The organism is Mesobacillus sp. LC4 (assembly GCF_053543455.1).
The window spans coordinates 173,015-230,685 of the sequence record NZ_JBGCUB010000005.1; the positions used below are offsets into that span (position 1 = coordinate 173,015).

At 43.0% G+C, this 57,671-nt stretch carries 56 protein-coding genes (2 of these 56 running past the window's edge); 53 read left to right on the forward strand and 3 right to left on the reverse strand.

What is annotated here, in order from left to right; translation table 11 throughout:
* The 20 genes from AB5I83_RS16340 to AB5I83_RS16435 all read left to right on the forward strand — a co-directional run.
* A protein-coding gene (locus AB5I83_RS16340) for an ABC transporter permease (protein WP_125479057.1) crosses the window boundary here: on the forward strand, positions 1 to 11 show its final stretch. It extends 943 nt beyond the left edge of the window; the window shows 11 of its 954 coding nt (coding positions 944-954); its start codon lies off the left edge, out of view; the stop codon is at positions 9 to 11.
* 177 nt (positions 12 to 188) lie between these two features.
* Positions 189 to 1,277, forward strand: a complete 1,089-nt coding sequence (locus AB5I83_RS16345; protein ID WP_448976704.1) for a GGDEF domain-containing protein — start codon at positions 189 to 191, stop codon at positions 1,275 to 1,277.
* 211 nt (positions 1,278 to 1,488) lie between these two features.
* The gene (gene yfmF / locus AB5I83_RS16350; RefSeq protein ID WP_448976706.1) at positions 1,489 to 2,766 is read left to right on the forward strand and encodes an EF-P 5-aminopentanol modification-associated protein YfmF; all 1,278 of its coding nucleotides are present in this window, start codon (positions 1,489 to 1,491) and stop codon (positions 2,764 to 2,766) included.
* Complete coding sequence (yfmH, locus tag AB5I83_RS16355; RefSeq protein WP_448976708.1) at positions 2,766 to 4,061, forward strand: EF-P 5-aminopentanol modification-associated protein YfmH; 1,296 nt, start codon at positions 2,766 to 2,768, stop codon at positions 4,059 to 4,061. Before yfmF ends, yfmH begins: the two co-directional genes overlap by 1 nt.
* Positions 4,062 to 4,130: 69 nt before the next feature.
* Positions 4,131 to 4,853, forward strand: coding sequence for an elongation factor P 5-aminopentanone reductase (gene ymfI / locus AB5I83_RS16360; RefSeq protein WP_448976710.1), 723 nt, complete (start codon positions 4,131 to 4,133; stop codon positions 4,851 to 4,853).
* Between the two features lie 101 nt (positions 4,854 to 4,954).
* Entirely contained in the window at positions 4,955 to 5,215 is a 261-nt protein-coding gene (locus tag AB5I83_RS16365; protein WP_167832871.1) for a DUF3243 domain-containing protein, read from the forward strand.
* Positions 5,216 to 5,432: 217 nt separating this feature from the next.
* The gene (locus AB5I83_RS16370; RefSeq protein ID WP_192473250.1) at positions 5,433 to 6,224 is read left to right on the forward strand and encodes a DUF3388 domain-containing protein; all 792 of its coding nucleotides are present in this window, start codon (positions 5,433 to 5,435) and stop codon (positions 6,222 to 6,224) included.
* 20 nt (positions 6,225 to 6,244) lie between these two features.
* Positions 6,245 to 7,126 (forward strand): helix-turn-helix domain-containing protein, encoded by an 882-nt coding sequence (locus AB5I83_RS16375; RefSeq protein WP_448976712.1) that lies wholly within the window; start codon positions 6,245 to 6,247, stop codon positions 7,124 to 7,126.
* A 340-nt stretch (positions 7,127 to 7,466) separates the two neighbouring features.
* Positions 7,467 to 8,045: a CDP-diacylglycerol--glycerol-3-phosphate 3-phosphatidyltransferase gene (gene pgsA / locus AB5I83_RS16380; RefSeq protein ID WP_167832873.1), complete on the forward strand. Its 579-nt coding sequence runs from the start codon at positions 7,467 to 7,469 to the stop codon at positions 8,043 to 8,045.
* Between the two features lie 22 nt (positions 8,046 to 8,067).
* Positions 8,068 to 9,315, forward strand: coding sequence for a competence/damage-inducible protein A (locus tag AB5I83_RS16385; RefSeq protein ID WP_448976714.1), 1,248 nt, complete (start codon positions 8,068 to 8,070; stop codon positions 9,313 to 9,315).
* Positions 9,316 to 9,618: 303 nt separating this feature from the next.
* Positions 9,619 to 10,659 (forward strand): recombinase RecA, encoded by a 1,041-nt coding sequence (gene recA, locus AB5I83_RS16390; RefSeq protein ID WP_448976716.1) that lies wholly within the window; start codon positions 9,619 to 9,621, stop codon positions 10,657 to 10,659.
* Between the two features lie 662 nt (positions 10,660 to 11,321).
* Positions 11,322 to 12,884 (forward strand): ribonuclease Y, encoded by a 1,563-nt coding sequence (gene rny / locus AB5I83_RS16395; protein WP_209437987.1) that lies wholly within the window; start codon positions 11,322 to 11,324, stop codon positions 12,882 to 12,884.
* Positions 12,885 to 13,003: 119 nt separating this feature from the next.
* Positions 13,004 to 13,801 carry a TIGR00282 family metallophosphoesterase gene (locus AB5I83_RS16400; RefSeq protein ID WP_448976718.1) on the forward strand — a complete coding sequence of 266 codons (798 nt, stop codon included), beginning with the start codon at positions 13,004 to 13,006 and terminating at the stop codon, positions 13,799 to 13,801.
* A gap of 776 nt (positions 13,802 to 14,577) precedes the next feature.
* The gene (gene spoVS, locus AB5I83_RS16405; protein WP_010193268.1) at positions 14,578 to 14,838 is read left to right on the forward strand and encodes a stage V sporulation protein SpoVS; all 261 of its coding nucleotides are present in this window, start codon (positions 14,578 to 14,580) and stop codon (positions 14,836 to 14,838) included.
* Between the two features lie 134 nt (positions 14,839 to 14,972).
* A complete protein-coding gene (locus tag AB5I83_RS16410; RefSeq protein WP_448976721.1) occupies positions 14,973 to 15,908 on the forward strand; it encodes a dipeptidase in 936 nt (311 codons plus the stop codon).
* A gap of 297 nt (positions 15,909 to 16,205) precedes the next feature.
* A complete protein-coding gene (locus tag AB5I83_RS16415; protein WP_448976723.1) occupies positions 16,206 to 17,939 on the forward strand; it encodes a 2-oxoacid:acceptor oxidoreductase subunit alpha in 1,734 nt (577 codons plus the stop codon).
* A 1-nt stretch (position 17,940) separates the two neighbouring features.
* Positions 17,941 to 18,807 carry a 2-oxoacid:ferredoxin oxidoreductase subunit beta gene (locus AB5I83_RS16420; RefSeq protein WP_167832881.1) on the forward strand — a complete coding sequence of 289 codons (867 nt, stop codon included), beginning with the start codon at positions 17,941 to 17,943 and terminating at the stop codon, positions 18,805 to 18,807.
* A 334-nt stretch (positions 18,808 to 19,141) separates the two neighbouring features.
* Positions 19,142 to 20,686 (forward strand): tRNA (N6-isopentenyl adenosine(37)-C2)-methylthiotransferase MiaB, encoded by a 1,545-nt coding sequence (miaB, locus tag AB5I83_RS16425; RefSeq protein WP_448976726.1) that lies wholly within the window; start codon positions 19,142 to 19,144, stop codon positions 20,684 to 20,686.
* Between the two features lies 1 nt (position 20,687).
* Complete coding sequence (locus AB5I83_RS16430; RefSeq protein ID WP_311075439.1) at positions 20,688 to 21,125, forward strand: RicAFT regulatory complex protein RicA family protein; 438 nt, start codon at positions 20,688 to 20,690, stop codon at positions 21,123 to 21,125.
* A gap of 277 nt (positions 21,126 to 21,402) precedes the next feature.
* Positions 21,403 to 21,945, forward strand: a complete 543-nt coding sequence (locus AB5I83_RS16435; protein ID WP_167832884.1) for an outer spore coat protein CotE — start codon at positions 21,403 to 21,405, stop codon at positions 21,943 to 21,945.
* Positions 21,946 to 22,062: 117 nt separating this feature from the next.
* Here AB5I83_RS16435 and AB5I83_RS16440 read toward each other — a convergent pair whose 3' ends face one another.
* On the reverse strand, positions 22,063 to 22,974 hold the full coding sequence (locus AB5I83_RS16440; protein ID WP_448976729.1) for a 4Fe-4S dicluster domain-containing protein: 912 nt from the start codon (positions 22,972 to 22,974) through the stop codon (positions 22,063 to 22,065).
* A 308-nt stretch (positions 22,975 to 23,282) separates the two neighbouring features.
* Here AB5I83_RS16440 and AB5I83_RS16445 point away from each other — a divergent pair, with 308 nt between their 5' ends.
* From AB5I83_RS16445 to AB5I83_RS16515, 15 genes are all read left to right on the forward strand, one after another.
* Entirely contained in the window at positions 23,283 to 23,897 is a 615-nt protein-coding gene (locus AB5I83_RS16445; RefSeq protein WP_448976730.1) for a molecular chaperone TorD family protein, read from the forward strand.
* Between the two features lie 226 nt (positions 23,898 to 24,123).
* Positions 24,124 to 26,319 (forward strand): molybdopterin-containing oxidoreductase family protein, encoded by a 2,196-nt coding sequence (locus AB5I83_RS16450; RefSeq protein ID WP_448976732.1) that lies wholly within the window; start codon positions 24,124 to 24,126, stop codon positions 26,317 to 26,319.
* Positions 26,319 to 26,855, forward strand: coding sequence for a 4Fe-4S dicluster domain-containing protein (locus AB5I83_RS16455; protein WP_448976734.1), 537 nt, complete (start codon positions 26,319 to 26,321; stop codon positions 26,853 to 26,855). Before AB5I83_RS16450 ends, AB5I83_RS16455 begins: the two co-directional genes overlap by 1 nt.
* Positions 26,856 to 26,860: 5 nt before the next feature.
* On the forward strand, positions 26,861 to 27,757 hold the full coding sequence (nrfD, locus tag AB5I83_RS16460) for an NrfD/PsrC family molybdoenzyme membrane anchor subunit (RefSeq protein WP_448976736.1): 897 nt from the start codon (positions 26,861 to 26,863) through the stop codon (positions 27,755 to 27,757).
* A gap of 330 nt (positions 27,758 to 28,087) precedes the next feature.
* Entirely contained in the window at positions 28,088 to 28,597 is a 510-nt protein-coding gene (locus AB5I83_RS16465) for a hypothetical protein (RefSeq protein WP_448976737.1), read from the forward strand.
* An 81-nt stretch (positions 28,598 to 28,678) separates the two neighbouring features.
* Complete coding sequence (locus AB5I83_RS16470; protein ID WP_448976739.1) at positions 28,679 to 29,119, forward strand: hypothetical protein; 441 nt, start codon at positions 28,679 to 28,681, stop codon at positions 29,117 to 29,119.
* A gap of 186 nt (positions 29,120 to 29,305) precedes the next feature.
* Positions 29,306 to 29,761, forward strand: a complete 456-nt coding sequence (locus AB5I83_RS16475; protein WP_448976741.1) for an NUDIX domain-containing protein — start codon at positions 29,306 to 29,308, stop codon at positions 29,759 to 29,761.
* Between the two features lie 173 nt (positions 29,762 to 29,934).
* Complete coding sequence (locus tag AB5I83_RS16480; RefSeq protein WP_448976743.1) at positions 29,935 to 30,078, forward strand: hypothetical protein; 144 nt, start codon at positions 29,935 to 29,937, stop codon at positions 30,076 to 30,078.
* Between the two features lie 27 nt (positions 30,079 to 30,105).
* Entirely contained in the window at positions 30,106 to 30,435 is a 330-nt protein-coding gene (locus AB5I83_RS16485; RefSeq protein ID WP_448976745.1) for a hypothetical protein, read from the forward strand.
* Positions 30,436 to 30,829: 394 nt separating this feature from the next.
* Positions 30,830 to 31,852 carry a sensor histidine kinase gene (locus tag AB5I83_RS16490; RefSeq protein ID WP_448976747.1) on the forward strand — a complete coding sequence of 341 codons (1,023 nt, stop codon included), beginning with the start codon at positions 30,830 to 30,832 and terminating at the stop codon, positions 31,850 to 31,852.
* Positions 31,849 to 32,475: a response regulator gene (locus AB5I83_RS16495; RefSeq protein WP_448976749.1), complete on the forward strand. Its 627-nt coding sequence runs from the start codon at positions 31,849 to 31,851 to the stop codon at positions 32,473 to 32,475. The genes AB5I83_RS16490 and AB5I83_RS16495 overlap by 4 nt, the downstream gene beginning before the upstream one ends.
* 398 nt (positions 32,476 to 32,873) lie before the next feature.
* Positions 32,874 to 35,534, forward strand: coding sequence for a DNA mismatch repair protein MutS (gene mutS / locus AB5I83_RS16500; protein ID WP_448976751.1), 2,661 nt, complete (start codon positions 32,874 to 32,876; stop codon positions 35,532 to 35,534).
* Between the two features lie 36 nt (positions 35,535 to 35,570).
* A complete protein-coding gene (gene mutL / locus AB5I83_RS16505; RefSeq protein WP_448976752.1) occupies positions 35,571 to 37,526 on the forward strand; it encodes a DNA mismatch repair endonuclease MutL in 1,956 nt (651 codons plus the stop codon).
* 309 nt (positions 37,527 to 37,835) lie between these two features.
* Positions 37,836 to 38,183 carry a hypothetical protein gene (locus AB5I83_RS16510; protein WP_448976754.1) on the forward strand — a complete coding sequence of 116 codons (348 nt, stop codon included), beginning with the start codon at positions 37,836 to 37,838 and terminating at the stop codon, positions 38,181 to 38,183.
* A 124-nt stretch (positions 38,184 to 38,307) separates the two neighbouring features.
* On the forward strand, positions 38,308 to 38,832 hold the full coding sequence (locus AB5I83_RS16515) for a DinB family protein (RefSeq protein ID WP_448976756.1): 525 nt from the start codon (positions 38,308 to 38,310) through the stop codon (positions 38,830 to 38,832).
* Positions 38,833 to 38,960: 128 nt separating this feature from the next.
* On the opposite strand, the gene mreBH is transcribed toward AB5I83_RS16515, so the two are convergent.
* Positions 38,961 to 39,968 (reverse strand): rod-share determining protein MreBH, encoded by a 1,008-nt coding sequence (gene mreBH, locus AB5I83_RS16520; RefSeq protein ID WP_226087404.1) that lies wholly within the window; start codon positions 39,966 to 39,968, stop codon positions 38,961 to 38,963.
* A gap of 269 nt (positions 39,969 to 40,237) precedes the next feature.
* On the opposite strand from mreBH, the gene miaA reads away from it, so the two are divergent.
* The 5 genes from miaA to AB5I83_RS16545 all read left to right on the forward strand — a co-directional run bounded on the left by miaA (position 40,238) and on the right by AB5I83_RS16545 (position 44,501).
* Positions 40,238 to 41,191 (forward strand): tRNA (adenosine(37)-N6)-dimethylallyltransferase MiaA, encoded by a 954-nt coding sequence (miaA, locus tag AB5I83_RS16525; RefSeq protein WP_448976758.1) that lies wholly within the window; start codon positions 40,238 to 40,240, stop codon positions 41,189 to 41,191.
* Positions 41,192 to 41,220: 29 nt separating this feature from the next.
* Positions 41,221 to 41,451 (forward strand): RNA chaperone Hfq, encoded by a 231-nt coding sequence (gene hfq, locus AB5I83_RS16530; RefSeq protein ID WP_167832906.1) that lies wholly within the window; start codon positions 41,221 to 41,223, stop codon positions 41,449 to 41,451.
* A 439-nt stretch (positions 41,452 to 41,890) separates the two neighbouring features.
* Positions 41,891 to 42,850 (forward strand): stage V sporulation protein K, encoded by a 960-nt coding sequence (spoVK, locus tag AB5I83_RS16535; RefSeq protein WP_448976760.1) that lies wholly within the window; start codon positions 41,891 to 41,893, stop codon positions 42,848 to 42,850.
* An 83-nt stretch (positions 42,851 to 42,933) separates the two neighbouring features.
* Positions 42,934 to 43,164 carry a glutaredoxin family protein gene (locus AB5I83_RS16540; RefSeq protein WP_226087406.1) on the forward strand — a complete coding sequence of 77 codons (231 nt, stop codon included), beginning with the start codon at positions 42,934 to 42,936 and terminating at the stop codon, positions 43,162 to 43,164.
* 317 nt (positions 43,165 to 43,481) lie between these two features.
* Positions 43,482 to 44,501: an STAS domain-containing protein gene (locus AB5I83_RS16545; RefSeq protein ID WP_448976762.1), complete on the forward strand. Its 1,020-nt coding sequence runs from the start codon at positions 43,482 to 43,484 to the stop codon at positions 44,499 to 44,501.
* 64 nt (positions 44,502 to 44,565) lie between these two features.
* On the opposite strand, the gene AB5I83_RS16550 is transcribed toward AB5I83_RS16545, so the two are convergent.
* The gene (locus tag AB5I83_RS16550; protein ID WP_167833066.1) at positions 44,566 to 45,171 is read right to left on the reverse strand and encodes a trimeric intracellular cation channel family protein; all 606 of its coding nucleotides are present in this window, start codon (positions 45,169 to 45,171) and stop codon (positions 44,566 to 44,568) included.
* Positions 45,172 to 45,350: 179 nt separating this feature from the next.
* Between AB5I83_RS16550 and hflX the strand changes: the two genes are divergently transcribed.
* From hflX to AB5I83_RS16615, 13 genes are all read left to right on the forward strand, one after another.
* Entirely contained in the window at positions 45,351 to 46,610 is a 1,260-nt protein-coding gene (gene hflX, locus AB5I83_RS16555; protein ID WP_448976764.1) for a GTPase HflX, read from the forward strand.
* Positions 46,611 to 46,640: 30 nt separating this feature from the next.
* Complete coding sequence (locus tag AB5I83_RS16560) at positions 46,641 to 47,912, forward strand: methionine gamma-lyase family protein (protein WP_448976766.1); 1,272 nt, start codon at positions 46,641 to 46,643, stop codon at positions 47,910 to 47,912.
* A 142-nt stretch (positions 47,913 to 48,054) separates the two neighbouring features.
* On the forward strand, positions 48,055 to 48,459 hold the full coding sequence (locus AB5I83_RS16565) for a MerR family transcriptional regulator (RefSeq protein ID WP_448976767.1): 405 nt from the start codon (positions 48,055 to 48,057) through the stop codon (positions 48,457 to 48,459).
* A 50-nt stretch (positions 48,460 to 48,509) separates the two neighbouring features.
* On the forward strand, positions 48,510 to 49,850 hold the full coding sequence (gene glnA / locus AB5I83_RS16570) for a type I glutamate--ammonia ligase (RefSeq protein ID WP_448976769.1): 1,341 nt from the start codon (positions 48,510 to 48,512) through the stop codon (positions 49,848 to 49,850).
* Between the two features lie 340 nt (positions 49,851 to 50,190).
* Positions 50,191 to 51,516: a phenylacetate--CoA ligase family protein gene (locus AB5I83_RS16575; RefSeq protein WP_448976771.1), complete on the forward strand. Its 1,326-nt coding sequence runs from the start codon at positions 50,191 to 50,193 to the stop codon at positions 51,514 to 51,516.
* 20 nt (positions 51,517 to 51,536) lie between these two features.
* Entirely contained in the window at positions 51,537 to 52,496 is a 960-nt protein-coding gene (gene paaA, locus AB5I83_RS16580; protein WP_448976773.1) for a 1,2-phenylacetyl-CoA epoxidase subunit PaaA, read from the forward strand.
* Positions 52,497 to 52,555: 59 nt separating this feature from the next.
* Positions 52,556 to 52,903 (forward strand): 1,2-phenylacetyl-CoA epoxidase subunit PaaB, encoded by a 348-nt coding sequence (paaB, locus tag AB5I83_RS16585; protein ID WP_226087411.1) that lies wholly within the window; start codon positions 52,556 to 52,558, stop codon positions 52,901 to 52,903.
* On the forward strand, positions 52,900 to 53,718 hold the full coding sequence (gene paaC / locus AB5I83_RS16590; RefSeq protein WP_448976775.1) for a 1,2-phenylacetyl-CoA epoxidase subunit PaaC: 819 nt from the start codon (positions 52,900 to 52,902) through the stop codon (positions 53,716 to 53,718). The genes paaB and paaC overlap by 4 nt, the downstream gene beginning before the upstream one ends.
* Before the next feature lie 6 nt (positions 53,719 to 53,724).
* A complete protein-coding gene (gene paaD / locus AB5I83_RS16595; RefSeq protein WP_448976777.1) occupies positions 53,725 to 54,207 on the forward strand; it encodes a 1,2-phenylacetyl-CoA epoxidase subunit PaaD in 483 nt (160 codons plus the stop codon).
* 117 nt (positions 54,208 to 54,324) lie between these two features.
* The gene (locus AB5I83_RS16600; RefSeq protein WP_041966625.1) at positions 54,325 to 54,633 is read left to right on the forward strand and encodes an EthD family reductase; all 309 of its coding nucleotides are present in this window, start codon (positions 54,325 to 54,327) and stop codon (positions 54,631 to 54,633) included.
* Entirely contained in the window at positions 54,626 to 55,405 is a 780-nt protein-coding gene (locus AB5I83_RS16605; protein ID WP_448976778.1) for an enoyl-CoA hydratase-related protein, read from the forward strand. Before AB5I83_RS16600 ends, AB5I83_RS16605 begins: the two co-directional genes overlap by 8 nt.
* A gap of 14 nt (positions 55,406 to 55,419) precedes the next feature.
* The gene (locus AB5I83_RS16610; protein WP_448976779.1) at positions 55,420 to 56,193 is read left to right on the forward strand and encodes an enoyl-CoA hydratase-related protein; all 774 of its coding nucleotides are present in this window, start codon (positions 55,420 to 55,422) and stop codon (positions 56,191 to 56,193) included.
* 36 nt (positions 56,194 to 56,229) lie between these two features.
* Positions 56,230 to 57,671 carry the 5' portion of an aldehyde dehydrogenase family protein gene (locus tag AB5I83_RS16615; RefSeq protein ID WP_448976780.1) on the forward strand. Its footprint extends 76 nt past the window's final position, so only the first 1,442 of its 1,518 coding nucleotides appear in the window; the start codon lies at positions 56,230 to 56,232; its stop codon lies off the right edge, out of view.

Genomic DNA, 57,671 nt, shown 5'->3' on the forward strand with positions numbered 1-57,671 from the left:
GAAAACGTTAATAGTGCTACTGCTAAAAGAGGTACCTCGAATGGGTGCCTCTTTTAATTGTATGGACTAAAATACACATTAAGAGTATTTTCATAAGAATTTGAACATTCTTTTTAGATTAAATCTTCCATATGTGTTAATATTAAGGAAAAGTTTGCTAAAAATAATTTCGTTCAGAGGGCATGCACATGAAGCTATCATTATATATGGATGATCGTGAAACGGAAAAAATCTTTTCTTATTTGCGCTGGATATTCTTGTTGGTAGGGATTCTAGTATTCTATTTTCCTCCTCTGGCGGACAGGCTGAATTTCACGAAAGAAACATTTCCTTTATTATTGACAATAGGATTTGTCTACATGGCAGTAACCCAGACTGCTTTGATTAAAATGTCGGCGGGAAACGAGTATTTCAATTTACTTACGAAGGCTGGAATTGTCTTCGATTATATTGCGTTAATGTGGCTTCTTGCATTGACTGACGGGGTTATGTCACCTCTTTTTCCGATTGCTTATTTGGTCGTCATGCATGCGACCATTTACTGGCGGACAAAAGGAGCCATATTATCCTCAATTTCATTGACGGTTGGTTACTCTACTATTTATGCCGTACAGGCTCAATTTGATTTTAATACAGCATTTGCTTTCATTTTAAATCTCGCCTTCATTTGGATCATTGGTGTATTTGGATCATTAATCGTTATACGAGAAAGGAAACACTTAAAACAGAAAGAGATTTTTCACGAACTGATGTTCACTGACTACTTAACAGGCTTATATAATCACCGTCATTTCCAGGAACAATTAAGAGTTTTGACAAGTGCAAAACAGAATTTCCTGCTGGTCATGGGTGATATTGACCACTTTAAACAAATAAATGATCAGTTTGGGCATTTAGCCGGGGACGAAATCCTTAAGAAAATAGGGAGGATTTTTCAGGAACTGGCAACTGAATATGATGCCCAGGCTTTTCGTTATGGCGGAGAAGAATTTGCCTTTCTTTTGCCAGCTATCGAAGAAACAAGTCAAATCCGCTTTTTTGATGATCTTTATGAAAGTTTATCTGCTGAAAAATTCAGTGAGGAGTGTGAGAGTGTCACAATGAGCTTTGGAATTGCTTCTTCAAAAGGTGCAGCCTTGCCGGATAAACTTCTTGGATACACGGACCAGCTCTTATATACCGCGAAGGCAAATGGTAAAAACCAGGCAAAATTTGAATCTGGCTATACTTATTTATACTCTCAGGCGAAAGAGGAATTAGCTGCTACAAGGCAATAAAAGCTTCCCATTTGGGAAGCTTTTTTCATATGGGCTGCCAATTCCTTGAAATAGCCTGATTGTGAAAGGTATAGTTAGAGTATATTTATTGGAATATTAAATATAGACTTCACAACGTATACATAATAAGAAGAATGTTTTATTTACATCAATCATGTGAAGAAGAAAGACTGTAAGCAAGTCCTGGTGTTATAAATAAAGGAGGATTTCAATGGCTGTCATTTCTGAAAGTATCAAGGATATGAAGGGTTACAAGCTCCATATCGTCAAAACCGAAAAATTCAAGACGAATACAATTGTTTGGAAGATGAAAGCACCACTTACCAGTGAGGATGTAACAAAACGGGCGTTGCTTCCGTATGTGCTGCAAAGCAGTTCGAAGGCCTACCCGTCAACATCAAAGTTTCGTTCCTACCTTGATGAGCTTTACGGTGCTAATTTATATGTGGATGTTTCAAAAAAGGGAGAATATCAGGTCCTCAGTTTTTCACTGGAAATTGCCAATGAAAAGTTCCTGAGCGATCCAGATCCTTTGCTGAAAAAAGGAATGCAATTGATGTCTGAAATTCTGGTGAATCCCCTGGCTGAAAATGAAGCTTTTGACAAAGATACTGTTGAAAAGGAAAAACGGACATTAAAACAGCGGATACAGGCTGTCTATGATGATAAGATGAGATACTCCAATTTCAGGCTCGTACAGGAAATGTGTAAGGATGAGCCATATGCACTGCATGTCAACGGAGAGATTGATGATATTCCGCAAATTGACGAGAACAATCTTTACGAATACTACAAGAAAGCCTTTGCGGAAGATGAGCTTGACCTGTTTATTATCGGTGATGTTGATGAGACAGAAGTCCAGTCAATAGCACAGGATCTGCTGCAATTCGAACAGCGGACACCAAAACTTGTTGAAGCTTCGAAAAGTGTTCATGTGGAAGAAAAAACCGTCAAGGACAAAGAAGATGTCAAGCAGGGTAAATTGAATATCGGCTACCGGACGAATGTGCTTTATGGTGATAGGGACTATTATGCACTCCAGGTTTTTAACGGGATTTTCGGAGGTTTTTCTCATTCGAAGTTGTTTTTGAACGTCCGTGAAAAAAATAGTCTTGCCTACTATGTCGCCAGCCGCCTTGAAAGCCACAAAGGTTTGATGATGGTTATGTCAGGCATCGAATTTGAAAATTTTGAGCTAGCAGTAAAAATCATTCGTGAACAAATGGAAGCGATGCAAGCCGGTGATTTTACCGACCAGGAAATCGAACAGACGAAAGCAGTAATCGAAAACCAAATGCTTGAGACAATGGATACGGCTAGAGGGATGGTAGAGGTCCTGTATCATAATGTTGTATCGCGTGAAAATGTCAGCCTCGAAGACTGGCTTCAGGGCATGAGTAAAACCACAAAAGAAGAAATCGTTGATGTTGCCAAAAAGGTTCAGCTTGATACGATCTACTTCTTAACTGGATTGGAGGGGGACAAATAATGGAAAAGATCACTTTTGAACAACTTCAGGAAGAAATGTATTACGAAAAGCTGGCTAACGGGCTGGATGTATACATTCTTCCAAAAAAAGGCTTCAATAAAACTTATGCTACATTTACAACGAAATACGGTTCAGTCGATAATCACTTCCTTCCTCCAGGAAAAAATGATTTTGTTAAGGTACCTGATGGCATTGCCCATTTCCTTGAGCATAAATTGTTTGAGAAAGAAGATGGTGATGTGTTCCAGCAGTTCAGCAAACAGGGTGCTTCTGCGAATGCATTCACATCTTTTACGAGGACTGCTTATTTATTTTCCAGTACATCCAATGTGGAAAAAAACCTTGAAACTTTGATCGACTTTGTCCAGGAACCTTATTTCACAGAGAAAACAGTTGAAAAGGAAAAAGGGATCATCGGGCAAGAGATCACGATGTATGATGACAACCCTGATTGGAGGCTGTATTTCGGCCTGATACAGAATATGTATAAAAACCACCCGGTAAGCATCGATATTGCTGGTACAATTGAATCGATTTCGCACATTACGAAGGATATGCTGTATGAGTGCTATGAAACGTTTTACCATCCAAGCAATATGCTATTGTTCGTAGTTGGCCCTGTTAGCCCAGAAGAAATCATGGGCTTGATAAAAGAGAACCAGGGAAAAAAGGAATACAAAAATCTGCCTGAAATCCAGCGCAGGTTTGATGAGGAACAGGTTGGAGTGGCGGAAAAGAAACAGGTTCTTAAAATGAATGTCCAGACGTCAAAATGCCTGGTAGGAATCAAGGCGGCCAATCCAACAAAATCGGGCAGGGAGATGCTAATAAAAGAGCTGTCTATCAATGTGATGCTCGATATTCTCTTTGGGAAGAGCTCCGAGAATTATACCGAATTGTATGGGTCCGGGTTAATCGATGATACATTCTCATTCGATTACTCCGAAGAGCATGGCTTTGGTTTTGCGATGGTAGGAGGGGATACGAACGAGCCGGATGTCCTGGCCAGCAAGCTGGAAGCCATGCTGCTGGATGCAAAGGCTGGCCGTGGTCTGACAGCGGAAAACCTCGAGCGGACAAAAAAGAAAAAAATTGGAGCTTTCCTTAGGGCAGTAAACTCTCCGGAGTATATAGCCAATCAGTTCACACGCTATGCATTCAATGATATGGATTTGTTTGATGTTGTGCCGGTACTTGAAAGCCTTACACTGGACGATCTCAAACAAGCAGCCAGCGAGCTGATTGCCGAAGAACGGTTCACAGTCTGCCAGGTAGTTCCAAAGGATAAGCAATAGATCCCATTAATATATGCGCCGGTCCTTGCCGGCGCATTATTTCATGAGATTATTCGGGAGAGGGGAAGTATGAAAAAATTCGCACTCGTAACAGGAGCAAGTGGAGCGATAGGCAAAGCCATTTCCAGGAAGCTTGCTTCAGAAGGTTATTCACTCTACTTGCACTATAACAAGAATGAAAAAGAGATAGAAGAACTTGCGTGTCAAATTCAAACTTTTGGCGGAGAGTATATACCGATCAAGGCGAACCTGGCTGCAAAAACAGGCTATTTGGATTTAGCGGCAAACATCTTTTCGATTGATGCGATTGTACATAATGCAGGCCATGCCCAATATGGTCTTCTTGAGGATTTAGAGGAGACGGAAGCAGAGGAACTGATCCAGGTTCATCTGACTTCACCTATGATGCTGACAAAAAAGCTGATCCCTAAATTACGGCAAAAAGAAAAAGGGAGTATTGTCTTAGTATCATCTATTTGGGGGCAGACTGGCGCATCCTATGAAGTGGCCTATTCAGCTGTGAAAGGAGCTCAAATAGCATTTGCCAAGGCGCTGAGCAAAGAGCTGGCAAGTTCCGGCATAAGAGTGAACGCCGTAGCGCCAGGTGCCATTCATACTCCTATGGTAGAAGAGTTTACACAGGAAGAACTCGAGGCCATAACCGCTGATATTCCATCAGGACGATTAGGACAAGCCGATGAAGTTGCAGATAGTGTGAAATTCCTGCTGTCTGATCAATCTTCTTATATAAACGGACAGGTCCTTGCGGTGAATGGCGGCTGGCTGACATGACGGAGATGTGACAATTTTTCAAAACATCTCTGCTAATGCATAATAATGTACCTACGTATGCAAAATAACCTTGTACTATTTCAGACAAGGAGGTTGTCAATATGTCCGTATTGGATAATTGGAATCAGTGGAAGGATTTCTTGGGAGACCGCCTTCATCAGGCGCAGGATCAGGGAATGAATAAAGAAGTAATGGGAGACCTTGCCTATCAAATTGGGGATTATCTTGCTAAGAATGTTGATCCTAAAAATGAGCAGGAAAGAGTCCTTGCAGACCTTTGGTCAGTTGCAAGCCCTGACGAACAGCATGCCATTGCAACAATGATGGTTAAACTGGTTCAGAACAATGGTGCTAATCAATAAGAAAGACTTGAGAGGGGACTTCCAGCTTCCTCTCTTTTTTATTGGCGAAAAGGTCCTTTTTCCTCTGAATGGACATATTTTGCTAGGCTTTATTTAACTTTTAGCTTCTGGCTTGTTTTTCCTTTCATCTTCCTGAAAAATCATATAATATAGTAGCTAGATATTCGATGTCAAAATGTGTCGCAATCAAGTGACCTTATAGCAGAGGAGGAGAATGATGGAAAAGAAAGAATGGTACTTGGAATATGAGATTATGATTAACCGTCCAGGACTGCTAGGTGATATTTCTTCTTTGCTTGGTATGCTGTCAATTAACATTGTAACGATCAATGGAGTCGATGAAGGAAGACGAGGTCTGTTGATCCTTGCAAAAGATGATGATCAAATTGAACGATTAGAGTCAATTTTAAATACAATGGATACAATAAAGGTAATAAAAATCCGTGAACCTAAGCTTCGTGACCGGATGGCGGTCAGACACGGCAGGTACATACAGCGTGATGCAGATGATAAAAAAACTTTCCGTTTTGTCAGGGATGAACTTGGACTACTCGTAGATTTTATGGCAGAATTGTTTAAGATGGAAGGACACAAACTGATCGGGATCCGCGGGATGCCGCGAGTCGGCAAGACCGAGTCAGTCGTGGCTTCAAGTGTTTGTGCGAACAAGCGTTGGCTGTTTGTCTCTTCGACATTATTGAAACAGACAATCCGTAACCAGCTGATTGAAGACGAATACAATGCAGACAACTTATTCATCATAGATGGAATCGTCTCCACAAGGAGAGCAAATGAAAAGCACTGGCAGCTTGTAAGGGAAATTATGCGCTTGCCTGCGGTGAAGGTTGTTGAACATCCGGATATTTTTGTCCAGAACACGGAATATACTCTCGATGATTTTGATTATATTATTGAGCTGCGCAATAACCCCGATGAAGAAATCGTTTATGACATGGTTCAGAAGAATCACATGTTTACCGATTCTGATTTCGGAGGATTTGATTTTTAACAGTATTGGAAGGTGTTATCGTGACTGAGTTAGGAAATATATTAAAGGAAGCACGTGAAGCTAGAGGCCTCAGCCTGGACGAACTGCAGTCCATCACGAAAATACAGAAGCGTTACCTGCTTGGTATTGAAGAGGGCAATTATTCTATGATGCCTGGCAAGTTTTATGTCCGTGCATTCATTAAACAATATGCAGAAGCTGTCGGGCTTGATCCGGAACAGCTTTTTGAACAGCACAAAAATGAAATACCATCTACATACAACGAAGAGCTTCCAGAGCAGCTTTCACGAGTACAGTCGAGGAAAAGTATCTCTCCTGATACATCAAAAATCCTGGATATACTTCCGAAGATATTGATTGGAGTCTTTATAATAGGCGCGATCGCCCTAATCTGGTATCTGATTGTGCAGAATGCAGGTGATGGAGCAGAACAGCCTGCAAATACCGATAAAAGCAAGCCGAACATTGAAGAAACAGAAGATATAGTAGATGATTCTGGCGATGAGGGCACAGGAGAAGAAGACGGAGCTGCCGAGGAAGAAGAACCAGCCGAAGAGGAAGCTGAGCCTGAAACACCTGCCCAGGAGCTCTCAGTTTTATCGAGCAGCGGAAGCAACACGGTTTATGAACTCAAAGGTGCGGAATCCTTTGTAATTAAAATCGTATCACTTGGTCAGACATGGGTTGGTCTATCAAATGGCTCTAAATCCATTTTTCAAGAAACCCTTGTAAAAGGAAAGAATGAAAGCCGAACAGAGGACTTATCCAACGAAACCAAGGCAGTCATCAATATCGGACGGGCACCTGATACCGAAATCTATGTCAATGACCAAAAGTTAGAGTATGCAGTATCACCTGAAAAAGATATGACTCAGGTGATCACAATAAACTTTGTTAAATAAGCCTTTGTCTTTTGCGAGGAGTATAACCATTTAAAAGTATGAATTGCCAAAATGCCCGTATGGACTTTTGTTTATACGGGCTATACTTTCTGTGTAAGAAAGTATCAGCTTTTTATACTAGGTTAGTGTCTAGCTCCAGCGCCTAGCCCCTCGAGTCGCTTCGGTCCGCCTGATGAAGTCAAAGAACGACTTCACCTGTCGGCCCTCCAGCGCTTGTCGGGGCTGACCAAGGCGCCTCCGCTTTTCATTTACTAGGCATATTTAATGATGATTTTTACATATTGGATATAATGATAGAAGTAAAATGGTTTTGTAATTTTTCATCTGGAGGAAATAGTATATGAATTTGCCAAATAAGATTACGGTTTCACGAATTTTATTGATTCCGTTATTTATGATCATCATGATTGTTCCTTTTTCATGGGGAGAAATCTCCCTTCTTGGTACAACCATGCCGGTCACGCATTTAGTAGGAGCGTTAATCTATATTTTTGCGTCTGTGACAGACTGGGTTGACGGTTATCTGGCGCGAAAGCACAATTTAGTTACGAATCTCGGGAAATTCCTTGATCCCCTTGCAGATAAACTGCTTGTTTCTTCTGCATTGATTATTTTGGTTGAACTTGGTTTTGCCCCTGCGTGGATTGTTATCATCATAATCAGCCGGGAGTTTGCCGTAACAGGGCTTCGTTTACTGCTTGCTGGCGGTGGTGAGGTTGTTGCAGCAAAAATGCCTGGTAAAATCAAAATGTGGGCACAGACAGTGGCCATTTCCGCCCTCTTGCTGCATAATATCATTTTTGAAGCATTCTCCATCCCGTTTGCAGACATTGCGTTATGGGTGGCAATGTTCTTTACTATTTGGTCTGGCTGGGATTACTTTGCTAAAAACAAGCAAGTGTTCAGCAACTCCAAATAATTGATTTTCAGGGGGACGAGAAATGAATGCCGAAATTATTGCTGTAGGATCAGAGTTGCTCCTTGGGCAAATCGTCAATACGAATGCCCGATTCCTTTCCAGGCAGCTTGCCGATTTGGGAATCAATGTTTACTATCATACTGTTGTCGGAGATAATCCGGATAGATTAAAGGACGCCATGGAAATCGCCCAGGAAAGGGCAGAGCTCATTATCTTTACAGGTGGATTGGGCCCAACAAAAGATGATCTGACGAAAGATACAATTGCCGGTCAGCTTGGGAAGCAGCTTGTACTTGATGAAGAAGCGATGAATTCCATTGAATTGTATTTTGAAAAAACGAACAGAGTAATGACTGAGAACAACAGGAAGCAGGCTCTCGTGATCGAGGGATGCGCTGTCCTGAAAAATGATAACGGAATGGCTCCCGGGATGTTCTTGGTGGCTGGCGAGAACAAGTACATGCTTCTCCCTGGTCCTCCTTCTGAAATGGAGCCAATGTTCTTGAAATATGGCCAGAATGCTATTGCAGGCTTGTCTGGCAATCAAGCTAAAATCGAATCGAGAGTCCTGCGGTTCTTTGGAATTGGTGAGGCCGCTCTGGAATCGGAAATAGAAGATTTGATTGACCAGCAAAGCAATCCAACCATCGCACCACTGGCTGGAGATGGGGAAGTTACCCTGAGGCTTACAGCGAGGGATGACGCAAACGGAACTGCACAAGCATTGATTGATCAAGTAGAAGCGGCAATCATGGAAAGAGTCGGCGAACATTTTTATGGTTACAACGAGACTTCGTTAATGATCGAGCTTTCTAAGTTATTGAAAAATAAAAACCTGACAATATCAGCGGCAGAAAGTCTGACAGGAGGCATGTTCCAGCAAGAATTGTCTTCCATTTCTGGTGCAAGCAGCTTGTTCAATGGCGGGATAGTCTGTTACTCGAACCAAGCTAAAATAGAATTGGTAAAGGTAACGCCTGAAACGATTGAAAAGCATGGAGCAGTAAGCAGTGAATGTGCCGCAGAGCTGGCAGCAAATATTGCTTCAATAACCCATTCTGACATTGGGATCAGCTTCACTGGAGTCGCCGGTCCTGACAGCCTGGAAGGTCATCCAGCTGGTACGGTTTTCATCGGGATACATATCAAGGGTATGCCAGTCCATGTGGAAAAATTGAGTCTCAGCGGATCGCGGTCGGCCATCAGGAAAAGGTCAGTAAAGTTTGGCTGCCAGATCATAATTAATAGATTATCAGGAACACGGAAGTGATGCACTTCCGTGTTTTTTTGTGGTTCTGACAGTACGGAATGGAAATTTCCACCCGGTGTTTAAAATAGGCAGATTCTTTGCTAAAATCGTATTTTAATGGGTATATGCCTTAGTAAAACTACTGAAAATGACCACGAAAATTCAATTTTGGAGTTTTTTGTCCTTCTAAAAAAAACGAATAAATGTTCGATTTTTTAATGGACAAACCCCCTGGAAAAAGGTATAGTAATAGTAGGCTTTAAATAAGAGATTTGCGGCCAGGCAGTATGCTGGTTCGTTTTTATATAAAAGGAGGAAATTTGAGTGAGTGATCGTCAAGCTGCCTTAGATATGGCGTTAAAACAGATTGAAAAGCAATTTGGTAAAGGCTCAGTTATGAAATTAGGGGAGAAGACAGACACGAAAATTTCTACTTCTCCAAGTGGATCCCTTGCATTGGATGCTGCACTTGGAATAGGCGGATATCCTCGCGGACGTGTTATTGAAATTTACGGACCTGAAAGTTCAGGTAAGACAACTGTTGCGCTTCATGCGATTGCAGAAGTACAGGCTAATGGCGGCCAGGCGGCATTCATTGACGCTGAACACGCTCTTGATCCTGTATATGCACAGAAGCTTGGGGTAAATATCGATGAACTTCTTCTTTCCCAGCCTGACACGGGAGAGCAAGCTTTAGAAATCGCAGAAGCGCTTGTACGAAGCGGCGCAATTGACATTATTGTTGTCGACTCCGTTGCAGCTCTAGTTCCAAAGGCTGAAATCGAAGGGGAGATGGGTGATGCCCACGTTGGTCTTCAGGCCCGTTTGATGTCACAGGCATTGCGTAAGCTTTCCGGTGCAATCAACAAGTCCAAGACTATTGCAATCTTCATTAACCAGATTCGTGAAAAGGTCGGTGTTATGTTCGGTAACCCTGAAACGACACCTGGCGGACGCGCTCTGAAATTCTACTCAAGCGTGCGTCTTGAAGTGCGCCGTGCTGAAACTTTGAAGCAAGGCAATGACATGGTAGGTAATAAAACTAGGATCAAAATCGTCAAGAACAAGGTCGCTCCTCCGTTCCGCACAGCTGAAGTGGATATCATGTACGGTGAAGGGATTTCCCAAGAAGGAGAAATCATCGACATGGGTTCAGACCTCGATATCGTCGATAAGAGCGGTTCATGGTATTCCTATAATGGTGAGCGTCTAGGACAGGGAAGGGAAAATGCGAAGCTTTTCCTTAAAGAAAACCCGTCCATCCGTCTGGAAATCAAGCAAAAGATCCGTAATCACTACGGCCTTGACGGCGAGTTCACTGTTACTGAGAGTGAAGAAGATCAGGAAGAACTGCCATTAGATTAATAGTTTATTTATGTTTTTAACAAGGTCTCCTGGCTTTCAGGAGACCTTGTTTGTGCTTTTAACTTTAATACTGGCTCTAAAGCCCAATGATGCTTTTAACCCTGTTGGTTGTAGTGGAAGGCGCGTAGCCTCCTCCGGAAATGTTAACTCATTTCCACTGTACGTGGGCAGGTTCGTGGAAGCTCAATCCCTGTCCTGAGGATGAGCAAGTCATGGGGAGACCACGCAGGCACATAAAGCGACGAGGACGCTCCCCGACTGCAAGGAAGAATTGGTTTATGAAAATCCGGCCTTTGGGATTTATCATTATTCTTCCCCGCGGAAAGCGAAGCGCCAGAAATGAAAATCAACAGACAAGTTTAACATAGCTTTTAAAAGTTATTCTTCATCTCCGGTAAGCAATGTGACTGAGACGGAAATCCACACCCACATCCAAAAAAATGAGAATTGCATGAATAATTAATCAAACCGTTGGAATACACAAGGGACAAACCCTTGACAATAAAATATGGCAGCTTTACAATTAAAAATGTATATTTTACATTTTCATGGTATTAAAAACGTTTAAAAGCATTTGAGCTGTATATTGATGCTTGTAACAATGTACATGCCGACACTTTAAAAAACGTAACACAAGTTCATAGCAAGAGGAGGTGAAAATGATGGATCTAATTATTTCAATCATCTCCATTTTGCTTGGCCTATTCGTCGGTGCAGTTGTTGGCTATTTTTATCGTAAATCCGTTGCGGAAGCAAAAATTGCAGGTGCCAAAAACGCCGCAGAACAAATTGTTGAAGATGCGAAGCGTGAAGCAGAGGCTATGAAGAAAGAAGCCCTGCTGGAGGCTAAGGATGAAAATCACAAGCTGCGTACTGAAGCAGAACGTGAAATTCGTGAACGAAGAAATGAACTGCAAAAACAAGAAAATCGTTTATTGCAAAAAGAGGAGAATCTTGATCGTAAAGATGAGTCGTTGAACAAACGCGAGAATCTTTTAGAGAAAAAAGATGACGCTCTTTCCAAAAGACAACAGCATATTGAAGAGATGGAAAGCAAAGTGGACGAGATGGTACGAAATCAGCAGACTGAACTAGAACGCATCTCGGGCTTAACGCGTGATGAGGCTAAATCCATCATTTTGGAGCGTACTGAGCAAGAACTTGCTCACGACATTGCACTAATGATTAAGGAAAACGAAAACAGGGCGAAAGAAGAATCCGATAAGAAAGCGAAAGAAGTACTTTCACTAGCCATTCAAAGGTGTGCAGCAGATCATGTTGCAGAAACGACTGTATCAGTTGTAAACCTTCCGAATGACGAAATGAAAGGCCGTATTATCGGTCGTGAGGGACGGAATATCCGCACCCTGGAAACGTTGACGGGAATTGATCTCATTATTGATGACACTCCGGAAGCAGTTATCCTTTCTGGATTTGACCCTATCAGACGTGAAACAGCCCGTCTAGCTCTAGACAAGCTTGTCCAGGATGGACGTATTCATCCGGCTCGAATTGAGGAAATGGTTGAGAAAGCGCGCCGTGAAGTTGACGAACATATTCGTGAGGTTGGGGAACAGACTACCTTCGAAGTGGGAGTGCACGGACTGCATCCAGATCTTATTAAAATTTTGGGCCGCTTGAAATATCGTACGAGCTACGGACAGAATGTGCTTAAACATTCTATGGAAGTAGCACAATTGTCCGGATTGCTTGCCGCAGAACTAGGTGAAGATGAAACTCTAGCTCGCCGCGCAGGACTCCTGCATGATATCGGAAAGGCTATTGACCATGAGGTAGAAGGAAGCCACGTTGAAATCGGCGTGGAGCTCGCTACTAAGTATAAGGAGCATCCAGTTGTGATCAACAGCATTGCTTCCCACCATGGCGATACTGAGCCGACTTCGATCATTGCAGTACTTGTTGCTGCTGCTGATGCATTGTCAGCTGCAAGGCCGGGTGCCCGCAGCGAAGCGCTTGAAAACTATATCCGCCGTCTTGAAAGACTGGAAGAGATTTCTGAATCCTATGAAGGAGTCGAAAAATCATTCGCTATTCAGGCGGGTAGAGAAATCCGGATCATGGTTAGACCCGATCAAATCGATGACTTGCAGGCACACCGCCTCGCACGGGATATTCGCAAGAAAATCGAGGAAGAACTCGATTATCCTGGACATATCAAAGTTACAGTCATCCGTGAGACACGGGCAGTTGAATATGCAAAATAAAGCGGTGCTTCGGCGCCGCTTTTTATATTGCAAGCTCACTTTGCTGGTTTTCCTTACATCTCGATGTTATGATACAATTTTTACATAAATAACTTAATTGAAGGCAGGAATGAGGATCAATGAGAATTTTATTTGTTGGGGATGTTGTAGGTTCCCCTGGCAGGGATATGGTTACGGAATATCTGCCTAAGCTAAAGGGGAAATTTCGTCCGACTGTCACAATCATAAATGGTGAGAATGCAGCGAGCGGTAAAGGAATTACCGAAAGAATTTACCGGCAGTTTCTCGAGCAAGGCGCACAGGCTGTAACTCTAGGCAACCATGCATGGGATAACCGTGATATTTTTGAATTCATCGATGGAGCTAAATATCTGGTAAGGCCAGCCAATTTTCCTGAAGAAGTACCGGGAAAAGGGATTGTTTATCTAAAGATCAACCAGGAGGAGCTGGCAATAATCAATCTGCAGGGCCGTACGTTCTTGACGCCAATAGATTGCCCATTTAAAAAAGCAGATGAATTGATTGAGGAAGCTAGCAAACGCACTTCACTCATTTTCGTCGATTTCCATGCGGAGGCAACTAGCGAAAAGCAGGCGATGGGCTGGTATCTTGATGGAAGAGTTTCCGCTTTAGTTGGTACGCATACTCATGTGCAGACAGCAGATGAGAGGATTTTGCCATCAGGAACAGCTTTTCTTACCGATGTAGGAATGACAGGGCCATATGATGGGATATTGGGAGTAGAAAAAGAAGCGGTCCTAAGAAGGTTCATGACAAGCCTGCCAACACGCTTTGAAGTAGCAAAGGATGGAAGGAACCAGCTATCAGCAGTATTGATAGATTTGGACAAGAAGACTGGCAAAGCAGTGAAAATCCAGAAAATCCTTATCAATGATGACCATCCTTTTTATGAGTAAAATATCAGGTTGACCTATTTAGACTGCAGGCGAGCTCACTAGAGTTTTTCTGCAGTCTATTAATTTGCAGTGAATTGGTTATTGGGGGCATATTATTTTTGATTGAGTTGCAATTTTGGATCATCCGGAGGAAGAGAGCCCAAATAAGGGTACGATAAGGCCGGAAATGTACCCTTATGTTGAGGAAAGAGCCCGCATAAGGGTACGATACTGTCGGAAATGTACCCTTATGCCGAGGGAAGAGCCCCCATAAGGGCACGATAAGGCCGGAAATGTACCCTTATGTTGAGGAAAGAGCCCGCATAAGGGTACGATACTGTCGGAAATGTACCCTTATGCCGAGGGAAGAGACTGCATAAGGGTACGATACTGTCGGAAATGTACCCTTATGCCGAGAAAAGAGCCCTCATAAGGGCACAATAAGGCCGGAAATGTACCCTTATGTCGAGGAAAGAGCCCGCATAAGGGCACGATTAGGTCAGAAATGTATCCTTATGCCGAGGAAAGAGGCCACATAAGGGTACATTTAACCCCGAAACGCCCCCTAGCATATAACCCAAACATTGCATCAGCCGATATAATTAAAAGAGATCCTTCCCATTACTATTAATAAAAAACAATCAGCTCTAACAACGAAAATCATTTTCATCACTCAGCGCTTTTTTTTACTGAAGGTCATATGTGGGCTTCCTCCTGAATATAGTAGCAGTGGAACAGACTAACCTGGATGTCCACGTAAGGCGTCCGGGACGGGATAAAATAAGGAGGAGCCAGGAATGGAGATATTAAAAGTTTCAGCAAAATCTAATCCTAATTCTGTAGCTGGTGCGCTTGCTGGAGTACTGCGCGAAAGAGGGGGCGCAGAAATTCAGGCTATCGGGGCGGGTGCATTGAATCAGGCCGTTAAGGCAGTAGCGATCGCAAGAGGGTTCGTAGCACCTAGCGGAGTCGATTTAATTTGCATCCCGGCATTTACTGATATCCTGATTGATGGCGAAGAACGGACAGCCATTAAATTGATTGTTGAACCCAGATGAAAGCGCCAGCGCACCTATAGATAGATTAAGGTTTTTAAAGAATGTTTAAGGATTGACTCAGCCTGTTTGCTACCTGCAAGCAGGTTTCTTTTCATTTTATGAAGTATAATGATGAATATAAGAGGAGGTATTTTGTGAAGATTTTTGATGCTCATTGTGATGTTTTATATAAATTATTCGTTGATCCAACGCTTGATTTTTCTAAAGCTCCGGAACTGCAGGTTAATCTTGAAAGACTGGAGGCTTCCAATACCAAAGTACAGTTATTTGCCATCTATGTACCTGAATCCGTTCATCCTGACCTGAAATTCGAAGCTGCATTGAGGATGGCAGATTTATTTTATGAAAAAGTCCTGAAGCCTCATCCTCACATAAAGCTGGTGAAGGACAGGGGCGACATTGACCAGCTCGCCGAAAATGAAATAGGTGCGGTTTTGACTTTGGAGGGGTGTGATGCAATTGGTCAGGATTTATTGAAATTGCGCACCTTGCTGAGACTTGGAGTACGTTCTGTAGGTCTTACATGGAACTATGGAAATTATGTGGCTGATGGAGCCCTGGAGGAGCGGGGAGCTGGCCTTTCAAGGTTTGGCCGTCAGGTTGTCCAGCTTCTGAATGAAACGGGGACACCTTGTGACGTCTCGCATTTATCTGAACAAGGATTCTGGGATGTAATGGATGGTGCTGATCATGTATTTGCTTCCCATTCAAACTGTTATTCGCTTTGCCAGCATCGTCGGAACCTTAAGGATGATCAGATCAAAGCACTGATTGATCGCGATTCCGTGATTGGTGTTACCTTTGTACCAGAGTTTTTGTCTGGTAAAAAAACCTCTGCTTCCATTCAGGATGTCGTCCGCCATCTTGATCACATTTGTTCTCTCGGAGGAGAAAATCATGTTGGATTCGGCTCGGACTTTGATGGAATTGAATTTTCTGTGAGGAATCTCGAAGGCAATGATCAATATGAAAACCTTTGGAACGAACTGCAAAAATATTATTCTGATATACAAGTGAATAAGTTCTTATACAAGAATATGGCTTCCAGACTGCCTGTTCTAAGTCGCTGAATCCAGCGGGGAAGGGCAATTACTGCCCATGAATCCAATGGCGCCATAGTAAAAGACTTATAATATTTTAATAAATAAAAAAATATTCATATTTTGGTCAATAATTATTCTTAAAGGGTTGCTTTTTTATTCACATAGGTCTAGAATTGTAAGCGTTTAGTACCATCCATTTGCTAGATTCCGGCATGAAATGCAAGACATAAACCGTTTAATTCTAGTGAATTACTTGGAAAAGTGCTACACTTAATAACGAAGCGTTTTTACATATTTTTTTACGTATCTAAAGGGGTGTAAGAGATGATCAATCAACTTTCATGGAAAGTTGGCGGACAGCAGGGAGAAGGAATTGAATCTACCGGGGAAATTTTCTCTATTGCATTGAACCGTCTAGGCTACTACTTGTATGGCTACCGTCACTTTTCATCACGTATCAAGGGCGGACACACAAATAACAAGATTCGAGTGAGCACTACAGAGGTTCGATCTATTTCTGACGATTTAGATATTCTTGTAGCTTTCGATCAGGAAACGATCGATGTAAACTACAAAGAATTGCATGAGAACGGCGTAATTATTGCTGATGCTAAGTTTGACCCAAAAAAGCCTGAGGACACTCAAGCTGCGATGTATGCGGTTCCATTTACGGAAATGGCTACAGAATTGGGAACATCTCTTATGAAAAACATGGTTGCCATCGGTGCGACTAGTGCAATTTTAGACTTGGATATCCAGGTTTTCGAAGAAGTCGTCCAGGAAATTTTCGGACGCAAAGGACAACAGGTTGTCGATAAAAACATGGAAGCCATCAAAGCTGGCTACGAATATACGAAAGAACAATTAGGCGGCGCTGAGACAATGCAGCTTGAAAAAGCTGATGGACAGAAGCGCATGTTCATGATTGGAAACGACGCAATCGCTATGGGTGCTCTAGCAGGCGGCTGCCGTTTCATGGCTGCATACCCAATCACACCTGCTTCAGAAATCATGGAATATTTGATCAAGAAGCTTCCGGCGCTTGGCGGAACAGTCATTCAAACGGAAGATGAAATCGCGGCTGTCACTATGACGATCGGTGCTAACTACGGCGGAGTGCGTGCCATTACTGCTTCAGCAGGACCTGGTCTTTCATTGAAGATGGAAGCAATCGGACTTTCAGGCATCACAGAAACTCCGCTTGTCATTGTTGACACACAACGTGGCGGTCCATCAACAGGCCTTCCTACAAAACAGGAGCAATCAGATTTAATGGCGATGATTTACGGAACTCACGGTGAGATTCCTAAAATTGTCTTTGCTCCAAGTACTGTACAGGAAGCATTCTACGATGCAGCTGAAGCATTCAACCTTGCTGAAGAGTATCAATGCCCTGTCATTATGCTGACAGACCTCCAGTTATCTTTAGGAAAGCAGACAGTAGAACCGCTTGAGTTTGATAAAGTGGAAGTCCGCCGCGGCAAATTGGCTACGGAAGCACTTCCTGAAATTGAAAACAAAGGCTACTTCAAGCGTTATGAAGTAACTGAAGATGGTGTTTCACCACGAGTGATCCCTGGAATGAAGAACGGAATCCACCACGTTACTGGTGTTGAACACGATGAAACAGGAAAACCATCAGAATCTGCTGCTAACCGTATTGCGCAAATGGATAAGCGTATGCGCAAAATCAGCAATCTGAAATTCAATACGCCTATCCACAAGAATGCTCCGCATGAGGAAGCTGATCTGTTGATCGTAGGTTTCAACTCTACAAGAGGTGCAATTGAAGAAGCAATGGGAAGACTTGAGAAGGATGGCCTGAAAGTAAACCACGCACATGTGCGCCTTGTACATCCATTCCCTGCTGATGAAATGATGCAGCTTGTTCAATCTGCAAAGAAAGTTGCGGTTATCGAAAACAATGCGACAGGACAGCTGGCAAACATCATGAAGATGAATGTCGGAAGTCATGAGAAGATCCATAAGGTCCTCAAGTATGACGGAAATCCATTCTTGCCGCAGGAAGTCCACACAAAATGCAAGGAGTTGTTCTAGGATGGCGACTTTTAAAGAATTTCGCAATAATGTAAAACCAAACTGGTGCCCAGGCTGCGGCGACTTCTCTGTACAGGCAGCCATGCAGCGTGCTGCTGCGAATGTGGGTTTAGAGCCTGAAGATTTGGCAGTAATTTCTGGTATCGGCTGTTCTGGCCGTATCTCTGGATATATCAATTCATACGGTTTCCACGGAATCCACGGACGTGCACTTCCGATTGCACAGGGCGTAAAGATGGCCAACCGTGATTTGACAGTCATCGCTTCTGGCGGCGACGGAGATGGATTCGCGATCGGTATGGGACATACAGTCCATGCGATCCGCCGTAACATCAACATCACTTACATTGTCATGGACAACCAGATCTACGGTCTGACAAAGGGACAAACTTCCCCGCGTTCGGCTGCTGGCTTCAAGACAAAATCAACTCCTGCAGGTTCCATCGAGCAAGCTATTTCCCCAATGGAATTGGCTTTGACAGCTGGCGCTACTTTCGTGGCACAAAGCTTCTCGACTGACCTGAAGGACTTGACTGCGCTGATCGAGGCTGGAATCAAGCATGAAGGTTTCTCATTGATCAACGTATTCAGCCCTTGTGTAACATACAACAAGGTTAATACTTATGATTGGTTCAAGGAAAACCTGACAAAGCTTGGAGATATCGAAGGATATGATCCATCAAACCGTGAAGCAGCAATGCAGACACTGATGGAACATAACGGATTGGTTACAGGACTAATCTATCAAAATACAGAACGTAAGTCTTATCAGGATCTGGTAAGCGGTTATTCAGAAACTCCGTTGTCAAAAGCTGACCTTAAGCTTGATCAAGCTCATTTTGACAAATTGGTTGCTGAATTCATGTAATAAAAAGCCGGAAACCATGCCGGGATACAGTTTCGATAAAACCCCAATCGTCCAGGATTGGGGTTTTATTATTCTTGTAAAATTGGAGTTATTAGTGACGAGCATCACGCCAGTAAGATTGGCTTTAAGGTAATATAGGTGACTAAGAGGCTTTTTTTTACCAGTAAAGCTGTATTTCCAGTGCCTGCTATTGTTTTCATTAGTTCAAGAGTTTATACTATTATAATGTGTATATTTAATATTTTCAGGGTGAAATATAGCCCTTTTTAAAAGTAGAAAGCAGTGACGAGCAGCATCAGTTTCCTGCTCGCTTTCTAATGAAAGGAGATCTATAATGAACGAGAAACAACGCTTGGATGCTCAGCAAGTACAAACTGAGAATTCTTCGGACAAAAAATCCAGCAAGGATTACAGCAAGTACTTTGAAACGGTATATACAGCTCCTTCTCTGAAGGATGCAAAAAAACGCGGCAAGGAAGAAGTCAAGTACCACAAGGACTTCGATATCCCTGAAGAATTCCTTGGTATGGGCCAGGGCCGCAAGTTCTACATCCGCACCTATGGCTGCCAGATGAACGAGCATGATACAGAAGTCATGGCTGGTATTTTCCTTGGTCTAGGTTATGAGCCGACTGACAGCGTTGAGGATGCAAATGTCATTCTCCTGAATACATGCGCGATTCGTGAAAATGCTGAAAACAAGGTGTTTGGTGAACTAGGTCATCTGAAGCATCTTAAAAGAGAAAAACCGGATCTCCTGTTAGGAGTTTGCGGCTGCATGTCCCAGGAGGAATCAGTCGTCAATAAAATTCTCAAAACCTATAACCAGGTTGATATGATTTTTGGTACACATAATATCCATCGCCTGCCGAATATTCTGCAGGAAGCCTATATGTCCAAAGAAATGGTCGTTGAAGTCTGGTCCAAGGAAGGGGACGTCATCGAAAACCTTCCGAAGGTCCGCAAAGGGAATATCAAGGCATGGGTGAACATCATGTATGGCTGCGACAAGTTCTGCACATACTGCATCGTTCCTTATACACGAGGAAAAGAGCGAAGCCGCCGTCCGGATGACATCATCCAGGAAGTGCGCCAGCTTGCAGCCCAGGGCTATCAGGAAATTACCCTGCTAGGACAGAATGTAAACGCGTATGGTAAAGATTTTACTGACATCGAGTATGGTCTAGGGGACCTGATGGATGAAATGCGCAAGATCGATATCCCGCGTGTCCGTTTTACAACAAGCCATCCTCGTGATTTTGACGATCAGCTGATTGAAGTGCTGGCTAAAGGCGGAAACTTGATGGATCATATCCATCTGCCTGTACAGTCAGGTTCTACAGATGTTTTGAAAATCATGGCCAGGAAGTATACGAGGGAACAATACCTTGAGCTTGTTGGCAAAATCAAGGCGGCCATTCCTAATGTCACTTTGACTACAGATATTATTGTGGGATATCCGAACGAGACAGATGAACAATTCGAGGAAACAATGTCTATTGTCCGTGAGGTAGGGTATGAAGCAGCCTATACATTCATTTACTCTCCAAGGGAGGGCACACCTGCCGCTAAAATGCAGGATAATGTCCCGATGGAAGTGAAAAAAGAGCGTCTGCAGCGCCTGAACGCACTAGTAAATGAGCAATCTGCCCTGTCTATGAAAAAGTATCAGGACCAGATTGTTGAGGTTCTAGTTGAAGGTGAAAGTAAAAACAACCCAGAAGTTCTTGCGGGGTATACAAGCAAGTTGAAGCTTGTCAATTTTGTCGGTCCGAAGTCGGCAATCGGCAAAATCGTCAAGGTAAAGATCACAGATGCAAAAACATGGTCTTTAAACGGGGAAATGGTAGAAGAAATACAACCAGTTGAGGTGAAGTAAGTTGGCAAAATACAATAAAGATGACATTATCCAGCGCTCAAGAGAAATCGCAAGAATGATTGCGGAAACAGAAGAAGTTGACTTTTTCAAGCGTGCAGAAGCACAGATCCATGAAAATGAAAAAGTGAAAACACTTATTTCTTCTATTAAAGGCCTTCAAAAACAGGCAGTTAACTTTCAGCACTATGGTAAAACAGAAGCATTGAAGAAGACTGAGGCAAAAATTGCTCAATTAGAGCAACAGCTAGACGAGATTCCAGTTGTTCAGGAATTCAAGCAATCACAGCTCGATGTGAATGAATTGCTTCAGCTAGTGGCTACAACGATTTCCAATACGGTTACAGATGAAGTGGTTGCATCAACTGGTGGAGATGTACTTCGCGGTGAAACAGGAGCATCTTTGAAAAACGGTGAAAGCTGCCATACACACAACCATTAAACATTGAATAGGAAAAGGCACCCTGCTATATTAGGGTGCCTTTTTTTATGAACCCATTCATCTGGGCTGCCTTTCCTGAAACTCTTTTATGATGGCCACTAAAAACCAATCCAATCTTAATTCCCCAATCAACTTTCTCCAATTGGGAACATTCAGGCTATATGGGCATACAATGAACTATGCCTAAGTTTTTACCAGCGGTTCTAAAATTAATCGCACACTAGTCTAATATCACGCATAGGATGAATTGAAAAAGATTGAGGAGGTTTCGCTCGCAATGGGAGATTACAGAGAGATTATTACGAAAGCAGTCGTAGCGAAAGGACGCAAGTTCACGCAGTCCAATCATACGATCAACCCAGCGCATCATCCGAGCAGCATTCTGGGCGCTTGGGTCATAAACCATAAGTATAAGGCAAAAAAGGTAGGGAAAGTGGTCGAAGTAAACGGGTCTTACGAAGCCAACATCTGGTACTCCTTTGATGATAATACAAAAACTGAAGTAGTGACGGAGAAAGTAACTTACTGCGATGTCATCAAACTGAAGTACCGTGATCCTGATTGCATGGATGACCATGATGTCCTGGTCGAGGTACTGCAGCAGCCTAACTGCATTGAAGCGGTCATTTCGCCTAATGGCAATAAAATCATCGTTCACGTCGAGAGGGAATTCCTTGTAGAAGTGATCGGAGAAACAAAGGTATGTGTTGTCACTCATCCAGGCGGATGCGACTGCGATGATGATGAGTGGGGCCATGGTGTCGATGACGACGAATTCGAAGATTTGAACCCAGACTTCCTTCTAGGAGAGGAAGAATAACATTGAACTAGGAAGCTTGCACTTCCTAGTTTTTTTTTGTTCCACAATATAAAGAGGCACTGGATATGGAAGCGGTTGAAGAACCTTTCTTCTCATGTCCAGTGTCTTTAATGTGCACTAAAGGAAAAAATCAGGCTTTTCAGTTGTCCTGCATATATGACAGGAATCAGATTCCTCCCAGGCAAGGAAGCCACTGCCGCATTGTGTGCAAACGTTCTTGTGCAAATTGTATGAGACAGGCGGCGCTTGATGTACCTTCATCTCTACGATAATTGCATTTGTTTTGCAAATATCCATGCATAAATTGCAGCCGGTGCATTGGTTCTCATTCAATATTAACTCGCTTACCCCGAGACTGAATATGCCAGGCGGACAAACATGAAAACACCCTTCACATAATGTGCATTCATCCTCGCTAATCTTCACTTGATAAAAGGACCAATCTTTAAAAAGGACTGAAGGTTTAAAATAGCTCTCGTTGAAACGCCATTTTACAGGAGTCACAGAAGAGAGGACGGTTTTTTTGCTGTCTAATGAAAGCTTTGTGAAAAAATCACGCCTTGATAACCTGGGCTGCTCTTTTTCCTTCAATACAATTCGATTTGTCACATGAAGCCGCTCGAGCTGCATTTCGCCAAGGATTTCATTGACTTGGTTAATCCTGTCTACTAAATCCATTGTTAATGAAGGTTGATGAATAAAACGAATCCCCTTTTTATGGTAGTAAAGCATTTCCATCATGCTTGGCAATGGCGATTGTTGCTCGAGCAGAAGATAATTCTGTTTGACCATTCTTGAAGGCGATTGTCCCTTGACCGACTGTACAGGACAGACTGTGATACATACACCGCAGGATGAGCATCTTTTATCATCTATGAGTATTTTGCCATCCTCAAAAAGGATGGCATCATCTGGGCATTCGTCCGTACAAGCTGAACAGGTACTCAGCGGACTCACCTTCCTTGTGCAGGATTCCGAGATCTCCAGCTCGTAGCTCAGGCTTTCAAGCCAATTCGTTAATAGAGACATAATCGTCACCTCAAGGGCATTATTTCTATGCTTTTATTTTACGATTAAACCTATGAAAAAGAGGGGAGTTTGCCAGATATTCATACTTATGTAAAAGAAAGTTCACAAATTAAGAAGAGTGAAAACCGAGGGATCTTCAATAAAACCAACGAATAGCAGCCTTGTCCATGGAAATTCAGAAAAGAGTCACTGCGGTATTTTAGGTGAAACCCTTCACATACTCTGGGGGGATTAGCCACAGAATGTATATTGTTTCACAAACTTTAATGCCATATATTGAAGGTGTAATCGAAAGGTGGTGAATCCTGGTGAATGGATTAAACAACAAAACAGACTGTGCGAATGATTTTTTAATCCTTGCAGATTTATATAAGCTTCCAACTAGAGAAATCTGGAATGAGATGATGGAACAGGATCTTCTAAAGAAGCTGGAAGCATCTATCAAGGATCATTACAATATTGCTTTATCTTTAGAGGAAGTCTTGCCTGAGAACTATGCTGAATTTCAGGAATTATATAGAAGCTCAATTGGAAGCACGCAAACAGCTGCTGCACTTCCGATTGAATCGCTGTATAAACCGTGGACACAGGATGAAACGTGCACTCTCCCCTTTGCGAGGGATAAAGGCTATGTCCTGGGTGATTCGGCGTTACATATCAACTATCTGCTAGAAAAGCTAAAGATCGAGATACCTGTTGAATTACAGGGCATGCCAGATCACTTGGCAATCCTGCTCGAGTTGCTGGCCTATTTCATAGAGCATGCTCCGGAACACTTTATTGCTGAGTTTATGGATGACCATTTCGATTGGCTGGATGAATTCGAATCGCAGCTATCTGCAGCAACAGAACACCTCTTTTATCAGAGGTTGACAAGATTATTGATTGGAACTGTGAAGGCATATCGAACCAATTACTTGTAGTCTTCATAATTAAAGGTGGTGATGCTTTTAGTGATGGACAAATATTTGCGAAAATATTTTGTATTTGAATTACTTCCATCAGCCAGACACTTTGTGAAAGAGTCAATAAGTTTTACTTTTTGCGATGATGGGGAAGCATCAAGTGATCGAAACGTGTGTGAACATACCTTCATGGCATATAAACAAAATGTATTATCGTTCGGGAGTAAAAGGAGGGCTAGTTAAAATGGTGGAGACAAAACTATCACGTCGTGGATTTATCAAAGCTTCTGCTGCTACTGCTGCCTTGGCATCTGCAGGAACAGTAGGCTTTAATGAATGGTCCAAGAATTATGTTAAAGCAGGAGCAAACGCAGTAGTTAAAGAGATTCCTAGTACATGTAATGCATGTTCCAGTAAATGTGGAATGATCGGCCATGTCAAAAACGGCCGTTTATGGAAGCTGACGGGACACCCTGACCATCCTTATTCAAAAGGGAAGCTGTGTGCCAGAGGGCATGGTTACGCGACGGTTGTTTATTCCAAAGACAGGCTTACACAGCCATTAAAACGGGTTGGAGATAATAAATTCGAACCCATTTCGTGGGAACAAGCCTACAAAGAAATTGCTGAGAAATTGAACCAAATCATAAAAGAACATGGCCCGCAGTCAGTTGCCTTAACGGAAGATCCACGGGCTTCAGGGAAGTTTTATTCGCCTAGATTCATTAATTCTCTTGGATCGTCAAACTACTATACACACCATGTCGTTTGTTCTAACTCAAGGGATGCAGGCTTCTTGCATACAGTTGGTGTGTCTTCTACAAGTGCTGATATCAGCAATGCCAAATACATTATGTTCATTGGCAGAAGCTATGGAGATGGCATCCGTCCTAGTTCTGTTCAGTCATTAGCAGCAGCAAAAGATAACGGAGCCAAGATTGTCATTGTCGATCCGCGTTTGAACAATACCGGCAACCTGGCAACGGAATGGCTAGCAATCCGTCCGGGTACAGACTTAGCATTAGTGCTGGCGATGTCACATGTACTGATAAAAGAAAATCTTCATGACGCAGAGTTCATTAAGAACTACAGTATTGGTTATGAGGAATACGCAAAGGAACTGAAGAAATACACACCAGAATGGGCAGAGGGAATTACTGGTATACCTGCCGATGCGATCACTCGTATTGCTACTGATATGGGCAAAGCCAAACCGAAGGCGTTGATTGAGCAATCATGGAGGGGGGCTTTCGGCTGCAACTATGAAAATAGTACAGAAACCGGCCGTGCAGTAGCGATGTTCAATGCTTTACTTGGAAACTACCAGCAAAAAGGCGGCAGTATATTTGGCGGAAAACCTTCACTTGGAAAATTGGATGAAGCAAAACATCCGAATCCAAAAGAACCAGAGTCTCCAAAAGCAGGTGAAAAAGAATTCCCGCTTGCTTATCATAGCCATGGTGTTGCAACGATCGTCGCTAAAGAAGCACTGGAAGGCAAAATGAAAGCGGCAATTTATTATCATTCTAATGCGGCACTGGGATACGGAAATCCTAAAGTCATGAAAGAAGCACTTTCAAAAATGGACCTTGTGGTAGCTATAGATGTGCAAATGTCTGAAACTGCACAATTGGCACACTACGTTCTTCCGGAAGTGACATATATTGAACGCGATGAAGTAATTGAAGGATTAACTGGAAAAATCCCTGGAATTGCCCTTCGCCAACAAATGGTAGAGAGAGTTCATCCAAAAACAAAGCCAATCAATGAAATTTACACTGAGCTTGCAAAAGCATGCGGGATAGGCCAGTATTTTAATTTTACCCTGGATGAATTGAATGAAGCCATGCTAGCTCCAACCGGAGTAACGTATAAACAGCTCAGGGAAAAAGGAACCATTATGTTCCCGAACGAGGAAATTGCCATCGGTGAAATGCCGAAATTAAAGACTCCTTCTGGAAAAGTAGAATTTTATAGTGAAACCTATAAAGAAGCTGGCTTCAAGCCAATCGTCGAATGGATTGAGCCGAAGGTAAGTCCCAAGAATGATTCTTTCCGCTTGATTACGGGCAAACAGGCGATCCACAGCCATACTCAAACTGCGAATATACCAATTTTAATGCAGATTACAAAGGATTATGACTTAGAAAGAATCTGGATGAATCCAATTCGAGCGAAAGCACTAGGCATCAAAGATGGCGATCTGGTTGAGCTGGAATCGAGTGAAGCAACCAGCAAGATTCGAGTCAAAGTGACGGAGAGAATCCACCCAGAGGCAATTTTTGTCCCGAGTCACTACGGAATCACGTCTAAGGACTTGAAAACCGGCTATGGTGTTGGATTTGGATATATGGAGCATGTTCCATTTGATTTTGAAAAATGGAGTGGAGCAGGAAATATCCACGAAGTAATCGTGAAGGTTAGGAAGGTGAATAGCTGATGGCACGGTATGGAATGGTAATAGACACTAGAAAATGCGTCGGCTGTTATGCTTGCCGAGTAAGCTGCCAGATGCAAAATGAACTTCCGATAGAAGAGTCTTATATCAAATTTTATGAAAAAGAAACAGGTGTTTTCCCGAATGTCAAAAATGAAATCATCCCTGTACAATGCCAGCACTGTGAGGATGCACCATGTGTAAGTGTTTGTCCGACGAAGGCAACCTACACAACAGCCGAAGGCATCGTATTAGTGGATTCTGATAAGTGTATTGGCTGCAAGTATTGTATGGTGGCATGCCATTATGGAGCGAGGACGCAGGACCATAAAACTGGGGTAGTGGAGAAATGCCGTTTCTGTGCCGAGCTAGTAGCAGAAGGAAAGCAGCCGGCCTGTGTCAGCACTTGCATAAGCAATGCCAGGATATTTGGCGATCTTGATGATCCGAATAGTGAAGTATCAAAAGCAATCGTGAACTTGAATGCCCAGCCGTTAAGGCCGGACCTAGGAAAGGCAAAAATCTATTACGTGAGGTGATTATCATGGTTTGGGGAACAATTATCGCTGCCTATTTATTCCTTGCCGGACTTAGTGCCGGTGCGTTTTTAACATCTTCCTATGCAGCAAGGAAGTATCCTGAGGCAAAGACAGTCAGGTTTGTCGGAAGGTTAATCAGTCCGGTTTTGATGGGAATAGGATTGCTCCTGCTCATTGTCGATGCAGAGGCTGGTTTGAAAGATCCATTGCGCTTCATCTATTTATTTACAAATTTCAGTTCAGTCATGACCATCGGTACCTATTTTATCAGCTTTTTCATGATGGCTGCAGCCTATATTGCCTTGATGGAATTGTTGAAAAAAGATACGAACAAAATTGTGGAGTATGTCGGCATCGTATTTGCTGTCGCAACAGCCATTTACACTGGCTTCCTGATTGGAGTCATTGGAGCTGTGCCACTATGGAATACAGCAATCTTGCCAATATTATTCGTCGTATCGGCGTTTTCAACAGGTATTGCCGGCACTATGCTGGTGTCAGCCATAATGGATAAAAAAGTGGTCCATACGGTAATGTCCATCAAAAAAATCCACTTAACCTTGCTGATTGCCGAAGTATTCCTGATTTTCACGATGTTCCTAATCACTTCATCAACGAATGAATCTGCAGCACAATCTGTATCCATTCTTCTTTCCGGTGAGTACAGCACTCTATTCTGGATGGGGCTGATTATAGTAGGATTAATAGTCCCAATCACAATCGAGGCTTTGGAGTTATGGAATACAAAAAAACTTCATCAAACACCGGCAGGGTTGGAAGTTGCCGCTTCAGGATCACATGGAATCACAGCTACTATGATCACTGAAAGTGCGGTACTGGCAGGCGGATTCATTCTCCGCTATCTGTTGCTAGCCGCAGCAGTTCCGGTAATATTCTTATAAGTAAATTGAAAGAAGACCTGGGCGAAGATGCCCAGGCCTTTTAACTATTGATAGAATTTTCTCGCTTACTTCTTTTCTTTTTAGTAAAGTTTATTAATTGCAAAATTATTTTTCTTAGAATAAAAAAGAAAAAGGCCAGAAAAAGTATGGACTTCCCTGGTTATATCAAAATAGCTTTCACTAGAAGTGTAATTCTCGCTGATTTTTCTAACATAAACTGATCCCTTCTAAATATTTTCTACAATAATTCCCCGAAAATGGAGAATTCCTTCTAAGAACAGATATCATCCTTCCGAATATAATGCCTATGATGAGCGAGGAGGGATCAATATGAATTTTCCGGCTGTGGATTTGGGAATCATGGCTGAACACTTGCCGACCCATGAGGGAACGATCAGCAAGTTAAAGATATTCAAAGAGATTGTAGACAATCAAGAATTAAAGAAGCTGATTCAGATGAATATTGAAATGCTGCGAGATCATGTAAGAGCGATGCTTGAACTTATAGATCCAAACCGTAAAGGAGAAGTAATGCTCGCGGAAATGTCTGATATACAGATAAATACCGAGAATCTGAATCTTTCTGAACAAGACAAAGAGATTGTTCTTGAAACAAGATCAGTATCAAAGCTTATGGGAAGCAACAATTTCAATTCTGCTCTTATGATGAAAGACATGAATGTGAAAAACATCCATATCCAGATGGCTTATCAGGACGTAAGGATGCAAATGCTATACAATATGGTCGTTGAACATGTGAATGGAGATTTTACGCCTCGTGTAACGGAGGCTATGCAATCGAAGACTTACGAAAAATATAAACATATTTTAAAAGAGTGAGTACTTAAAAGAAGGAAGTGTTGGAAAGATTAGAGAATTATAATTTATAAATTTTTCCTTTTAGGTAAAAGAGGGATGTATGTGGAGATACAATTTACGGTACCGTGGAGCTATAGCGAAGAAGAGGACACTGTCTTTCCACTTCCCGATGATTATAAATATTGGAGACCTTTAATCTCGCATTTCCTGAAGAAAGCAGATACTATAGAGTTTCATTGCTGGAATGAAGAACAGGAAGCGATTAAGGAAATTCAATATATAGTTAATTGTTCTGTTCATGCCGGTGACAACATGACTCTTTTTCAATTCAGTAATGTCCAAAACATACAAGATTTTCTTCTGAATAAGTATGAAATGAAAAGTAAATTCAAATGGTTTACAGTGAATCTTATCCGGTATGGAGAAATCATTTTTCATTCAGGCCACTGGGCTACGGAATTTGCAGTCAACGCAGAGAATTCAGAAGAAGCGGAATGGATCCAGTCGGTAACACCAACGAACACGGAATTTTTCTTTTATTGACCGTCTTATTCCAATCTTAATTGCTCCCACAACCTGCATTCCTGAAAATAGTCTGCATGTTCTACGGAATGGCGATGCCGGTATATATGTAAAAATAATGTCCCAATATTTCATAGTGTGATTCGACATATCATTCATACATTGTAATTTTCATAATGATAACCTTTAGAATGAAGGGCTGCAAAGATGATAACTTTTGGCGAAATAAAATCAGGAATAAGCTATACATGGCGGCCAGGTGTGTATGGAATCATATTAATAGAAGAAAATTTAGTTGCATTGATCGAGACGGATGATGGTAAATGTTTTCTTCCAGGCGGTGGAATGGAAGAAAGTGAAAGTCATGAAGAGTGTTTAATAAGGGAAGGCAAAGAAGAAATGGGAAAGCTTCTTGAACTCGGTGAATGGATCGGAAAAGCACAACAGTATTTTTACTCTAAGAAGGATTCAACATATTATCAGGTTCAAGGGGATTTTTATTTTGCCAAGATAGCCGGAGACACAGGAGAACCTGCTGAAGCTGACCATCACCTCAAATGGCTTGATACTAGGGAAGCTGAGAGTAAGTTATGTCATGAGCATCAGCGCTGGGCACTGCAAAAGGCTTTGGCCATGATTGAAAATAAGAAACAGCATATTTAGACAGGATTTGTCTATATTTGTTGGGAAAAAGCAAATGAACCAAAATACCTCTTTCCTTTCTGGTCTGCTTAATGGTAATGTTAGCATAATCATAATCATCCTTATAAAATTTGTTTGACCATAGGTATAAATGGGAAAATATTTCTTAGAACAGTAAATTAATGAGGGAGATTATGATTAACAACTATGAATACCAGATCTTTTACGAAGAATTGAAGAGACTTAATAAAGAATACGAGCGCTGTGAAGATGCCACTATAAAGAAATTTATATCAATGGACATCAGACTTATAGAAAATGCGCTGGAAGCTATTTGATCAAGTAAATGAAGCAGGAGAATTTCTATGAATAAACAAAATTTAACTGATCCCGAATTCCTTACTTTTTGTGAAAACGCCATGCCAATTGAAGTAGTGGAAAAATTCACTGATAATAATATCCGCGGACTCGAGAATATTGCACTCAGATCGATTTCAACCCGCAGTAAACTCCCGGCCAATGTAGTCAATCTTTTGGTTGCTTATTTTTACAACCATTACGGAAAACAGGTATATAACCGCAGTGACCTCGCACGATTATATGATTACTGGGCATCCAAGGATGTCAGGACAATGGCCCAGGCAACGGAAATGATCAATGAAGATATCGAGCAAGTTCTGAGTTCGTTGAAATGATATTATTACATTAGAACAGGCTAACTTAAGCCTGTTTTTTTTTGTCTGGAATCAAAGCCTGTGTAGTACCGCACATCGTTAGAATAGGCTTATTCGATGAAGGAATATCGATAAAAATACAGAATGGTTTATTGAGTAATAGAATCTTAAATTAGACTGTGTTGCTGACAACAGCAAATTGAATCAATTTTATGTGGCAAATGGATTTTAATACCTCGGTGAAACAGACCAACACAGTAAATATCAAAATAAGTGGTAAGGCCCTATCAGGTTTTTTTTTGTAGATAAATAAGTATAGATTTCACTTAATGTTAATAAACGTGGCGGGGTGAAGATAAGAAAAGGGGTTAAAATGGAGTTGAGAAGAAGGAATATATTAGTGAGGGACTAGCTTATGGAGATGCAAACTGAGTTTCTAGCGGAGATTGTTGACCATCTGCCCGAGGGCATGATTGTTATGGATAAAGAACGGACAATTCTTTATCTTAATGAAAAAGCTTTTGGCATGACTGGCTGGAAGCTTGGAGAGAAGGTGCCGTACTGTACCTATTGCCAGGAACGGGACGTGGAAGAGAATGAAAATCGCTGTATTTTGACCACCGATGACCCCATTCCATTTTTCAATTCCCATCTGGCAGTGTATGAGGACCTTGAAGAATTTGAAATGTCATTGAAAAAGATGATGATATCAGAAGAGATATATTATGTGCTGAGGATTCGGCCTCCTGTACAGAATGAAAATAGTGAGAGGGCCCGTTTTCATGAACTGCTTGTTCAAGAAACGCTGCTGGCACAGGAGGCTGAGCGGAAAAGGATTGCCATGGAGCTTCATGATCATATTGGCCAGAGTGTCTATAGCATCTTCCTTGGTCTCGAGGTTATAAAACAGAATATAAGCGATGATAAATATCAAAATCATGTTACAAATATGGTCAATGTAATGGAAAAAACCCTCCAAGATATTAAACGCCTGACCAAAAGCCTCAGACCTGAAATCGTCTATGATATCGGTTTGGTAAAATCCCTTGTGCAGGCAGTGAAGGACTGGAAAAAGTTATACCAGATTGAAATCTTCCTGGATATGGAGATCGATCGGGAAAAGGAGTTGGATCCTGAAAAAGAACTTCATTTATTCAGGATCATCCAGGAAAGTATCACGAATTCAGTCCGCCACGGAAAAGCCACTTACTTTTCGATTCATTTAAAGAGCAGCTATCAATATATCTTTTTCCAATTATACGACAATGGCAATGGCTTTATTTCAGGCGGTTGCAAAACGAAAGGGCTCGGCCTGAAGCATATGTACGAACGTTGCAAAATGCTTGATGGGGACATTAAGTGGATCAGTAAAGAAGGTGGTCCAACAAGGGTGGAAGGGTTTGTATCTTTACTGAGAGCGGAGGGAGAGAGAATATGAACCTGATGATTATCGATGATCATGAAATCGTCCGCGAAGGTTTAAGCATGCTGCTGCAGCAATCCTTTTGCATCGATGGCAGGGTTTGTGCCTGCGATGGGTATGAAGCCGTTAAGGCTGCCGCTGAATTTCCCGCCGATCTGGTACTGCTGGACCTTTCAATGCCAGGCGGCCTGGACGGTATGACAACCCTGGAAAGGCTGCGGAAACTGCTTCCGGATGCCAAAATAGTCATTTTTTCGATGCATGATGATATCATGTATCAAAAGAAAGCTTATGAGGCCGGAGCGGACGGTTATTTAATCAAGCAGCTGAAGCGGGATGATCTCATCCAATCGCTTGATAAAATTCTGGCCAACCAGAAAGTGTTCGATACACATATATGGGAAGAGGATTCGGGTTGTGACCAAGTCAATCTTGTCGACCTCCCGATCACCAAGCGGGAAAAGGAAGTCTTCATTCTAACGGTTAAAGGATATTCCCAAAAAGATATCGCTGAAAGGCTTGATATTTCAGTTAAGACAGTGGAGAACCATCGTCAAAAAATCGGTGAGAAACTAGGTACTCATAAACGATATGAATGGGTTGAAACAGCAAGGAAATATAATGTATTCCAACCTTAGAGCAGGACAGACATGTCTTGCTTTTTTATGTGGGCGGATTTGTCTATCTTATGCCAAGAAGACACAAAACAGCAATGATTCCTGAATATGCTGCAGAAAGATAGGATTTATCCAGGGGCATGTTTTCTAAATATTTTCATATAGTTATTAGAATTTATTTCATGGAGCAAGAGTTCCTGAGATAATTAATTCAACATAGGTCGAAAGTTAAGGACTGGTAATTCTTTTTAATGGGATTCTATCGAAAATTATTTTTCGTCGAGTTATAATAGATATTTAGAGTAAGAGTCGAAATGTGACTCTTGGATTGACCGAACAGCAAAGAATGAACTAATTGGGTAAAAGCAGAACCGGTGCATTGCCGTAACAATAAAGCTAAGTGAATTTTGGAGGATAATATGGCTACATATACCCCTATGATCAAGCAATACCTGCAAGTGAAGGCAGATTACCAGGATGCCTTTTTATTTTTCCGCTTGGGAGATTTTTATGAAATGTTCTTTGAGGATGCGTTAAAGGCATCCCAGGAGCTTGAGATCACACTGACAAGCAGAGAGGGCGGCGGAGAGGAACGGATTCCGATGTGCGGTGTTCCTTACCATTCAGCTCCTAACTATATTGAACAGTTGATTAACAAAGGCTATAAAGTCGCGATATGTGAACAAACCGAAGATCCCAAGACGGCAAAGGGTGTCGTGAAGCGGGAAGTTGTCCAGCTAATCACTCCGGGAACAGTGATGGAGGGACGAGGGCTTTTAGAAAAGGAAAATAATTTCATTGCTACTGTCTCGGTTTTTCCTGGAAACATGTTCGGGTTTGCATGCAGCGACCTGTCGACAGGGGAAAGCAGGGCTACCCTCGTCAACGGCAGTATCGAAGATCTTATTAACGAATTATCGATTTCAGGAGCAAAGGAAGTTGTCATTGAAAGCTCGCTTTCTCCGGAAATCCAGAAAAAGCTGAAGGAACGTTCTATTCTTGCGCTTTCAATTGAGGACAACATCGACGTGAATGAGAATTTTTCGTTGCTATTTGCGGACCTCGAGGATGAACAGTTAAGAAACACAGCTTCAAGGTTATTCAATTACTTATACAGAACTCAGAAGCGCAGCCTTGACCACCTGCAAAAGGTATCTGTCTACAAGGTACAGCAATATATGAAAATTGATTATTTTTCAAAGCGCAATCTTGAATTGACAGAGACAATAAGATCGACGGCGAAAAAAGGAACACTTCTATGGCTGCTTGATGAGACAATGACCGCAATGGGCGGCAGGATGCTGAAGCAATGGATTAACAGGCCGTTGATTGATAAAAATGAAATTGGCCGCCGCCAGGAATTGGTCCAGCTTTTTGTCGGACAGTTTTTTGAACGCCAGGAATTACGTGAGAAGCTGAAAGAGGTCTACGATCTTGAACGCCTGGCTGGCAGGGTTGCCTTTGGCAATTTGAATCCAAGGGACTTAATGCAGTTAAAAAGGTCTTTATTACAAGTACCATCTTTAAAACATATTTTGGAGAGCCTTCCCCATGAAGAAGCTGCCTCCATGGCTGATAGACTCGATCCTTGCGAGGAGGCAGCCGATCTGCTTGAACAGGCAATCGTTGATAACCCTCCTATTTCTGTAAAGGAAGGGAATATCATCAGGGATGGCTACGATCATCAGCTAGCCCAATACCGAGATGCCAGCCGGAATGGAAAAACGTGGATTGCCATGCTAGAGCGGCAAGAGCGTGAGAAAACAGGGATCAAATCCTTGAAAATTGGCTACAACAGGGTGTTTGGCTATTATATTGAAGTAACGAAGGCCAACCTTCATCTTTTACAGGAAGGCCAATATGAGCGGAAGCAGACTTTATCGAATGCCGAGCGGTTTATCACACCTGAGCTGAAGGAAAAGGAAGATTTGATCCTTGCGGCCGAGGAAAAAAGCATCGAGTTAGAATACCAGCTGTTTACCGGGATTCGCGAAAGGATTAAAGAGTTCATTCCTAGATTACAAGGGCTTGCCAGAGCATTGAGTGAACTGGATGTCATTCTAGGCTTTGCAGAGCTGAGTGAACAGCGCCAATATGTAAGACCGCAGTTCTCAGCAGATAGGAAAATTGTTCTGAAGGATGGACGCCACCCGGTGGTCGAAAAAGTAATGGATGCTCAGGAATACGTGCCAAACGATTGCTTTATGGACAACGACCGCGAAGTACTGTTGATTACTGGACCAAATATGTCTGGTAAAAGCACATATATGCGCCAGGTTGCCCTGACGGCAATCATGGCACAAATCGGCTCTTTTGTGCCAGCGACGGAGGCGGTTATGCCAATATTCGATCAGGTTTTCACCAGGATTGGTGCGGCAGATGATCTTGTTTCTGGGCAAAGTACTTTTATGGTAGAGATGCTTGAGGCAAAGAACGCAATAACCAATGCGACGAAGGACAGCTTGATTCTTTTTGATGAAATCGGCCGGGGCACATCCACATACGACGGAATGGCACTAGCTCAGGCGATGATTGAATACATCCATGATAAAATCAGCGCTAAGACGCTGTTTTCGACCCACTACCATGAAATGACTTCACTGGAAAATGATTTGGATAAATTGAAGAATGTGCATGTCAGTGCTGTTGAGCAGAATGGAAAGGTCGTTTTTCTTCATAAAATCAGGGAAGGTGCAGCGGATAAGAGTTACGGCATCCATGTTGCCCAGCTTGCTGAATTGCCGGCAGACCTGATCGAACGCGCTGCTGAAATCCTGCAAACACTTGAACAAACAGACCCACAAGTTTCATCTGAACTTAATCGTCAGGAGAGCTTCAACTCTGTAAGGGAAACTTTTCATAACGAAGAAGAGAACCAAAGCATGCTTCAAGCAGCTGAAACAGCAGCCGCGGCTCAGCTATCCTTTTTTGATGAGGAGCCTGAACAGAAGAAAGCTAGTGGTTCAAGCAAGAAGGAAAAGCAGGTTCTTGAACAATTAGTTGGACTGGAAATCCTTGATATGACTCCTTTACAGGCTATGAATATGCTTTACGAGCTGCAAAAAAAGCTAAGGAAATAATGCGGCTAAAACTATTGAAAAGCTGGAGGTGACGGAATGGCGAAAATTATTCAGCTGGACGACGCCTTATCAAACAAGATTGCGGCCGGTGAGGTAGTTGAACGGCCGGCATCGGTTGTTAAGGAATTGCTGGAGAACGCAATTGATGCTAATAGTACTGTGATCGAGATTGATCTTGAGGAAGCTGGACTAGCCAGGATCAGGATCACAGACAATGGAGACGGCATAGAGGAAGACGATGTCCTCGTCGCCTTCCAGCGGCATGCCACGAGCAAAATCAAGAACGAAAATGACTTGTTCCGAATCAGGACTCTTGGGTTCAGGGGCGAGGCGCTGCCGAGTATTGCCTCTGTTTCAAGGCTTGAAATGAAAACATCGACCGGCATCGAAGGCAATAAAGTGGTCATTGAAGGCGGAAAGGTAGAGTCAGTGGAGAAAGCCGACAGCCGAAAAGGTACGGATATCATCATTTCGGACCTGTTTTTCAATACTCCGGCACGGCTTAAATATATGAAAACCATTCATACAGAACTTGGCAATATTACGGATGTCGTAAACCGCCTGGCGCTGGCAAATCCAGAGATCTCCTTCAGGCTTGTCCATAATGGACGACAGCTGTTAAAGACGACAGGAAATGGAGACGTACGCCAGGTATTGGCTGCTATATATGGTATTAATATGGTGAAATCCATGATTCCTATTTCGGGAGAATCATTGGATTATAGAATTAGCGGCTATATCTCAATGCCAGAAATCACCAGGGCATCAAGAAACTATATTTCGACGATGATTAATGGCCGTTTTATCAAAAACTATGCTCTCGTAAAGGCGATTCAGGAAGGATACCATACATTGCTTCCTATAGGCAGATATCCTGTCGTTCTTTTGAATATTGAAATGGACCCGCTTCTGATAGATGTGAACGTTCATCCGTCCAAGATGGAAGTACGATTGAGCAAGGAGCAGGAATTGAATGAGCTTGTCTCGAGTGTCATAAAAGGTGCCTTTAAAACAAAGGAATTGATTCCGGCTGGGATGGTCACTCAGAAGCAGGAAAAGCCAAAGTCAGAACAAACTTTTATGGATCTCGATCATTTGCCTGAAGCTGAAAATAAGCCTAACATAGTCCCAACAACCAACGTTGGAAGACCATTTGTTGAGGAGAAGGCGGTTGAGCTTGGAAATAGCTATAAAACGGCGGAACTCAGCAACAGCTTCAAAGCTCCCGAACTTGCGATTAATCAACAGCAGGAAGCACCAGACTGGAGAAATGCTTTTGTAGCCCAAGAGAATTCCATATCTTCATCAGTTTCACCAGTTGATGACGAACCTGTACAAGGTGAGGAGGAGGTGATTGCTCCAGCTGCTGCCTCACCAGTTGTCGGACCGGCTGCTGAAGTGCAGGCTTCTCGAGTCCCTCCTCTTTATCCAATAGGGCAAATGCACGGGACCTATATTCTCGCACAGAACGATCGTGGTTTATATATCATTGACCAGCATGCCGCCCAGGAGAGAATCAAATATGAATACTTCAGGGACAAGGTAGGCGAGGTGGCGACTGAGCTTCAGGAAATGCTTGTCCCGATCACACTTGAATATTCGGCGGATGAATGCATCAAAATCAATGAGTATCAGCATGAGCTTGAAAAAGTGGGGGTGTTCCTTGAGCCATTTGGCTACAATAGTTTCATCGTTCGATCACACCCGCAATGGTTCCCTCGCGGAGAGGAAAAAGATCTGATTGAAGATATGATTGAACAGCTGCTCATGATGAAGAAAGTGGATCTTAAAAAGCTTCGAGAAGAAGCAGCGATTATGATGAGCTGCAAGGCATCAATCAAAGCCAATCACCATCTGCGAAACGATGAGATTCAGGCATTGCTGGATGAATTGCGGCGTTCATCGGATCCGTTCACCTGTCCGCATGGCCGGCCAATCATCGTCCACTACTCCACATATGAAATGGAGAAAATGTTCAAAAGGGTAATGTGATGAGAATAGCGAGATAAAAATGAAAATTCATATATGAAAAAACAGTGTTTCCAGTGGGGACACTGTTTTTTTGTGTAATGAAAATTTTACTTGAGATGGATAATAATTCTTTAAATCCGCCTGAATATAGTGTAAAATTACACTAATAGGAAAAATGTAAATCCATTGATTTGGTTATTGGCTCTTATACTTATCAAAGGGGGCGAAAGATTGTTTGCTTTCTCATTAGTATTTTCCGTTTTACCAGTAGTTTTATTGGTATTTATAGTGGCTTTTGCAGTGAAAAATAAGGAGCAAGGGGGAGAGAAAGTGGTCAGACATTTATATACTTATCTAGTATTGTTTGCTACATTGATGATGGTCATTGGCGGTGGGGTTTCGATTTTCATGGCAACAGCCGATCTTGTCAGCCCAACGGGTTATTATCAAAGCTTCACGGAATACAAGCAAATGGTGAACAATGGAAAGATTGAAGGTTCCCAAACAGAACTGACTGAGGAAGAACTTCGCAGCAATTATGATGTTTATGTTACAGAAGAAAAGCAACGGCAAAAAGACAGGGCAGTTAATCAGATTATCAAGAGCCTGGGCTTTATTATCATTCCTTTGCCGGTATTCTTGTATTTCAATAGGCTGAGGAAACAATACAAGGAATGAAATGGAGGGCACTGTTAAAGAAACAGTGTCCTTTTATTTTGACGCAAGGACACCAGCATTTTAAAAGGGAAAAATCTATTTTGCACGAATTACTATATATGAAAAGAATGAAGGGGGATTTATAATGTTCAATAAGCCAGGTTTAGAAATGTTTCCTGAGTATACAAGGGGCTATATTAAACTGCTCCCAGAAGGAGACATTACCGATATTCTTGCTGAACAGCTTGAGACTACGTACATATTATTATCCAAAGTAACCGAGGGTCAGTCCAACTATCGCTATGGGGAAGGGAAATGGACTTTGTCCGAGGTGCTTGGACACCTGACAGATACTGAAAGGATCATGTCCTATAGAATCCTTCGCATTGCAAGAGGAGATACAACTCCTCTATTGGGATTCGATGAGAACGAGTTTGTACAGAAAGCTACCTTTTACACGCGCACGATGACAGATCTTTTGGAAGATTATCAGAACGTTAGAAGAGCAACAATCAGTCTGTTAAAAGGCCTTCCGCAAAAATCTTTACCTAACATGAGCAAAGCCAATGGGTACGATGTATCGGTAGAAACCATCGCTTACATGATCGGCGGGCATGAACTCCATCATTTGAAGATTATTAAAGAAAAGTATTTATTAAGTAGCAGCTAATAATGGTTTTGGACTTTTTAGGAGCATTTATGAGAGGATGGATAAACTTTTCTTTGCTGATTATTTGTGTGAATGAAAGTAAACTAAAAGATCGCGTATTCTATCGCGATCTTTTAGTGACAGTTATTTTACTTTACAGCAGGCTGTAACTTATGAATGTACTGCAATGCTTTACCAGTTCCAATCGCAACCGATTCAAGCGGGTTTGGAGCAATGTGTACGGGAACGACCATTTCGCCTCCAAGCCAATCCTGCATCCCGTTCAACAAAGCGCCGCCACCAGAAAGAATCACGCCGCGGTCTACAATATCACCGCTTAGTTCTGCAGGGCAGTCCTCTAGTGTAGCACGGATCGCTTCCATGATATGAAGCAGGGATTCTTTCAGAGTGTCCCTGATTTCATACGAATTGAGGGTCACAGTCTTGGGCAGGCCCGTTACAAGGTCACGGCCTCGGATTTCCATTTCCAACATTTCGTGGTCAACAAGCGCATACCCAATCTCCATCTTGATTTTCTCAGCTGTTCTTTCACCAATGAGGACATTGTATTCTTTACGTACATAATGGACGATGTCTTCGTCCAGTCTGTCGCCAGCGATGCGAATGGAATGGCAGGCAACGACACCGCCATATGAAATGATGGCGACTTCCGTTGTGCCGCCTCCGATATCAACGACAACGTTTGCTACCGGCTCATCAACAGGCAGTCCAGCTCCAATTGCCGCGGCAACTGGTTCCTCAATAAGATGTACCTTCTTTGCGCCAGCATTTCTGACTGCATCCTGGATCGCACGGCGTTCAACACTGGTTGAGCCAGACGGTGTGCAGACGACAACATCCGGTTTACGGAGAGTAAAGCCGCCCTTTTTTGAAGCTTTCTTCATGATTTGTTTCAGCATTTCCGTCGTCACGTCGAAATCAGCAATGACTCCATCTTTCAACGGACGGATCGCCACGATTTTTCCAGGTGTCTTGCCGATCATTTCCTTCGCTTCCTTGCCGACAGCAAGAACATTTTTCGTTTCAGTATCGATCGCCACTACTGAAGGTTCATTCAAGGCGACTCCTTTATTTTTACTATATACTAGTGTATTGGCTGTACCTAGATCAATCCCAATTTCTGTAGTTGATAACATAGTGTCTTCACCCAGTTCCCTAAAAATTATTAACCATCATAGACTTCTACTAAACTATCACGAATCTGGGGGTGAAAGCTTGTTTGTTACTGAATCGTTATCTAACTGTAAAGGTTGAGGAAAATTTTTTCAGAAGATGATATAAGAGAATAATATTTGTAAAATACGGGTATAATGCATAGATGTTCAACTGCTTTCTATTTAATGGTAAGATTAATTTAAGTTGTCAGAATGCTGACACCCTATATGAAAAGGCAGTGTGAAATTTTTTGGAACAAAAACAGAAATTGATTGTGTTAATTGGGCCGACTGCTGTTGGCAAAACGAAGCTAAGCATTGAGCTTGCGAAGAAATTCGACGGTGAAATCATAAGCGGTGATTCCATGCAAATTTACAAAGGGATGGATATAGGAACCGCAAAGATCACCGTGCAAGAGATGGAGGGGATCGCCCACCATTTAATTGATATCAAGGAACCGGATGAAAGCTTTTCAACGGCTGAATTTCAGGATCTTGTCCGGGAGAAAATCAATGAGATCAGCTCTCGCGCGAAAATGCCGATGATTGTTGGCGGTACAGGGTTATACATCCAGTCAGTTATTTTTGATTATCATTTTACGGATGCACCCTCTGACCCAGCTTTCAGACACAGTTTGGAACAAGTAGCAGAGGCTGAAGGCCAGGAATTTTTACATGAAAAATTACAAGAAGCCGACCCCGAAAGCGCATCACGAATCCATCCTAATAATGTCCGCCGTGTGATTAGAGCGCTGGAAATCATTCACTGTACAGGCAAAACTGCGAGCGAATTGCAGGAAAACCAATCACCTGAGCTTTTGTATGATACTGCACTAATCGGACTGACAATGGACCGGGAATTGTTATACAACCGAATCAACTACCGCGTCGACTTAATGATGGAACAGGGGTTGCTAGATGAGGTTAAGTACTTTTTTGAGAAGGGCTTAAGAGACTGCCAGTCCATCCAGGCGATTGGATATAAAGAGCTTTATGACTACTTTGATGGCAAGGTTCCTCTGGAAAAGGCAATCGAGAATTTAAAGCAAAATTCGCGCAGATATGCAAAAAGGCAGCTAACATGGTTTCGAAACAAGATGAATGTGGAATGGTTTGATATGTCAGAGTCTAATGACGATGAAAAAAAATTCGCCGAAATTTCCAAGTTCATTGAAGGAAAGCTCGAGATAAAAGCGAATACATAATAATAGAGATAAAAGAGGAGGATCCGCCCATGAAACAAGTGAATATTCAGGACCAGTATTTAAACCAGCTCCGCAAGGACAATATCAATGTGACCGTCTTCTTATTGAATGGATTTCAATTGAGAGGCCAGATTAAAGGCTTTGATAACTTTACGGTGCTGTTTGAATCCGAAGGCAAACAGCAGCTTGTCTATAAGCATGCCATCTCGACTTTCGCGCCGCAAAAGAATGTACAGATTGATTTCGATGTTCAGGCTTAATTAACTAACGAGTAAGGAGACCCGCCATAGCGCGGGTTTTTTCTTTGAATGATAAAGTATTTTTATGTGGATAACTCTATATGGGTATCTTAATCCATCTCCAGTGTCTAGCCCCCCATGAAGCTTGGGTCCTGCACCCCGGGTCTTCTTTAGCTTCTCAATCCAACCGTTTGCTCTTTTTACCGCGATAATTGTTTATTTTAAAAATGAATTTCCACCTTCTTGAATACATATAAATATAGAAGTTTATTTCTTGGGAAACCGCATATTGTGACAAAAACAAAATAAACTGCCGGAGCTTGTCGAACAATCAAATTACTCCTGAAGTGTGAACCATTAAGAATATAGTTAGAAAAAGCCAAGATAGAAATTGTTATAGGTGGATATCACACATGCAGCCATGATGCGTATACTGTTTCCAGAATGAGAGGTGAAATCTTTGGACCAACCGCTTCGTAAGAAAAACAACGGACAAATCAGTATTGTGTTGAATGCACAGCAAAGGAAAACCTTGACTAAGGAATTGCCCGAGTCGCAGCTGGTCCCAAAGTCAATCCCGCAGGAGCATGCAGCTTTAAAAGAAATCGAAGAAGAGCTCGGTGCACTTGTTGGCATGGAAGAAATGAAAAGGATGATCAAGGAGATTTATGCCTGGATCTATGTGAACAAGAAACGGGAAGAAATGGGCCTGAAAGCTGGAAAACAGGCACTTCATATGATGTTCAAGGGCAATCCGGGAACAGGAAAGACAACGGTCGCCAGGATTATCGGGAAGCTCTTCCTTAAGATGAATGTCCTGTCAAAGGGGCATTTGATCGAAGCGGAGAGAGCGGATCTTGTTGGCGAGTATATTGGCCATACCGCGCAAAAAACGCGCGATTTGATAAAAAAAGCAATGGGTGGCATCCTGTTCATTGATGAAGCTTACTCGCTAGGCCGGGGAGGAGAAAAAGATTTCGGCAAGGAAGCGATAGATACCCTCGTTAAACATATGGAGGATAAGCAGCATGAGTTCATCTTGATCCTTGCCGGGTATTCGAGAGAAATGGAGTTTTTCTTAACACTAAACCCGGGGCTTCATTCAAGGTTCCCGCTCGTGATTGATTTTCCTGACTATTCAATAGAACAGCTAATGGAAATTGGCCAGCGAATGCTGAAGGAAAGGGAATATAGCCTGAGCCACGAGGCAGAACGTAAGTTGCGGGAACATCTCGTAAATGTAAAATCAACACTGGGGGCCGCAGCTTTCTCGAATGGCCGCTATGTTCGTAACGTAATTGAGAAATCGATCCGGGCACAGGCCATGCGGTTGTTAATGCAGAATCAGTATGATCGCCATGAACTAATGACACTCCGCAGCAATGACCTTGTTTTTACAGATGATATCAAGGGGAAATAATGTCAGCAGATTTGTTGACATTATTTTTTTAGTTCGTTAATATACCCGTATAGGTATTAATTTATGCATTGGGGGAATTCAGAATGAACGAAATTACAGTTTACACCACAAACACTTGTCCTTACTGCACAATGTTAAAGAACTTTCTTGACGATAAAGGGTTAGCATATAAAGAAGTGAACGTACAGCAAGACCCGATCGCCGCACAGAGATTAGTCAATGCAACCGGCCAAATGGGTGTGCCTCAATCAAATGTAAACGGAAATTGGGTACTAGGGTTCGATCCTAATTCAGTCATGTCTTTCTTGAAATAATGACAGGGGATTCCAGTTTTACTGGAATCCTTATTTTTTTTCAGCCAAATAACTTCCTCATGGCTTATAACTCATCCTCATAGAAGTCTCTCTGGAGTTCCGTTCGTTTTTACACCGATTCCTCCGCTTTAACTACCGTAGTTCTAACCTATATTATCAATTGGGTGCAATTGTGGTCTTGAGAAGTTGTAAATCAAGTTTAAGGAATTTGAATAAAGGGTAAATGAATTTGGCTTCCCCAGGTTCATTTTGGGAAAACTATTCACTATTGCAAAATGGGAGCTTAAAATTATATAGATAAAAAGGAGCTATATTATATGGGGTATGAGTATAATTATGACATCGCAGGTTATGAGTTCGGATGGGATGTCAAGTCAGGGAAGTTTACGTTCGAGGGCGATGATGCCGTGCTTTTTTGGATTTCATCGGCAATGAAAACCTTTTTCGATACAATTGAAGAGATCTCTGGTGAAGAGGCCTCCAACCTTGTTTTCGAATCTACAGGGTTTCGCCAGGGACTTGTGGTCGGCCAATACTTTGAAAAAATGAAAGAAGTCAGCGTGGCTGAAGCAGCTGACATGATCACCAATACATATGCAACCGCCGGCTGGGGGTTAACGCTAATTAAGGATCTGAACTTTGAAACAAAAACTTTTACCGCGATCATGAAGGACAGCTGGGAGCATAAGGTGAATGTTGCCCAGGGCAAGAAAAAGGGCGGGAGCTTTCTGCCCGCTCATTATGCTGGAGTTTTCACGGGGCTTTTCGGAACAAATATTTGGTATGAAATCAAGCAGCATCAACTAGACGGGTATGAAAACAGCGTGATTGAATATTTCCCTTCTGATGTGACAATCGCCGATAATATTCATCAGCTTGCACGTAAGAAAGAATCGGAACAAATCAAGAAGCTGGAAGGACTGGTCGAAGAGAAAACTGCGGAATTAAAAGAACTGGTCAATAAGCTTTCTTCCCCAATCATTCCAGTTCTTGAGGGTATCGTCGTCGTTCCCTTAATAGGTAAATATGAAGAAGACAGAGCAGACCAGCTAATTGTAAATACGCTGAATCGACTGCCGTCTTATAAAGCAAGCTATCTCGTTCTGGACTTGACAGGCATGGACCAGGAAATCGGCCAGCATGCTGTCAGCCTGATCGAAAAAATTGGTTCAGCAGCAAGGCTTATCGGTACAAAGACAATCTTAGTAGGTATTTCATCGAATCTTGGGATTGAAATCACTCAATCCAACATTAATTTATCGAAGTTTGATTGCTTCCAGACACTTCAGCATGGCATACACTACGCAATTGGGCAAATGGGCAGGAAAATCATATAAAAATTATATAAATAAAAAAGCAGAGTTGATCACCAAAAAATTGATCAGCTCTGCTTTTTTCTATTTAGTGGACACCGAGTTTACGTACTGGCAAATGCCATTTGTAGGTATACGACAGAACGCGAAGTGCTGTGATGACAGCAAATAGCCCGTAAAGTTCAACAGCTTTATTAGCCATTCCAAGGCCGATGACAAGTCCGGCAAGAACAGCCCATACTGCATAAATTTCAGCCTTCAGCACCAATGGTTTTCTGCCTGCCAGGAGGTCACGGATTATGCCGCCGCCGCTTCCAGTCAATACAGCGGCCACGATGATGGCGCTAATTGGGTGGCCCATATTGGATGCATAAATGGCACCTTGAATCGCAAAGGCCGCAAGCCCGATTGCGTCAAAGAAGTTGCCCCATCTCTGCCAATGTTTTAATAGATTGCTAGGAAATAAAAAAACGATAGTAATAGACAACAATGCTAAATTGAAGAAGATACCCTGTTCCCATAAAGCTGAGACCGGTACTCCAATAAGCAGGTTTCGGATGGCACCGCCCCCAAACGCTGTCACGATTCCTAATATATATACACCGAAAATATCATATTCTTCTTCCATTGCGATAAACGCACCGCTGATCGCGAATGCTACTGTTCCAATCATGCTGAGTACTTCCCATGTCATCATGCTTTTCTCCTCTTGTTAAGTTGATGCTTTAAACTAAAACGGTAAATGAAAACATATTGATTTTATCATGTATATTCCAATTTACAACCACTTTTCACCCAGCTTTCAAAATTTTTGTTTCTGGCGTTATTTTGGTATGATGTCTTTAGCTATATATATGGAAAGAAGGGTGTTATTTGGAACAAGAAAACGTATTTGAAAAAGTGATTCTTGTTGGCTGCCAGACGGCTGAAGAGGAAGATCTTCGTTTTCAATATTCAATGGAGGAACTTGAATCACTTACGGAAACGGCTAAGGGCAATGTCCTGATGCAGGTTGTCCAAAAACGACCAAGGGTTCATCCTGCTACATACATAGGCAAAGGGAAGGTGGAAGAGCTTCAGGCACTTGAAGAGGAGCTCGAGCCGGACTTAATCATCTTCAATGATGAACTGTCGCCAAGCCAAAACAGAAATCTTTCTGCCGGTTTGAAGGCGAGAGTCATAGATCGTACCCAGCTGATCCTTGATATTTTCGCTCAAAGAGCCCGTTCAAAAGAAGGGAAGCTGCAGGTAGAGCTTGCTCAGCTGCAGTACCTGCTGCCTCGTCTTGGCGGCAAGGGGATTGAAATGTCACGTCTTGGTGCCGGGATCGGGACGAGAGGGCCAGGGGAGACAAAGTTGGAGTCCGATCGCCGTCACATCCGGAAACGAATCGACGATATTAAAACGCAATTATCGGTGATCGTTCAACACCGTGACCGCTACCGGGAGCGCCGGAAGAAAAACAAGGCATTCCAAATTGCCCTTGTCGGATACACGAACGCAGGGAAATCAACGCTGTTTAACCGGTTGACAGAGGCAGACTCCTTTGAAGAAAACCAGTTGTTTGCCACCCTCGATCCAATGACAAGGAAAGCGATCTTGCCGAGCGGCTTTACGGCTCTATTAACAGATACGGTTGGTTTCATACAGGACTTGCCAACGACTTTGATTGCTGCTTTCCGATCTACTTTGGAAGAGGTTCGTGAAGCAGATTTGCTCCTGCATGTAGTGGATATGTCCAATGAGGATTATTACTCACATGAACAAACAGTCAATAAACTGCTGGAGGACCTTGAAGTCCACCAAATCCCACAGATTACCGTTTACAATAAACGCGACATCGCACACCAGGATTTTGTGCCAAATGCAAAAAATGAAACGGCCTTTATTAGTGCGTTCAATGAGGAAGACCGCAAGAACTTGCTTATGAAAATTGAACAGTCAATCATTGGAATGATGGAACCTTTCCATGTACTCGTGCCGTCTGATGAAGGGAAACTACTGGCACAATTGAAAAATGAAACCATTCTTCGTGAGCTTGCATTTGACGAAGAAAAGCAAGGCTATGTCTGCAAGGGCTACTCTTTAGCGGACCATCAGATTACCGGCCAGCTGAAGCGGTTCTCGATATAATTTGATACTTATACAAGATAGGAGAGCAACATGTTTACACACTTGAAAAATGGGCAAATGCTGCAGCCGCTTGTCAGCGAAATTGAGCAACAGATTGCTGGAATCCACAAGAAAATAGACGAAAGGATTGATTCAAATCAGTTCAGGGTATTGCAAAGCTTCCAGAAGCATCGAGTGAGTGATTCTCATTTCATCCCGACGACTGGTTATGGATACGACGATGCGGGCAGGGAGACGCTCGAAAAAATTTATGCCGAGGTGTTTGGTACTGAAGCTGGGCTGGTTCGCCCTCAAATCATCTCAGGGACTCATGCGATTTCGATTTCGTTATTTGGCATCCTTCGGCCTGGTGATGAGCTGCTATATATCACTGGGAAACCTTATGACACTCTAGAAGAGATTGTCGGGATACGGGGAACCGGCAACGGATCATTGAAGGAATTCGGAATCTCCTATGATTCCGTCGATCTAACGGAAACTGGAGAAATCAATTGGGATGCAGTAGAGAAGGCCATCAAACCTGAAACGAAAATGATCGGCATCCAGCGTTCGAAAGGGTATGCGACACGACCTTCATTCACTGTGGCGCAAATTGGTGAAATGGTGAAGTTCGTAAAGGAAATCAAATCCGATGTCGTTGTCTTTGTTGATAACTGCTATGGTGAGTTTGTCGAAGAGCTGGAACCATGCCATGTTGGCGCTGATCTGATGGCTGGATCCTTGATTAAAAATCCGGGCGGCGGTATTGCCAAGACAGGTGGATATATTGTAGGCAAGGAAGAGTATGTCGAGTCATGTTCTTACCGGATGACATCTCCTGGTATCGGTGCCGAAGCCGGTGCATCACTATATTCATTGCAAGAAATGTACCAGGGATTTTTCATGGCACCGCATATTGTCGCACAGGCTTTGAAGGGTGCTGTATTTACTGCTGCAATGCTGGATCGTTTAGGGATGAATTCAATGCCTAAATGGGACTCGGAGCGAACGGATCTTATCCAGGCAGTCCAATTCGACGACCGAGAAAAAATGGTTGCTTTTTGCCAGGCGATTCAATATGCATCTCCGATTAATTCTCACGTAACCGCACATCCTTCTTATATGCCGGGATATGAAGACGATGTGATCATGGCTGCTGGTACATTCATCCAGGGAGCTAGCATTGAATTGACAGCCGATGGACCGATCAGACCACCGTATGTTGCATATGTACAGGGAGGCTTAACATATTCTCATGTAAAGATGGCTGTTTGCATAGCCCTCGATTCTTTAATTGAAAAAGGTTTAATTCTTTCAAAATAGGTAAATATACAACAGGACGCTTGCTAAATAAGTCCTGTTCTTTTTTTATGAATTTCCATGTTAGATAATCTAACATATATTTGACATCATACCTTACATTGAATATAATGAGATTATCTTAAAAGGAAGGAGGAGAAATCAGATGGGCGGAAGCGAAATTCGCCGGAATATGCCGCTCTTTAGTATCGGAATCGTCATGCAGCTGACGGATCTAACCGCAAGGCAAATTCGATACTATGAAGAGCATGAATTGATTTCTCCGGCAAGAACAGAGGGCAATAAACGCCTCTTTTCCTTAAATGATATCGACAAGCTCCTTGAAATCAAAGACTTGATTGACCAGGGAGTCAATATGGCAGGCATCAAAAAGGTTTTCAATGTTCAACAACAGGCAAAACTAAGTGCCGCTGAGAAAAAACAGGCTGAAAAAACGAGAAAAGACCTTTCTGATTCTGAGTTGAGAAAACTGCTCAGGAAAGAGCTTCTCCAAGCAGGCCGCTTCAACCGGTCCACCGACCGCGGCGACATGTCGAGATTTTTCCATTAAGGATTTAAAAACTATTAATAATTTGTTGACAATTTTAGGAGGAAATTAGGATGGCAAAAAAGTTCACTAGAGAAGACATTATTCGTTTATCAAAAGAAGAAAATGTAAAATTCATCCGTCTGCAGTTCACAGACATTTTAGGAACAATCAAAAACGTTGAAATTCCAATCAGCCAGCTTGAAAAAGCACTTGATAACAAAATGATGTTCGACGGATCTTCAATTGAAGGCTTCGTTCGAATCGAAGAATCTGATATGTACCTAATCCCTGATTTGGATACATGGGTAATCTTCCCTTGGACAGCCGAAAAAGGCAAGGTTGCACGTTTGATTTGTGATATCAAGAATGCTGATGGTACACCATTTGCTGGTGACCCGCGTGGTAACCTGAAGCGCATCCTTAAGGAAATGGAAGAGCTGGGCTTCACTAACTTCAATCTTGGACCAGAACCGGAATTCTTCCTCTTCAAGCTTGATGCAAATGGCGAACCAACACTTGAATTGAATGATAACGGTGGATATTTTGACCTTGCGCCTACAGACCTGGGTGAAAACTGCCGTCGTGATATCGTGCTTGAGCTTGAAGAGATGGGCTTTGAAATTGAAGCATCACACCATGAGGTTGCTCCTGGACAGCACGAAATCGACTTCAAATATGCAGATGCTTTGACAGCTTGTGACCAGATCCAGACTTTCAAGCTAGTTGTTAAAACAATCGCTCGCAAGCACGGCCTTCACGCAACATTCATGCCGAAACCATTGTTCGGAGTGAACGGATCCGGAATGCACTGCAATATGTCCTTATTCCGCAACGGAGAAAACTCATTCTTTGATCCATCCGATAAAAAGCTAGAGCTAAGCGAAACTGCCTACCAGTTCATCGCAGGAACACTGAAGCATGCTTCTGGATTTACAGCTGTAACAAACCCAACTGTAAACTCATATAAGCGTCTAGTACCAGGCTATGAAGCACCTTGCTATGTTGCATGGTCTGCTAAGAACCGTTCACCATTGATCCGTATTCCTGCATCACGCGGAATGAGCACACGTGTTGAAGTCCGCAGTGTTGATCCAGCGGCAAACCCATACCTTGCAATGGCAGTATTGCTTGCAGCAGGTCTTGACGGAATCAAGAACAAAATGACTCCTCCAGCATCAGTAGACCGCAACATCTACGTGATGAACAAGGAAGAGCGCGTAGAAGAAGGAATCGACGATCTGCCGCCAACATTGGCAGCAGCACTTGACCAGCTGAAAAAGAACGAAGTCATCAGCGCTGCACTCGGCGATCACATCCTAGAACACTTCATCGAAGCGAAAGAAATCGAATGGGATATGTTTAGAACTCAAGTTCACCCATGGGAACGCGAACAGTACATGAGTATGTATTAATAGAAAAGAATGGCCTCCTGACTCTGTCAGGTGGTCATTTTTTTGTATAAGAAATGGCAATGATTGGCTGCCTGTAATCACTCTGCTTTTTATGAATCCATACAAATCACCTCGAAATTAAGCCGATTTTTCCCCAACCACTGCGTAAATCGCTGAAATCACGTCTTTCTCCCAATCCTCTAGTAAAGAAACTGCCTTCAAATATTAAAATTTTCAGAAAAATAATTGACTTTTTCCTATTTACACGTTATCTTTGTTTTAAAATATATAACACTTTTATTGTGTTACGGTTATATAACGTTATATAAATAAAATTTTATGTAATACAGGGGGCGAAATCTTGATTTTACATGAAATCGAAACGAGCAGTCGTGAGGTCATTGAAGAAATTCAGCTCCAAAGACTTAAGACAGTAGTTGAGAAAGTCGCTAATAGGGTGCCGTTCTACAAGAAGAAATTTGAGGACGCGAATTTTTCTCCTGAAATGCTAAATAGTCTGGAAGATTTGGAAGCGCTTCCTTTCACCGAGAAGCAGGATCTGCGTAATCATTATCCTTTTGGGTTGTTCGCTGTTCCGCAAAGTGAATTGGTCAGGGTGCACGCCTCATCTGGAACGAGCGGGAAGCCGACGGTGGTTGGCTATACACAAAATGATATTGATATGTGGGGAGAGATTGTCGCCAGGTCAATTGCACTTGGTGGTGGTGAACCAGGCAATTTCCTTCACAACGCTTATGGTTACGGACTTTTTACCGGTGGATTGGGCCTGCATTACGGCAGTGAGAAACTGGGGATGGTGACAGTACCAGTCTCAGGTGGGAATACCCAGAGACAAATCATGTTAATAGAAGATTTTAAACCGCAGGTCATTTGCGGGACACCTTCTTATATCCTGAATATTGCTGAAACGATGGAGGAAATGGGCAAGGATCCTCGTGGCACTTCTCTAAAATACGGTATCTTCGGGGCTGAACCTTGGTCTGAAGAAATGAGAAAAACGCTAGAAGAGAAGCTTGGAATAAAGGCATGCGATATTTATGGACTGAGTGAAGTGATCGGGCCAGGTGTCGCAAATGAATGCCATGAAGCACAGGCAGGACTCCATGTTGCTGAGGATCATTTTTATGTGGAAGTCATTAACCCTGATACTCTGAAACCTGTTCCTGATGGGGAAGAAGGCGAACTGGTTTTTACCAGCCTGACAAAGGAAGCTTTTCCGGTCATCCGATACCGGACTGGAGACATCGCTTCATTAACGAAGGAAAAATGCAGCTGTGGAAGAACGACAGTAAGGATGTCGCGAGTCAAAGGACGTATTGATGACATGCTGATCATCAATGGAGTCAATGTCTTCCCTTCACAGATTGAACATTGCCTGCTGACAGTACCTGAACTTGCGCCGCATTACCAAATTCAAATTCTACAGAAACGAACATTAAAGGTTCTGGAGCTGCATGTTGAGATGAATGAGGAGTATTTCACTATGATCGGGGCGGATCCGATTTCTGATTCTGTCTACCAGCTGGAGAAGAGGATTCAGTCATTACTTAGAAGCCAGTGCCTGATCTCGATGGAAGTCCGCGTGCATCGTCCAAAAACAATCCCGCGTTCTGAAGGAAAGGCAGTCCGGATTGTAGATAAAACGAAAGAACCGATTGGAAGTTAAAACATAAGGAGGAAAGCAGCATGGAAAACACAATTTCATTCGATCAGCTGACTGAAGAGGAAAAATATGAGTACTTCATGAAGCGAATCGAAACCGGAGATAAGATTGAAGCAGAAGATTGGATGCCGGATGACTATCGAATGACACTGATTAAGCTGATATCCATGCACGGCATCAGTGAAATTATGGGCGCGCTCCCTGAAAAGGAATGGGTGCCAAAAGCTCCTTCCTTGAAAAGAAAGCTTGGGATCATGGCAAAGGTGCAGGATGAAATGGGCCACGGCCAACTTTTGTTAAGGGTAGCCGAGGATTTGATGAAGCCGCTCGGGAAATCACGGGAAAATATTATTCAGGATTTGCTTTCCGGCGACTTGAAATTCCACAATGTCTTCCACATGGAAGCTAAAACATGGGGAGATGCCGGGTTGATTGGCTGGCTAGTCGATGGTGCTGCCATTATATCGCAGACGAATATGCTTGATGCTTCCTATGGGCCTTATGCAAGAGCATTGAAGCGAATCTGTGCCGAGGAGGTTTTCCACGCCCAGCATGGTGAGGCGATCATCATGGCGCTTGCAGAAGGAACGGATGATCAAAAAGCGATGATCCAGGATTCAATCGACCGATGGTGGGAAGCACTTCTCATGTTCTTCGGACCGGCGGATGCGTCTACTACAGGAACTTCCAAACAGGATACAACCATTAAATACAGGATCAGAACGAAAACGAATGAGGAGCTCCGCCAGGACTTTTTTACAAAATATATTCCAAGAGTCCTGTCACTTGGGTTGAAGCTGCCAGATGAGACGATGCATTTTGACCAGGAATCAGGCATGTGGCAATACAAGCAGCCAGATTGGAGCAAGTTCAAACAAATCATCAAGAATAATGGGCCGAAATCAAAGGATCGTTTAAGGCTGAGAGAAATCTCATACAGTAACAACAAATGGGTAATAGACGCATTAAGCGTTAAAGCTTAAATCAACTAGAAAACGTTATAGTAACAGTCCAGGAATATCACCGGAAAGGAGAGAGGATCATGTCTGGGAGTGGATTTTACCAGGAATTTGAAGTCTTCAGCAAGAGGACGGCAACTTCCCCTATGCAGTACCAGTTCTCATTGCTGGCGCCGAACCATGAGCTGGCCCTTGTGATGGCCCAGGAAAATTTCATGAGACGGGAGCCAGTTGCCGATATTTGGGTCGTCAAGCGCGATGATGTCAGAAAGATGTCGCTTGAAGAGAGGCAAACATTGCAGAGGCTTGATAATAAGGATTACAGGAATACGAAAGGCTATGGCTACTTGAAAAAGAAATGGCGCCACTACGAGCAGGAAATGCTCGATGAAAAAGAGATCTTGTCATGGGGAGGGAAGCAGGAGAAATGAAATATGAACTAGAAGATGTGTTGAAAAATGAAAGCCTTCGTGAAGCTGCAGTTGAGCTCCTGTTCCAGCTCGCAGATGATGATTTCATGATTGCCTACCGAGGCTCAGAATGGCTTGGGCTTGCCCCTCATATTGAAGAGGACGTCGCTTTTTCCTCAATCAGCCAAGATACAATGGGCCACGCGGCTATGTTCTATCAGCTTCTAAGCGACCTGGGAGCTGGGGATGCAGATGAGCTTGCCCATGCAAGGCCGTCTGCAGAACGAAAGAATGCGATTTTACTAGAAAAAGTGAACGGACCGGGTACGTATTTGACTGAACCGCATTATGACTGGGCATTAGCGGTAGTGAGGAACTATTTTTACGCCCAGGCCAAGAAAGTGAAAATTGAATCGCTGAAGAATTCATCCTATCAGCCATTGGCGGAGGCAGCAGTCAAAGTCAACATGGAACTTTACTACCATCTATTGCACTGGAAGACATGGTTCTCCCAGCTTGTCAGTGCCGGTGGAGAGGCGAGGTCGAGGATGGAAGAAGCGATCGTAAAGGTATTTGATGAACTAGAAGGACTGTTCTCTATGGGTGACCGGGCCGATGAGTTCACGAAGCACCATTTAATAGATTCAGAGGAAGTCTTAAGGGCGAGATGGATGCAAATGATGTCACCCGTTTTTGAAAGTCTGGGTCTCAAGCTGCCGGAGCAATTCGGAATGAAAAGCGGAAATGGGCGAAATGGCGAGCATACAGCTGATTTGCAGGCTGCTTTGGATACATTGGGCGAGGTCTATAGCTTCGATCCGGCAGCGAGCTGGTGATGCTTGATGCTGAGAGATAAAGTCATCGAAGCCTTGCAAGCTGTCAAAGACCCTGAAATCGACAGTGTATCGATTGTCGAGCTCGGCATGCTTGAGGAGCTGGAAATCCAAACAGACAGAGTCTTGATAAAGCTATTGCCGACCTTTATGGGCTGTCCGGCACTTGATATTATTAAAAACAATGTGATCAATACGGTATCGAGTGTTGAAGGAGTGGAAAACGTCGAAGTGAAATTCATTTTCCATCCTCCTTGGACTTCAGACCGGGTGACTGAGCTGGGCAGGGAAAAGCTGAAGGAATTTGGCATCGCACCGCCGCCAAGGCATATTGAGGAAACGGGCGAGTGGCAAGCTGATTGCCCATACTGCGGATCCACCTATACGACAATGGAAAACCTTTTTGGCCCAACTGCCTGCCGCAGCATCCTATACTGCAAATCATGCAAAAACCCATTCGAAGCAATGAAACCAGTATCAACTTTGATGTGACGCCCAAGTCGAAAAAAGAAACTTTGGTGTCATATCAATTGATTAATAGCTTCAAGAAGCAAAGCATATATTCTATTTGGTCTATAAAAATTTGAAAAGAAAAGGGAGAGATTTTTAATGGTAAAACTAATCGCGATTTATAAGCATCCACAGGATAAAGAGGCATTTGACAAGCACTATTTTGAAACACACGCTCCACTGACTGCAAAAATCCCGGGACTTCGCAAAATGGAAGTGACTCGCATCGTCGGCAGCCCAATGGGTGGAGAGGGCAAATACTATTTAATGTGTGAAATGTACTATGACGACCATGAAGCATTGAAAGCTGGGATGAAATCTGCTGAAGGCAAAGCTTCTGGGAAGGATGTTATGAGCTTTGCGGGTGATCTGGTCACGATGATGATCGGTGAAGAAGTGAATGAATAAAAACTTTGAAATGATCGAAACGACTGTAAAAGGACAAATCGGATTAATCGAGCTGAACCGCCCGAAAGTCCTGAATGCCCTGAACAGGCAAATGGTTTCTGAGGTTCTTTCCGCTATGGAAGCATACGACAATGAACCCTCAATTAAGGTCATTGTCCTCGCCGGAAAAGGAAGGGCATTCGCTGCGGGCGCAGATATCGATGAAATGATGGACGCAGATGCCATCAGCATGGAAACGCTGAATCAGTTCACCGACTGGGACCGGCTTGCCTGGATCAAGAAACCGGTCATCGGGGCTGTGCACGGGTTCGCGCTTGGAGGTGCTTTTGAACTGGCACTATGCTGCGATATGCTGTTCGCTGCTGAGAATGCGGAGTTTGGCTTTCCAGAAGTCAACCTTGGCGTGATGCCGGGAGCAGGCGGTACCCAGAGACTGACAAAGCTCGTCGGTAAAACGAAGGCAATGGAATGGATTCTTAGCGGCAAGCGTATTACCGCAAAGGAAGCCTTGCATTATGGAATCATCAATTCAACTTTTGCAGAGGAAGTATTGATGGAAGAAACCCTGAAGTTTGCGGATACAATCGCAAAACAGGCGCCGATTGCCGTCAGGCTGATCAAGGAATCTGTCTTGAAAGCGGTCGATTATCCTTTGTACGAAGGCATGCAATATGAGCGCAAGAACTTCTATATGCTTTTTGCGACAGAAGATCAGAAGGAAGGCATGAGGGCTTTCAAAGAAAAACGAAAGCCAGATTTTAAAGGGAAATAAGGGGGTACATAGCTGTGTTTGAAACCGTTTTATATGAAGTGCGGAATCAGGTAGCCTACATTACCCTGAACCGTCCTGATAAATTGAATGCCTTCACTCAGCAGTTGAATAAAGAAATCCAGAGTGCCATCAAGTCTGCATCCCGCGATAAAGAAGTAAGAGCACTTGTGATCACAGGTGCAGGAAGAGCTTTTTGCTCCGGGGAGGACTTGGCTGGTGTATCCGATGAGATGGACCACGGTGAGGTGCTTCGCAAACGCTATAATCCAATGCTGATGGAGCTAGACCGTTGTGAAAAGCCTGTGATAGCAGCTGTCAATGGGGTGGCGGCAGGAGCCGGGATGAGCCTTGCGCTCGCCTGTGATTTCCGGATTGCTTCTGAAAAAGCTAGTTTTGTAGAAGCGTTTATCCATGTCGGCCTTGTGCCTGATGCCGGCAATCTGTATTATCTTCCACGGCTTATCGGCCATGCAAAAGCGATGGAGCTTGCTGTATTTGGGGAGAAAATACCGGCAGATAAGGCAAAGGATCTTGGTCTTGTTACAGAAGTCTATTCATTGGACAACTGGAACGACCATGTCGCTTCATTTGCAGAAAGACTGGCCAATATGCCAACGAAGGCAATCGGCCTGATCAAGAGGAACTTGAAGGCGAGCTGGGATTCAAGTTTTGAAGAGTTTCTGGAAAGAGATGCCCAGAGCCAGAGAATCGCAGGGCAATCTGCCGACCATAAGGAAGGCGTCCGGGCATTCATGGAAAAAAGAAAACCCGTATTCAAAGGTGAATAAGGAAATTATGCAATCTACTAAAAGGAGATGTTAAGCGTGACAACAGTAAAAGAGCAAAAATTCGAAGCAATGGCAGTAAAACGCGAGACATATCAATTGATCATCAATGGAGTACGCCAGGACAGCGTAAATGGTGAAACGTACAAAGTCTACAATCCAGCGACAGGCGCGGAAGTTGCAACTGTGGCTAAGGCTTCAAAGGAAGATGCAGAACTTGCAGTCCAGGCGGCGAGAAATGCGTTCGACTTCGGAAAGTGGCGTCATTTCCCTGTGAACAAGCGCTCTCGTACACTGAATAAAATCGCTTCGATTATGCGGTCCAGGTTCGATGAGCTAGTAGAGTTGGAGATTCTTGATACAGGTAAATCACTCGCTGCAGCGCAAGGACAGGTAATGCAGGCCATTGAGGACTTTGAATTTTACGCAGGTGCCATCGTCAGTCACCGCGGTGCAGTAAACAGCATGCCTGGTGCATTCCAGAATATCACCGAAAAAGAACCTGTCGGCGTTTGTGCACAGATCATTCCTTGGAACTATCCAATGATGATGGCAGCGTGGAAAATCGCCCCGGCGATCGCAGTCGGCTGCTCCGTTGTAGTTAAACCAGCTTCATTAACACCGCTGACTGCCATTGTCCTTGGTGAGATTTGTATTGAAGCAGGCGTTCCGGAAGGCGTAGTGAATGTCATTCCTGGTTCAGGTTCTGTTGTGGGCAACTATCTTGTTGAACATGAAAAAGTCGACAAAGTTGCGTTCACAGGATCTACGCCAATCGGTAAGGATATCATGGCGAGAGCTTCCCAAACGTTAAAGCGCGTGACCCTTGAACTTGGCGGAAAGTCACCGAGCATCGTTTTTGAAGATGCGGATGTGGATGCTGCCGTAGCGGGCTCTCTTTTCGGGATCTTCTACAATACAGGACAATCATGTGAAGCGCGTTCTCGTTTGTATGTACATGAGGATGTATACGATGAGTTCATGGAGAAATTCGTCGCAAAAACAAAGCAGCTGAAGCTTGGCAACCCATTTGATAAAGAAACGCATGTTGGGGCTGTCATCAGCCAGGAACAAATGAATGTCATCGACGGCTATGTGAAATCCGCGGTCGAAGATGGAGCACAAGTTCTGACAGGCGGTAAGGCTGCGAATCTTGAAGGCTTTGAAAATGGCTACTGGTATGAGCCTACCATCATCGCTGAAACAGATCACAGCATGAAAGCTGTTAACGAAGAAATCTTCGGGCCAGTTGTCGTGGTGATGAAATTCAAGGATGAAAAGGAAGCCGTCAAACTGGCAAATGACAGTGAATATGGACTTGGATCTGCGATCTGGACAAAGGACTACGGCCGGGCGACAAGGGTATCAAAGCAAATCCAGGCAGGTATCGTCATGGTCAACTGCCCGTTCTCCGCTTTCCCTGGCACACCGTTCGGCGGCTACAAGCAATCAGGGTTCGGCCGCGAACTTTGCATCGAAAC

Bases quoted from the DNA above. Each gene is read 5' to 3' on its own strand.
- AB5I83_RS16365 (WP_167832871.1), top strand. From the start codon at position 4,955: ATGTCCGTATTGGATAATTGGAATCAGTGGAAGGATTTCTTGGGAGAC.
- mutS (WP_448976751.1), top strand. From the start codon at position 32,874: ATGGCTACATATACCCCTATGATCAAGCAATACCTGCAAGTGAAGGCA.
- AB5I83_RS16385 (WP_448976714.1), top strand. From the start codon at position 8,068: ATGAATGCCGAAATTATTGCTGTAGGATCAGAGTTGCTCCTTGGGCAA.
- rny (WP_209437987.1), top strand. From the start codon at position 11,322: ATGGATCTAATTATTTCAATCATCTCCATTTTGCTTGGCCTATTCGTC.
- ymfI (WP_448976710.1), top strand. From the start codon at position 4,131: ATGAAAAAATTCGCACTCGTAACAGGAGCAAGTGGAGCGATAGGCAAA.
- AB5I83_RS16440 (WP_448976729.1), bottom strand. From the start codon at position 22,974: ATGTCTCTATTAACGAATTGGCTTGAAAGCCTGAGCTACGAGCTGGAG.
- paaD (WP_448976777.1), top strand. From the start codon at position 53,725: ATGCTGAGAGATAAAGTCATCGAAGCCTTGCAAGCTGTCAAAGACCCT.
- AB5I83_RS16565 (WP_448976767.1), top strand. From the start codon at position 48,055: ATGGGCGGAAGCGAAATTCGCCGGAATATGCCGCTCTTTAGTATCGGA.
- AB5I83_RS16415 (WP_448976723.1), top strand. From the start codon at position 16,206: ATGATCAATCAACTTTCATGGAAAGTTGGCGGACAGCAGGGAGAAGGA.
- mutL (WP_448976752.1), top strand. From the start codon at position 35,571: ATGGCGAAAATTATTCAGCTGGACGACGCCTTATCAAACAAGATTGCG.
- AB5I83_RS16480 (WP_448976743.1), top strand. From the start codon at position 29,935: ATGATTAACAACTATGAATACCAGATCTTTTACGAAGAATTGAAGAGA.
- AB5I83_RS16420 (WP_167832881.1), top strand. From the start codon at position 17,941: ATGGCGACTTTTAAAGAATTTCGCAATAATGTAAAACCAAACTGGTGC.
- AB5I83_RS16455 (WP_448976734.1), top strand. From the start codon at position 26,319: ATGGCACGGTATGGAATGGTAATAGACACTAGAAAATGCGTCGGCTGT.
- paaB (WP_226087411.1), top strand. From the start codon at position 52,556: ATGTCTGGGAGTGGATTTTACCAGGAATTTGAAGTCTTCAGCAAGAGG.
- glnA (WP_448976769.1), top strand. From the start codon at position 48,510: ATGGCAAAAAAGTTCACTAGAGAAGACATTATTCGTTTATCAAAAGAA.
- AB5I83_RS16495 (WP_448976749.1), top strand. From the start codon at position 31,849: ATGAACCTGATGATTATCGATGATCATGAAATCGTCCGCGAAGGTTTA.
- AB5I83_RS16370 (WP_192473250.1), top strand. From the start codon at position 5,433: ATGGAAAAGAAAGAATGGTACTTGGAATATGAGATTATGATTAACCGT.
- nrfD (WP_448976736.1), top strand. From the start codon at position 26,861: ATGGTTTGGGGAACAATTATCGCTGCCTATTTATTCCTTGCCGGACTT.
- AB5I83_RS16605 (WP_448976778.1), top strand. From the start codon at position 54,626: ATGAATAAAAACTTTGAAATGATCGAAACGACTGTAAAAGGACAAATC.
- AB5I83_RS16600 (WP_041966625.1), top strand. From the start codon at position 54,325: ATGGTAAAACTAATCGCGATTTATAAGCATCCACAGGATAAAGAGGCA.
- miaB (WP_448976726.1), top strand. From the start codon at position 19,142: ATGAACGAGAAACAACGCTTGGATGCTCAGCAAGTACAAACTGAGAAT.
- hfq (WP_167832906.1), top strand. From the start codon at position 41,221: ATGAAACAAGTGAATATTCAGGACCAGTATTTAAACCAGCTCCGCAAG.
- pgsA (WP_167832873.1), top strand. From the start codon at position 7,467: ATGAATTTGCCAAATAAGATTACGGTTTCACGAATTTTATTGATTCCG.
- AB5I83_RS16560 (WP_448976766.1), top strand. From the start codon at position 46,641: ATGTTTACACACTTGAAAAATGGGCAAATGCTGCAGCCGCTTGTCAGC.
- AB5I83_RS16345 (WP_448976704.1), top strand. From the start codon at position 189: ATGAAGCTATCATTATATATGGATGATCGTGAAACGGAAAAAATCTTT.
- paaC (WP_448976775.1), top strand. From the start codon at position 52,900: ATGAAATATGAACTAGAAGATGTGTTGAAAAATGAAAGCCTTCGTGAA.
- AB5I83_RS16475 (WP_448976741.1), top strand. From the start codon at position 29,306: ATGATAACTTTTGGCGAAATAAAATCAGGAATAAGCTATACATGGCGG.
- paaA (WP_448976773.1), top strand. From the start codon at position 51,537: ATGGAAAACACAATTTCATTCGATCAGCTGACTGAAGAGGAAAAATAT.
- AB5I83_RS16490 (WP_448976747.1), top strand. From the start codon at position 30,830: ATGGAGATGCAAACTGAGTTTCTAGCGGAGATTGTTGACCATCTGCCC.
- AB5I83_RS16485 (WP_448976745.1), top strand. From the start codon at position 30,106: ATGAATAAACAAAATTTAACTGATCCCGAATTCCTTACTTTTTGTGAA.
- spoVS (WP_010193268.1), top strand. From the start codon at position 14,578: ATGGAGATATTAAAAGTTTCAGCAAAATCTAATCCTAATTCTGTAGCT.
- mreBH (WP_226087404.1), bottom strand. From the start codon at position 39,968: ATGTTATCAACTACAGAAATTGGGATTGATCTAGGTACAGCCAATACA.
- AB5I83_RS16540 (WP_226087406.1), top strand. From the start codon at position 42,934: ATGAACGAAATTACAGTTTACACCACAAACACTTGTCCTTACTGCACA.
- yfmF (WP_448976706.1), top strand. From the start codon at position 1,489: ATGGCTGTCATTTCTGAAAGTATCAAGGATATGAAGGGTTACAAGCTC.
- yfmH (WP_448976708.1), top strand. From the start codon at position 2,766: ATGGAAAAGATCACTTTTGAACAACTTCAGGAAGAAATGTATTACGAA.
- AB5I83_RS16515 (WP_448976756.1), top strand. From the start codon at position 38,308: ATGTTCAATAAGCCAGGTTTAGAAATGTTTCCTGAGTATACAAGGGGC.
- AB5I83_RS16550 (WP_167833066.1), bottom strand. From the start codon at position 45,171: ATGACATGGGAAGTACTCAGCATGATTGGAACAGTAGCATTCGCGATC.
- AB5I83_RS16465 (WP_448976737.1), top strand. From the start codon at position 28,088: ATGAATTTTCCGGCTGTGGATTTGGGAATCATGGCTGAACACTTGCCG.
- AB5I83_RS16435 (WP_167832884.1), top strand. From the start codon at position 21,403: ATGGGAGATTACAGAGAGATTATTACGAAAGCAGTCGTAGCGAAAGGA.
- AB5I83_RS16450 (WP_448976732.1), top strand. From the start codon at position 24,124: ATGGTGGAGACAAAACTATCACGTCGTGGATTTATCAAAGCTTCTGCT.
- AB5I83_RS16400 (WP_448976718.1), top strand. From the start codon at position 13,004: ATGAGAATTTTATTTGTTGGGGATGTTGTAGGTTCCCCTGGCAGGGAT.
- AB5I83_RS16545 (WP_448976762.1), top strand. From the start codon at position 43,482: ATGGGGTATGAGTATAATTATGACATCGCAGGTTATGAGTTCGGATGG.